Origin of the sequence: Candidatus Protochlamydia naegleriophila (genome assembly GCF_001499655.1) — a bacterium.
Taxonomy (GTDB): Bacteria; Chlamydiota; Chlamydiia; order Chlamydiales; family Parachlamydiaceae; genus Protochlamydia; species Protochlamydia naegleriophila.
The window spans coordinates 2,479,866-2,537,536 of the sequence record NZ_LN879502.1 but is presented as its reverse complement, the minus strand read 5'-3'; the positions used below and the strand labels follow the sequence as shown (position 1 = coordinate 2,537,536).

Genomic DNA, 57,671 nt, shown 5'->3' with positions numbered 1-57,671 from the left:
CCCTCTTTAACAAAGCGAGGAAGCGCCAAAGAAGCGAGATTGCAAACGGCTATTTCGTCGGCAGAGGTGTATTCGACGATTTCGGCGCATAGATTGCTCGATTGAATGGTTCCCAAGTTTTGTTGATTCGACTTCCGATTGCAGGCATCTTTGTAAACAAGGTATGGGTTGCCTGTTTCGATTTGAGATTCTAATGTCTTAAACCATAGCTCCTGAGCCTTGATTGTTTTACGTGCCCGTCCTTCCTTTTCGTAGCGGATGTAGAGCGACTCAAATTCTTTTCCCCAGCAAAGATTTAAGCCTGGGGCTTCATTCGGGCAAAACAAGGACCAATCGCCTCCTTCTTCGACGCGCTTCATGAAGAGGTCAGGGATCCAAAGGGCCGTAAAGAGGTCACGTGCACGCACTTCTTCTTTGCCATGGTTTTTACGTAGGTCTAGAAAATCTAAAATGTCGGCATGCCATGGCTCTAAATAAATGGCAAAGGATCCTTTGCGCTTTCCACCGCCTTGATCGACATAACGAGCCGTATCGTTAAAGACCCGCAGCATAGGAAGGATGCCATTTGAGGTTCCGCCTGTTCCCCTGATGTATGAGCCTGTTGCCCGTACATCGTGAATACTAAGTCCAATCCCGCCGGCCGATTGGGATATTTTAGCACACTGTTTCAGCGTGTCAAAAATGCCTTCTATGCTGTCTTCTTTGATCTGTAACAGGAAGCAAGAAGACATTTGAGGCTTGGGCGTTCCTGCATTAAAGAGCGTTGGAGTCGCATGAATGAACCATCTTTCGCTCATCAAGTGGTAGGTTTCGATGGCTGATTCAATATCCTCTCTGTGAATCCCAATAGCAACTCTCATGAGCATGTGTTGGGGACGCTCGGCCACCTTGCCATGCATTTTTAGCAGGTAGGATTTTTCCAGGGTCTTAAATCCAAAGTAATCAAAGCCGAAATCACGGTCATAAATTAAAGTAGAGTCGAGGCATGCTGCATGCTGTTGGATGATCGCATGCACCTCTTCTGCAATCAAAGGAGCTGGCTTTTGGGTTTTGGGATCGGTGTAGTGGTAAAGCTCGTCGATTGTGCGCGAAAAAGACTTATGCGTATTTTTTTGAAGATTAGAAATGGCAATGCGGGAGGCCAGCAAGGCGTAATCCGGATGCGTGGCAGTCATCGTAGCAGCAACCTCGGCCGCCAAGTTGTCTAGCGCACTTGTTGTTACTCCATCGTAGATACCTTCGATGACCTTCATGGCTAGAACGATCGGACTGACGTGAATGGGGTCGAGTCCATAGCAAAGCTTTTGAATGCGCGCTGTAATTTTATCGAATTTGATGGGTTCTTTTCTTCCATCTCGTTTCATGACAAACATAGTTTTTTTGATCCTTAATAAAGTTTAAAATTCTTCAGACAAGGTAAAGACATGGGCCTCTTTATGGGCCATGACGCCAGACTTTTGATATTCAGAGACTCTTCTTTCAAAAAAGTTGGTTTTACCTTGCAAAGAGATCAATTCCATGAAATCGAATGGATTGGTGGCGTGGTAGATCTTCGCGCAGCCGAGGGCGACTAAGAGCCTGTCGGCCACAAATTCTATGTATTGACACATCATTTCGGCATTCATGCCAATGAGTTTGACCGGCAGGGCATCGACGACAAATTCTTTTTCGATTGCCACAGCATTGGCGATGATGGCTTGCACGACTTCATCTGGAAGGGGATAGGAAAGCTGTGAGTAGAGTAGGCAGGCAAAATCGCAGTGCAGTCCTTCATCGCGGGAGATGAGTTCATTGGCAAAGCTTAGACCTGGCATCAATCCTCGTTTTTTAAGCCAGAAAATAGAGCAGAAGCTGCCTGAAAAGAAGATTCCTTCCACTGCTGCAAAGGCAACGAGCCTTTCAGCAAAGCTGCCTTGGCTAATCCAACGAAGAGCCCAATGCCCTTTTTTAGAGACGCAGGGAACATTCTCCAAAGCATGAAAAAGGTAATTTTTCTCTTTGAGATCTTTGATGTAGGTGTCGATCAAGAGGGAATAGGCTTCCGAATGAATATTCTCAATCATGATCTGAAAACCGTAAAAGCAGCGCGCTTCTGGATATTGCACTTCATTCATGAAATTGACGGCTAAATTTTCGTTGACAATCCCATCGCTTGCTGCAAAAAAGGCTAATACATGCTTGATAAAGTGTTTCTCATCGTCGTTGAGTTTTCTTTCCCAATCTTGAATATCAATCGATAAGTCGATCTCTTCGGCCGTCCAAAAGCTGGCTTCAGCCTGTTTGTACATATTCCAGATCGCATGATGTTTAATGGGGAATAAAACGAATCGATCTTTGTTTTCTTGTAAAAGGGGTTCTAAATGAGTCATGGAGCTCCTGGCACTTAAGCATTCATTTTGATTCACATGACGTTAAAGACAAAAAATCCCGGCTCATTTTAATACTTCAAATGAGGGAACTTTTATTCATAAGTTCAGACCCATTGACAAGAAAATTTTGCCTTTTTGCGCCAAGGCAAGATGTTTCCTTACAAAGGGACCGGCTTGTAATTTTTATAGAAAGGGAAAAAGACGTTTGCACTGACTGTGGCAAACGAGGAATCATGCTAGGATTACTCTTTTTTCTCCCCATCCTGTCTTTAACGAGACAGTTTCATCCAAACGTTGGATGTGATGAGCATGAAAAAGCAGGTCTTCTGGCTTCGAGATCATCCTACAAGCTCAACCTTCCCGCCTTTAGCGACCATTAGATGGTCTAAAGCAGTGGTGGAACATTTACCCTTTAGGTAAATGTGAGCGTTCGTCACTCGTTACAGCGGCGTCACCGTAGGGGATTTACACCCCTTTCCCTATTCTCCTCGAGCCGTGGCTAGAGGCACTTTTTCACGGGTTCTTCTAGAATCAGAAAAACCTCATAATTGGATCCATTTTTAATGAGAATGGCCAAAGTTGTCAAGTTCAAATCTTTTCTAGGGTGTTTCCCCTTCGAAGTTATACCCCTAAGTATGAACTTATGCCTAAGGTGCTAAGGGTGAAGAAAAGAGGCTAGCCTTTCAGATTCTAAAATATCTCTCTTATCGGTATAATGAACAGGTTGGATTTAACATTCAGTTTTATTTGACATTTGTATATTAAGTAGTTGTGGTAGGATAGGCCGCCAGTTCCTTTGCAGCGTGTAGCCGATGAAGACAAGAAAAATTATTCACATTGACATGGATGCTTTTTATGCATCGGTGGAGATGCGCGATGATCCATCGCTTGCTTTGCGGCCGATTGCTGTTGGAGGGAGCCCAGACGGACGGGGAGTCATTTCCACTGCCAATTATTTAGCGCGTAAATTTGGCGTCCGCTCTGCCATACCATCTTGGAAGGCTAAACAGCTTTGCCCCGACCTCATCATTCTTCCAACCAATTTTGATAAATACAAACGCGAAAGCCGGGCCATTCATGAAATTTTTCATGCTTTTACCGACATCATCGAGCCGCTCTCTTTAGATGAGGCTTTTTTGGATGTGACCGAAGTAGAGGCATTAGGAGGCAGTGCGACTTTAATAGCACAAGACATTCGCAGGCGCATTTGGGAAGAGCGGCATTTGACCGCATCCGCAGGGGTGGCTCCTAATAAATTTTTGGCTAAGGTGGCAAGCGATTGGAACAAACCTAATGGAATCTTCGTCATTACGCCAAAGGAGATTGAGGGATTTGTGAAAGATCTGCCTGTGGACCAAATTTTTGGCATCGGTCATGTGACAGCCAAAAAATTACACGCTCTTAATCTCTATACTTGTGAAGACTTGCAGCAATTAGAGTTGACGACCCTGCATGATTATTTTGGCAGCCGGGCATGGACTCTTTACGAGCTTTGTCGTGGGATCGATAATCGCTCCGTTATGACCGACCGCCTTCGTAAATCATTGAGTGTAGAATCAACATTCATGCAGGACTTACAAACCCCTCAAGACTGTTTAGAACAAGTACCCGATCTCTATCAAAGATTGATGGTCCGCTATGAAAAAATCTCTGGCAACTACCACAGCAAGAAGCCATTTGTCAAAATCAAATTTGCTGACTTTATGACGACGACAGTTGAAAGCTCGCTTTATAAAGCGTTCGACATAAGCACTTACGAGGCTTTAATCAGGACGGGATGGGAACGTAAAAAAACGGCTGTTCGCCTGCTTGGAATCGGCATGAGTTTGAGCTCTGGCGAAGAGATTCAACTGACCCTCTTTTGACACGGGAATCGAATCACATTTTCCAATTACAGCGCCTTTCATTTTCTCATATTTCTCATAGATAATCATTTTCTTGTTCATTCCGCTGCAATCCTCACATGAGTGTATTCAATCAATAATAGGTTTATATGGTTAACTTTATTGTAAACATCGATCGTAAAATTGAAATGTGCTCACAAGAAGAGGTTAGAGCGAATTTAATGCACATAGGCAATATTTTTCACGGCAGACCGGTCAAGCCCCTGATTAATTTGAAAAACAGCTCGATTTGCATTCACTACATATTTACTAAAATGAATGGGCATTCTAAGCAGTGTTTTGAAGCTATTTTAGCTGATTTGACAGTCATTAGACTGACAGTTGGGTCTAGCAAACAGGTTTACACGCTCAGTCAAACTGCTCATTTTTTAAATCAGATTGGACAGCAGATTTTAAAGGTTCCTCTGGAAAATGGAGGGTTTTTTTGCGTTTACCTGAATGCTTGCAGGCGTTTTAATGCTCACGCTAAAGCGGAAAAGGTCTTAATGACTCCTCATCCGCTGAGCCGGCTAATCGCAGTGTCGGATTTGTTTAAGCATGTGATCAGCTTTTTAACCATTCCTGAGACGTGCCAGTTGAGTCGTTGTACAAAGGAGGTGCAGCGATTGGTATTAGAGAGTATCCATGAGCAAAAAAAATGTGAACAAGTAAGTGAATTGAAGAAGATTTTTAATTTAGTCAGCTTAGCTTGCGAAGAAATAGTTGTTAACATGAATGGGGCTTTTCATTTGCCTGCTTATCCATCTCGGCATTTTAAGACCAGAAAAGTGGAGAATTGCCTCCGGGTTTTTAGGGAGAGAAAGCCAGTAAATACTTTCCATATAGTTTCACAGATCAATCTAGCCAATGGATTTAGGTTTAAAAGTACACTAGGTGATTTAAAGAGCACTATGATGGGGGTAGATTACAACAAGTTATTAGAACTGGATATGTGTGCTTTAAACAGGATTAGAGAGGCATTAAAGGCTTTGGAGGGTATCGTAAAAAACGAGGGTTTGTTTGAGGGAATCGATGGAATTTCGGTTGCTCTTATTCGCCGTTTCATTGATTTATTGGACACGATTATGATCATAGCAAGCATTGCCGAATACAAATCCAAGATTCTAAAGTACTACTCAGGCCTACATAGAGATGAAACAGGCATGTGGAGAAGGATGCCGAACCTTAATTTTTCAAAGATCCAACAGGTCGTGCAAATGCGGATGAGAGAGGGTAGGAAAAATTTAGGCATTAGCTACGACACGATTAAAGTCTTTTCCTGTTCAGCTACCCATCCAAAAAGTTTAGATAACCTCATCAGGCGTGTGCGAAAGTGGCAATTACCTTAAAAGAGCTTCGTGGATTTATAGTGCAAGGAATCTGGGAAAAAGATGCCTTTGTTAATCAAAGTCTGTATCAGATTCAAGTGTTTCAAGAGATGCCAAAGAGTCTTCAGATTCAAAAGAATAGCAAGAATCTGTGTCAGCCTGCTGTTGATCCAGATGCATGCAACCGCGCATCATCTCTTCCAATTCACTGTCGACATCAATCGATTCCGTCTCCGTATCAATGAGAGGGATATGATTTAGTCCAACTTGAGAGGGGGTTGAATGAGGAGGAGAGCCTTCGCTGTTATTAGAATGGTCATTGCAGTGGGTTGAAGCCAGCAGTGATGCTTGCCAATCGGGGAGGTATAAATATCGTGGCGAAACGGTGCCAATCTCAACATATTCGCCATCATTTCCCCCCAAATAGATAGTCTTGTCTAAAATACGCTCATTCTTATCTTCCCTGGCAACAATCTCTTGGTAAATGCTATCGACGTTAGAGGCCGGGGCAAAGGTTTCTACTACTCCTCCAATAAAGCGCATTTGAGATAGGTAATTGAGGCTGCGCGAGACAAGGCTGCGCTGGCATTCTTGGTAAAGATACAAGGCAATTGTTTTAATCGATTGATCGGTACGATTGATAATGTTGACTTGGCGTCCATTCAGCAGCTTCAAAGCTTCTAGGGGATTTTGAACCGCTATTGCGGTTTGTTCTATGATTGTCATCCCTAGCTGAGGGGAGGAGATCTGAAAGGAGGGTATCATTCTAACTCTCTAAAAAATATAGTTATTAATATAGAAAAAAATTTTATTTTCAATGAGAGATAGGCTCGCGCGCAATTGCAAACGCGAATCTGCAAAACTGAGTTCAAAGACAAAAAACCTCTCGTCAGAGCCGGAGCCGAAGACAGTACATATTGAAGAAATCACTCATGAGGGACTTCTTTAAATGAGCGATGCTCATTTAAAATTGATTAGGGAAGAGTTGATTGATTTAGAAAAGGTCATCAATCATCTGTTTTTTAGCAATCAGACTGACTTTATTTCGGTCAATGAGACCAGCCATTTCATCGATCTATTAGAGAGGATGGCAAAGAGCGTGGGAGATTTAAAGATTCTTTCTTTGGAATTTAACTCTTTTCTGGACAATACTTTTTGTTGAGAGATTATACGCAGGTGATCGAATGAAAACAGAGTGGCGTCTTAGGCCAAGTATAAAAACTTCAACGGAAGGGGATAATCTGCCTCCCTATGCGGGGTCACGTGATCTTCAAAACCCTCCCTGCATCCATCACACATCAAGGACCCTTCTACCTGCTTGATCAGGTTAAGAGGTGTTGCTACGACGTCCAGAGCCGCATTCGCAATCCATCCAAAAGGAACAACGGCTTCCAGTGCGCCACGCGCCACTTGTGCGATGCCTGTCATGAGGGCTTCACTATACCAGTGCCCAATAATAGCGCCTTCGGTCACATTGCGCTGACCCACAGTTAGCGTCGCGGCAATTATACCCAAGCCCGTGGCCATGCGGACGCAGCCGGATACAGTTGAAATTGCTGGCATGTACCCTAGTACGTTCAAAATTCCATTGTGAATGCGCAAAGCCGTGATGACGACGTTTCTCAAAGCACGTGGCATGTAAACATTGTCATGATGCCGCATATTAAATGTCTGGCGGTTGACTGAGCAAATACCATAGGCATTTAGCATGATAAATCCTTAATTTTTATAATGTTTAACATCAAATCGACCGAGAGATTCATAAACGCAAAGGAGAAGCGAGGTCGCTCACGAAATAATTAAAGTGAAAAATATTTTTTTATTTCGCTTAAAAATTTAAACGAAAATTGTTAAGGAAATATAAGGCTATTGTAAGGATTGTGGGTAGTCCTAAGCCAGCATGGCATTTAGGACTACCGGGATTAGCGGCGAACTCTAATAAATTCGATCTTCCTATCCTAACCTTCTATGCAATTATCGATGACGAAGATTTCTTTCGCTTTTCCGGTTTTCAGGCTGTAAACCGATCCAACAATAATGATTTGGCCGTTTTGTACTGCATTTGAAATAATAGCCGATTTTTCCATCAATTGCCTTGCTGCATAAGCAATATTGGCTCTTGTAGACTCTTCGAGTGCATTTGGACCGTAAATATCAATGCCTGCATCAACAATGGCTTTTTCGATAGGAATAAGGACAGCATTCAAGACGCCATTTTCCGGATCTATCACACCGCCGTTTAGTCTTAAGCGATCGAGTGCGCCGCTAACAGCGCCGCAATTCTCATGACCCATCACTACGACTGTCGTGACGTTCCAAGTGTCAACTGCGAAGGCAATACTATCGACTACCTGATCGCCAGCCGTATTCCCAGCTACACGGGGACAAAAAATGCTACCCAGCCCTTGATTGAAAATAAGCTCGGGAGGCGTTCTTGAATCGGCACAGGAGAGGACGACAAAAGCAGGATTTTGACCATTTGCAGTTTTCTTTCTTTGTTTGATGTATTTTGGATTCTTAATAAATTTCCGATTCAATTTTTGTAGATAGTGCCAATCGTGCTTAGAACCGCATTCACATTCCGATGTCGCTTGAATCGAGGCGCTCGAAAAGACGAGCAAGAATAGTAGTAAAAAAAAATTAGGTTTCATAAAAACCGTGTCCTTGTTGTTTTTCCCTTACGACACTATAAAATTTTTATTTTATGTTACAACATGAAAGTATTCGATCTTCACTAGGCAGACCCTTTGGATGGGAAGAATCAGATCCGATGGAACCGGTCAATAATGGTATCGTAGAGGTGATGGGAGTGGTTTGCTTAGTTTTTTGCGAATTTAGAAATGAAAGAGTGAAGGGGATTGTAACGCTGCACGCGCCGCTGGTCGACCTATCGCAGTGTGAGGTCAAAGGTCGGAGGAGGTGGGATTCGAACCCACGGTACGTGTTTAGCGTACACACGCTTTCCAAGCGTGCTCCTTAAGCCACTCGGACACTCCTCCAGAAGAAGGTAAAAGCTTAAAATAAACTGATTTATGTTGCAAGCATAAACCTTATGCAAGCAGGAGCAAAAAACGGTTATTGCGGCGAAAAATGACTGAAGGCCTGTTCGGCATCTGGATCCATATCCATGGCGTCATATTTGACAGGGGTATAGTTGACAAACTGGGCAAATTCTTTGCGGAAGGTCAGGTTGACACTGCCCACGCTTCCGTGACGGTTTTTGGCGACGATGAGTTCGGCCATGCCTGGTTTGTCTAATGGATCGTAATATTCTCTTCGCAAAAGGAACATGACGATATCGGAGTCTTGCTCGATACTTCCACTTTCGCGCAAGTCACTCATCATAGGTCTATGGCCGGGCCGCTCTTCTACTTTTCGCGATAGCTGAGAAAGGCAGATGATGGGGATATTGAGCTCGCGCGCTAGGTTTTTGAGCATGCGGGAAATTTCAGAAATTTCATTCTGGCGGCTTTCTGAATTGCGATTTGAACCCGAACCTGAAAGAAGTTGAAGGTAATCGATGATCAGGAGGCCTATGCCATAGCTTTCCTTCATGCGGCGGGCTCTTGCGCGAAGGTCGGTGATCTTTAATCCCGCTTGATCGTCGATGATCATGACATGTTTTTGCATTTCGTTGACGGCGCCGACGATGCGTTGATACTCCATGCCATTTAAAGCGCCTGTCTTGATCTTATCGGATTCCACTTCGGCTTGCGAGCACACAATGCGATGCACAAGCTGTTCGGCAGACATTTCGAGAGAGAATATTCCGACTGGGATTTTATTCTTGAAGCAGACATTTTCGGCAATGTTGATTGCAAAGGAGGTTTTTCCCATTGCAGGACGGGCAGCTAGAATCATTAGGTTCGAGTTATTCAATCCATTGACCATTTTGTCAAAATCGACGAAGTGAGAGGGGAGTCCGCTAATGCCTGAGTCTTCGGGCCCTTTTAATGCATACTTTTCTTGCTTTTCTTGAAGCTCTTTTAAATAAGGAACGCCCGATTCAGAACGCAAGCCAGAGAAAATGTCTTGAATAATGACACCAGCAGACGGACTGGAAGCCTGGCTGATTTTAAAGAGCAGCTGCTGCGCCTCATCAAGGGAAGCTTGAACATCTAACGGCTCTTCCAGGGCAGTTTTTTCTATCATCTGCGCGGCGTGTATCATCTTGCGCAAGACAGACTTGTTCTGCACCAATTCAACATACTCTTCAATGAAGGCTGATGTTCCTGCGTATTGAGCAAGCGTTGCAAGATAAGCTACGCCACCTACTGCGCTCAGCTTGTCTTGTCGCTTGAGTTCTTCGGCAACGAGATGGATATCGGCCGGCTTATCTTTCTTATAGGAAGTCTTAAGGATTTGAAAGATGATTTTATGTTCGGTAAAATAAAAGTCAGAATCATCCAAGCCATCGGCCGCAATATTGAGGCCATTGACGCTGGTCAGCATGCAGCCGAGCACCATCATTTCCGATTCTTTTGAGTGAGGAGCAACTTTGACTTTGACGTTTGATTCTACCATGGCCGAGCTCTATTTTTTATGATAGTAAAAATGGGGAGATTCATTTCTATGATCATTGTTCCTTGTGGCTAAAATGTCCAACAATCATAAACCATATGCTTGCAAAAGTCTATTCTAATATCCGAAGCACACGGGAGGGCTATCGATTCACACCGGGCAAAGTTTTACGGGATTTAAGGATCCTATATCGCATCGGATTGGAATAAAATAACACTTTCCTAATAAGCGTAAGATGCCTAAATTTCAAGCAGATAAAACCAACACCAGTTAATAAGACGATTGATGGAAAATAATCAGAGTTTAGAACTGTCAACTGTATTTGCCTCTAAAGAGGCAAGATCTCATCAGAAAGGATTAATGCATGGTTAAAGTGGTCATCATTGGAGGGGGATTCGGGGGACTTAATGCTGCCAAAGCTCTAAAGAGAAGCGATGTAGAACTTTTAGTGATCGACAGGACGAATCATCACGTCTTTCAACCTCTTCTTTATCAGGTGGCGACTGCTGCCTTGTCAGTCGAAAATATTGCCTCTCCGATCCGTGAAATTTTAAAAAATCAGTCCAATGCGACTGTCATCATGGCACAAATCGAAAAAATCGATCTTAAAAACAAGTCTATCGAGGCGGCCGATGGCCAGCGGTTTGATTACGACTACTTAATTGTAGCACCGGGAGCTAGACATGCCTATTTTGGCCACGATCTTTGGGAAGAGTATGCTCCTGGTTTAAAAACTGTGGCCGATGCCGTTCGCATCCGAGAGAAAATACTCTTGGCGTTCGAAAAGGCTGAGCGATGCGGCGATCCAGAAGAGGCAAAGAGTTATCTGCGTTTTGCCATCATTGGTGCAGGCCCGACGGGAGTGGAGATGGCGGGGTCGATTGCCGAATTTGCTCATCGGACCCTGTTCAAAAATTTTCGCCATATCAATCCCGGCGACTCTAAAATTTATTTGATCGAAGGAGGCGCCCAAGTTCTGCCAAGCTTTGCCCCTTCTTTGGCTCAAAAAGCGTACAGCGATTTACAGCAATTGGGAGTTGAGGTGATTTTAAATGCCTTTGTGACCGATGTGACGCCGCGGGGCGTTTACATGGGAGGAATGTTTCTTCCAGCTTCGACGGTTATTTGGGCAGCAGGGAATCAGGCTTCTCCTCTTTTGACAACCTTAGAGGTACCCTTAGATCGGCAAGGAAGAGTCTTAGTCAATCCCGATCTGACGATTCCCGGCTTTTCTAATGTATTCGTGATCGGTGATGCCGCCTGCTGTTTGAATGCGCAAGAAGAGCCCTTGCCTGGCATTGCTCCTGTCGCCATCCAACAGGGAAGATATGTGGCCAATCTGATTAAGAAAGGTATTCCGGAAGGGGAACGCAAACCATTCGCCTACTTTGATAAAGGGACCATTGCTACGATTGGCCGGGGCGAAGCTGTTGCAATGGTTGGCAAATGGATGTTCTCAGGCGTTTTGGCGTGGCTCGTGTGGTCGTTTGTCCACATTCTCTACCTTGTGAGCTTTAGACGCCGCCTATTGGTCATGATCCAGTGGATCTTCTTATATTTATCGGGAAGGAGACAAGGACGTGTTATGATACGCCCAGCTGATAAGGATTAGATATTTATTGCCCAGCAATCATCTGCCAGCAATCATCTGTTAGATAACAGCCAAAGAGTTAATAGCTTAACGGTAGCTTTTATGGGTAAAACCCAACTTGTTACCTAAGTTGGGTTTTAAGGCCTGCTCTAAGCAGGCCTTGTCATTAGTCATGTGTATGGTGTATGCCATAGCGTTGGCATAAGCTTTCCAGCCAAACCGAAGAGTCATAGGTTTGATAAGACTCTGTCAATTCCTCTCCCTTTTTGATGTCGCGCAGGGCCACCGAGCATTGGTCTCCCAGGCTTCCTGAAGCTTCTGGGCAGCCGCCACTATTGGGCTCATTGGAGTGATTGAAAAAGCGAGCATTGTCTAAGAGAATTAAAACACCATCCGCTGCAGCCACATAATAGCCATATGTCAAATAGTATTGGATGATCAACTGCTCTGTCTTGTGAAAGCTATTGACAAATGCATGAAATTGCTTTTGGGTAATAAGTTGGCAAGTATCGGGCGAATAACGCCATATGGCCTGGCCTTTTTTAATGTCCTCATCAGCAAAAATGCCCATTCCTGCAATCGTACTCGGTTTGACGACTGTTCTAACTAACAACATTTCCATTCCCTTGGTTTGGGTTACGCTAAATAAGGAAACTAGATCGGAACGGCCATCGATCGATCGCCTCGCTTTTTATCCACAACCCATTTCTGTTCAGCGCTTCCACTGTTTGTTTTAAGGAGAATTAAATTACCTAAGGACATTTAACTAATCAAATGATTAATGGGCATTTCGACTAGAAAAATGGGAATTCATTGGTCTCTTTTACCCTACCTTTTTCTAACCAATTCACTCCCAATAAGTTTAAGCCTTTTACTCCTCTTTTGTTTTTGCCCGTTTCCAACGTTGATGTATTGTTTTTTTTAGTAAGGAGTGTTAATTGCTTTTTAGTTTAATTTGTTTAAATTAGTTTGATTTGACACTGCTTTGATTTAAGATTTATAATAAAAAGTGTAGGTTGAGAAAAGAGTTGTCGAATGGATCGGCTTAAATTGGTATATTATTTGCAACTGTCATGGAGAGCGCATATGTTTAAGCGGTCGGTTTCTTAATAAATAAAAAATAGGGGGTATCTATGTACCGTACCTTAAAATCGAGTTTTGCAGCCCTTATGTTTCTGGCCCTTTTTGCTCTTCCTTTGAATTTTGCTTATGCTAAAGGTGGACATGGCGGAGGACATGGAGGACATGGAGGACATGGAGGACATGGAGGACATCACGGTGGGGGACATCATGGAGGGCATCACGGAGGTGGGCATCATGGGCATCATGGAGGACACGGTCATCATGGAGGACATCACCATGGACATCACCACGACTGGCATGGCAATTATGGATATTATGGAGGCGGATTGGGCTTAGGCTTAGGTTATTATGGTGCTTACGGCTATCCTTCTTATTATTCTTATCCTAGTACATCTTATTATTATAACACCACACCCTCTTCTTACTACTATACCTATCCTTACAATTACTACTACGATTCGGGCAGCGGCGTGTATTATCAATATCGCTAGCCAAGTTTTTCCGGCTTGCGCGGCCACTAGCCCGGGAGAAGCTCTTCCCGGGCTTTTTATTACTTCTTTCTTAAAAGTTGGCTATTTTCCAAGTAAGGCAGGAGGCCTATTCAAGGAAGAAAAAGCATGAGAATGTGAAACAATGCTTGCATAAAAACTATCGTGTTATTACGATAGTCGTTTTCATCACGAGATGAATAGTTTTGGAAAGATGGCTGAGTGGCCGAAAGCACGTCCCTGCTAAGGACGCATACCCCTAAAGGGTATCGAGGGTTCAAATCCCTCTCTTTCCGCATCAGGGCTTTGGGCTTATGTCCAAAGCCCTTTCCTTTTTTGCGAAGACTGGAATTTGAAGGCTCTTCATAGAGCGGAAGACGCCAACCCATCTCTTAAGCTGAGCTGAACAATCAGCCCGTGTTTCGAGCTTATTCAGCCATTAAGGCCTTTTACTCTCTTAGATAGCAACCAATTAGATAGCATCCTCATCAAAAAATAAACTCTTTTGGGCATCAATGATGCCTTAGGGAATCGGTTGGATGCGCAGATTTTTCCAGGAAGTTGGAAGGGGACAAACCGTTTCCGTGCTGGCCCGGCTAATCCGATTCTAGCCAAATGAAATGGATTGAGCAAAGGGGTGCAGCCCTTGAGATCTAGCCAGTTTGTTGGACTTCTTGCGTGGCTGTCCATTTGCGAGGGCGGAAGAAAGAGAGGCTCAAGACATATGCCATGCCTGCAATTAAGGCAATTGTTGCGCCTGTTGGCCAATCGAGGTGGTAGGCCACTGCATTGCCAGCGAGGCAGAATAATCCGCTCAATAAGATGGCGATGAGCATCATGCGAGACAAGCGTGAGGTCAATAAATTGGCAATAGCTGCTGGAATAGTCAGCATCGTCATGACTAGCACAATTCCAACGACTTGGATGAGCAAGACAATCGATACGGCGATGAGGATGAGCAGCAGCATGTATAAGGCATTGACAGGCAACCCCTGCAAACGAGCCTGCTCTTCATCGAAACAGATGGCTAAAAAGCGTTTATGCAGGCATACGACGAGCAAAATCGTGCAAATATCTAATCCCCAAAGAATGTAGAGGTCTGTTTTAGAGACCCATAAGATATTTCCGATTAAGAAGTTTGTCAGCTCAACATTGAATCCAGGTGTTTGTGAAATGAATAAAATGCCGACGGCCATTCCGATCGACCAAAGAGCCGCAATCACCGAATCTTCCCTTTGCCTATAATACAAGTGAATCCATCCCAGAATGAGAGCCGATAAAATAGCCGAGATGAGGGCTCCAAATAAAGGCGAGACCCAAGAAATCCCTTTTGCTCGTTCAAGCCAGATGCACAGTCCAATTCCACTGAGGACGGCATGGGAGATGCTGCCCGCAATAAAGACAATGCGTTTAACGACGACATAAGAGCCGATGATACCACTGACAATTGAGGCTGCAAAGCCAGCCAAAAGGGCGGCCAGAAGTAAAGAGTTAGTCGTGATGGCTTCAAAAAAAGTCGGCATAGTCACCTTATATAGGGGATGAAAAAGGGGTACGGATTTGTTTTGGCTGAATAAGAGGGGTATGGTAGAGGCCGACTACGAAGTGTTCGCACACTTCTTCCGGTTGCAGGGAAAAAACCTGCCCTTGTACGCAGAGGAGACGCTCAACATGGTCAATGGCTGCGCTCAAGTCATGCGTGACCATCATGATGGTCATGTGTCCTTTTAAATCTTTTAATAGGGCATAGATATCGGCTTCAGCACGGCTATCTACGCTGGCAGTCGGTTCATCGAGCAACAAGAGTTGTGGCTGGGACACCAAGGCTCTGGCAATCAGAACGCGCTGTGCTTGCCCACCAGATAGGGTTCCAAAGGGGCAGTCGCTAAAAGAGCGCAATCCGACTGTGTCGAGTGCTTCCATGGCGGCTTGGTGATCCTTGCTTTTAAAGACTCCATACCAGGGAAGATCCGATAAGAGGCCTGATAGGACGACCTCTAAGACTGAAATAGGAAATTCGCGATCCAGGCGTACAGATTGAGGCACATAAGCTAGGCGGCCATTAGTATTGGCATAGGACCCAGGAGCCTTGTCAAAAACCTTAATTCTGCCCTTTGTTGGTTTTAAAAATCCCATGATGAGCCTTAGCAGCGTCGTTTTTCCTCCCCCGTTGGGTCCGATGATTCCGATAAACTCACCCGGCTGAATCTTGAAAGAAATATCGGTAAGAATGGGGGTATTGTGATAAGAAAACGAAAGATGGTCTAATTCGATAATAGCGGTCATAAATAAAAATTACTCCCCAGCAAATGCATGGGCGATTTCTAGCATGCTTTTAAAATAGTATTTGGAGTAAGGATCGAGTGTGACAATCTTGGCACCAATATCATGGGCAACGAGTTGAGCAGCCTTATTGTTGTATTGAGGCTGAATAAAAATCATTTTAATTTTCAGATCACGCGATAATCTCAAGAGCTTAGTCATTTGTTGCGGAGTTGGATCTTTGCCTTCCACCTCGATTGAATATTGGTGTAGATTGTAATCGCGGCAGAAATAACCATAAGCTGGGTGGGAGACTAAAACGGAGCGATTTTGCAATGGAGCCAAGACAGTCTGAATGTCAGCGTCGAGTTGCTTGAGTTCAGTTATAAACTCGTTCAAATTGCGGTTGTAGAGCTCGCAGTATTGGGGGTAGGCCTGGCTTAAGGCTTCAGCAATTGTGCGCGCCTGTGTTTGCGCCAAGCGGGCACTTAGCCAAAAATGGAGGTCTTCAGACCCAGGACAGCAGCCTCTATGGCCATGGGGGTCGGTACGAATGAGGTCCAAACCTTGGCGTAAATCGACGACTTGCAAATTGGGATTGTGGCTCTTTAGTGCTTGAATGGCACGGTTTTCAAATTGTTCTCCTATGCGGAACCAGATATCGGCCTGGCTGGCTGTCAACATTTGCCTTGGGCTTGGTTCATAGGTGTGTGCGCTCGCTCCGGCTGGAACCATGAGTTGTACGTTAACGGTGTCGTCAGCAATCTTTTCTACAAAAAATTGATGGGGAGCTACGCTCACTAAAACTGTTGGAACAGCATAAACATTGTGAGCACCTATTAAAAGAGTAAAGTACATCAATGTCATGAAGATTGAACGCATAGAAATTCCTAATTTGAATAATCAAAAAGCGATTAAAAGGGATATTTAACCTGTTGACTAACCTGGCAAGTTGCGAAAAGAAAAACAAAAACGATGAGGTGAGGAATTGAGACGAAAATAGGTTAATTGGCAGTTTAAATTACTTCTTAATATGCCTTCAATAATGCTTTTTTGCAAGCAATTTGCTTGTGCAAAAACAGGCAAATTGCTTGGCTGAACTTATTGTTGTTTGGACTTTGAAGAGTCTGCAATTGCTTTAACGGTTAATTCGTGCATCTCCTTTTTAATTTGCATGAATTCAACAGGATTGCCTTTAATCAGAGTCTGAATGGCCGTTAGGGGATCGGATAATGAGGACTGCTTTGTTTTGAACAGGTTCGCAATTGCCGCAAGGGTTTGTGATGGCCATAAGGCTCTAATTTTTTGGGCATAGAGATCCTCGATCTTTTGATCGATAGGCTCGTTTTGCTTTTCCTGAGTGTAAATTTTTTGAGTGAGGTTGCGCAGTTCAAAGAGTTTTTCATCTTCCTTATCAATGATGGTTAAGGCTTCATCAGGATTTTGTAATGCCGACTCAATTAAAATGCGGTCTTGCTCTAAACAGCGGTTGGTTTGATTTTGTTCTTCAACTTGTCCTGTTAATTTGACTTTCTTATTGTCAATGCTAACTTCGAGAGGCTTTCCATTGGTTTCAGGGCCATATGAGGCTTCGAGTTCTTTAAGGCCTTTGATTGTATAGAAGAAAATGACTTTAATGGCATCCACCGCATGCTGATCTTGATTTTTAAAGGTCCATTTCAGGGCTTTAACAAGGTGTTTGCGAAGCAAACAAAGCTCCTCACGGCTATGGCCAGAAACTGTCCGCCCAATCCCTTGCCCAAAACCTGGGGGATCGAATGAAATGTCGCTATTATCGGAAATGCGCAGTTTAATCCACGTACCATTCTTGATGTAGTATTGTCGGTCTTTGGTGTGTTGTTGAGCCATTAAGTAGGGCAGCGCCAAGACAATAGCTCCATAAATGGGATCGTACTGGAGGCCTTCTTTGTACAAGAAGCGTTCGAACAGTTGGTCTGAGTTGTCTTGTTGGGAGGTGATAAATAAATTTGTAACGAATGTAGGGATAAGAGAAGAGAGTGCCCAGCTCATAGTTAGAATCCTCGCTTAAGAGTTAATTTGAGTAGAGGAATCGGCTTTGAGTTTATTTTTCAAAGCCTTAAGAGAGATTAAGATTCATTTTTCTTTTCAATGGAACCTTTTGAGCCATCGTTAACCGAAATTTTTCTCGTTTGCGACTGCTGTGTTTTCTTAAAGGTGATTGTTAAGATACCATCCTTATAATCGGCTTGTTCGGTATTTTCTTCAACTTGTGTGGGAAGATCGACCTGATAAAAATAGGAGCTCTTCGCACGACGATAGAACTTTTTATCTTTATCTTCTTCCTCTTCTTTTCTTTCTCCTTTAATCCAAACGGTATTTTGATGAAAAGAAATATCCAAGTCGTCAGTTTTTAATCCAGGAAGATGTGCTTCGACGTAGACGTTTTGATTGTCTTCGGAGACGCTTACGCCCGATTCTGCACCCCATCCCATCCACTGGCTCATTTTATCTTCCATTTCTTCCCATAAATTGGGGAACGAAGAGGGAAGACGAAAAAGAGAGCTTCGAACTAAAGGATTGCGATCCATAAAAACCTCCTAATAATCTTATCATTGTTTGAGTAAAGATTTAATTTATTGATGAAGCATTCAAAAATAATTTATTATTTGCGGCTGCCTTGTGCATCAACTCATCTCGATCTAATCGGACATGTCAATAGAGAGTTTTATAAGAATGTGGATAGCAAAAAGCTAATAGCGATGGAAAAACCAAGATCTATAGAGTTATCAGGCAATTCCTGCATAAAACCCGAGCGCCTTATCTGCTTGAAATTTAGGCTCCTTGCGGCTATTGGCAAAGAAGTTGCTTCTTGACATTAGTTAATTTGCATTATTGTCTACGAAGGCATTTTGCATCTAGCTTGCCATTTGCGCTTCATTCAAGTAGATAAACCCAAAGCCAGGTTATAAGGAATTAAAGTCAAAATAGTCAAAACAAAACGTATAAAGAGAGGACTTACTAGTCTTTTTATCATTGCTTAGAATGAATGCTATGTAGTCCAATGAGGCCAAAAACCAAAGTTTGAATTGCCTTGTATAAACGCATGCAACCGCTTTAAGAGAGAGTCATCGTATGGAAAACGTGGGAGATGAGGCGCCGAAATTTGATCCCGAGCACGCTACTCCGCGGGATCTTTTTTACGAACAGCTTGAGCAGAAAATTCAAGATTTAATCGTCTTTAGCGGGGCAAATCCTCAATCGCTTGAGTCAGATTTGATTAGTCAAATCATTGCAACGAGCATCAAGATGTCAAAGGAAGGATATGATTTAGGTCAGCTCAAGCTCATGACGCGTGCCTTCAAAGAAATGCGATATGCGTATCGCGTTTTCAATAAATATCCCGCGGCTAAGCGTATCAGCATCTTTGGTTCGGCTCGCACGCCAGAGAACCATCCCGACTACCAGGCTGCTAAAGCTTTCGGTGCTGGCATGGCTCATTTAGGATGGGTGTGCATTACTGGAGCAGCTGATGGAATCATGAAAGCAGGTTTAGAAGGCTCTGAAAAGGAGTCTCGTTTTGGTTTATCGATTAGACTTCCATTTGAAGCGCCGTCCAATTCTCTTTTAGCAGGCGATCCGAAACTGATCACATTCCGCTATTTCTTTACGCGCAAGCTCATGTTTTTAAGCCATTCCGATGCTATTGCTGCTTTTCCAGGAGGAGTTGGGACGCAGGATGAGCTTTTTGAGGTGTTGACCCTCATGCAGACGGGTAAGGCCAATATTATTCCTGTCGTTTTGCTGGAAGGAGAAAAAGGGTCGTATTGGAATGCATGGCAAGATTATATTCGGCAAAACTTGCTCTCCAATGGGTGGATCAGTTCGGAAGATTTGCACCTCTTTTATCAGGCTCCAAGCATTGAAGCAGCCGTTGCCCACATTCAGCAGTTTTATCATCGCTATCATTCAAGCCGTTATGTCAAAGATACGCTGGTCATCCGTTTGCTGACGGCGCTGACAGAGAGTCAGGTTGCAAGCCTTAACCAAGAATTTTCTCCCCTATTAAAAGAAGGAGCGATGTATCAGACGGCGGCCTTGCAAGAAGAGACTGATCACCTGGAATTGCCTCGTTTGGCTTTTGAGCACAACCACAGGCATTTTGGCCTTTTGCGTTTATTGATCGACCGCATCAATAGTTTTTAGGGAACATAGTAGCGCTTGTTCTTATCGCCAATGGTAATGTGAAATTCGTGATTGAATAGCTTCGGAGGGAGCCCGTACTTTTCTCTTAGCTTTTCGAGTTCAGGCGAATCCACTTCGATAATGGCATAGTCTTTTTGCTTGGTGCTTACATGGGTGAAGTTTTTGACGCGGAAAGAGTAGGATTGGCCAACTTCAGTGATGGGCTTTCTCGATGCCGCCTCATCTTTATAGAAAACACTGATATGAGCGCCAATGCGGCTTGGACGATGCAGTGAGCTTGGCTTGTGAAAGCCATTTTCGTGAATCAATGGAAAAAGTTGATGAATGTAATCGTCATCGACCTTGAGATAAATGTAGCCGTCCCAATTTTTTTTCAAAACACCGCTTTGAGGCAGTTTTTGGGCCGCCTCAAGAATCGCTTCTTTATGCTCAGTCGCAGAAGTGGGGATTTGATAGAAGTAGGCGGCTGTTGCAAGAGCTAAACAAACGAGGCTCAAGAGCCATTTGATTTGCCATCGCTTTGTCCTGCCCATTTTCCCTCCAATTTGATATTGCTGCTGCTAGCTAAAGCATCCACCCTACCCCATTGTTCTCTTTTGCAAAAGAAAAACTCTTTAACTCCGCAATCAAGGTGCAGCAACGGGCTTAAAAACAATGCCTGGACATCCAGGCATTGCGCGCTCGCCCCTGGACTATTTCCTTATGCAGCGACTCGTGGAAGCGGAAATTTAACCGCCGCTTCATCTGGAGATAAACGGTGTAGAATGAAAAGGCTTTGAATGATGATGGCTACCGATCTTGCCTGAGATAAAACCAATTCTGTCGCTTTTGCAACCAGATTCAATTCAGTCACCACAAAAACCGATTGAACTAGCATTCCAGTACCCTGGATGATGAAATCAGACTTGAAGTTGTGCTCGTGATGGTGATCGGAATGAAAGCGGCGCCAAACCATGGAAATGATGTGAATCGTATGGCCAACAAGCGTTAAAGAAGCACCGAGGATGATCAGTCTCTCGTCTAATTTGCCAATGGAAATCATTTTCATTTTTCCCAAGAAGGCGACGGTGGTGAGCCCATGTGCCATAAAATGTAAAATGCGAATAGCTGTGCGAGTATAGTCAATCGGTTTTGCTCCAGGTCCATGCGTATGCTTGCGTTCGATAAATGTGCCAGCTCCCATGCTCAAAACACCGCTAAAAACTGTCACGGCATGCAGGCCTTCATCAAAGGCATGGGCGCCGTCATGCAGGTTTTTGCACAAATTATAGATCTCGGCACTTGCTCGAGCTTTAATTATGCGATGAAAGAGGTGAAAGCATTCATTAGCAATTTGAGTAATTTTTTCGGCTTGAATGACGCCTTGAAATGCATACAGACCTCTTTCAAAAAAACCTTGAGGCTTCAAGTAGACATAAGCACGCCCTTCTAATTCCCCGTTCTCTTTTGGGACTACTCGCAGAACCTCGACTTTAGGTTTGAAAGCATCGAGTCCAACACACGCACCACCACCACACATGGCATGCTCCTTTTGTAAAATTCTTCCAAGAAAATAAATAAAGAGGTAAGGTTATTGCAAATGCATTATTAATTGCAATAAGCATTTGCTGCATAATTTTGAGAAATAGAGACGCAAACGGGGAGTTTCTTTGAATCTAAAGTTTTGGGTTTATCTATCCGGATTTAGCCGTCTTGCTGTCATTTGCAAAGAAAGTGTTTCTTGACAATCGCTCATTTGGTTATTGTCTACGGAACCATTTTTTGGCATCTGGCTCGCAAGGTTCTAAATGTGGAAAAGCTTTAGTTTTTTAGAACAGTGCGCATTAAAATCGGTTTATTTGACAAGGGTACATACGAATGAAAAGAATGACACGGCAAAGAAGCACTATTTTAGAGTGTTTTAAAGACGCCAATCGTCCTCTAAGTGCGCAAGAGTTGTTGGAAGCCGCTTCTAAGAGCATTCCAAACATCAACTTAGCAACAATCTATCGCAACTTAAAGACGTTGATAGAGGAAGAAATTCTTGTCATTGTACAATTGCCAGGACAACCCCCTCGCTACGAGTATAACGGTTTAGAAGATCATCACCATTTTCTTTGCCATACTTGCAATCGAGTCTTTGATGTGCAAGAAAGCATTCCAGTTGCCTCCTCTAGTATTCCTGAAGGCTTTCAAGTGTTAAAATGCGATATTACGCTGCATGGAGTGTGTTTAGATTGCACACCTTCCGATGCTGACATTCTTTAGGCCATGCAGAAAAAAGTTAACTTTTAATTAGGAGAAGGAAATGGTTAAGTTTTCAAGAGGATTATTTATTGCTTTGGCTTTGCAAGGGCTATTTTGGATGCCTATGATGGAAAATGGGATGGGTTTTTTTAAGAATCCATTGAAATTTACAGCTTGCAAAAACTGCGGCTAATTCAATAGGGGCGAACGATCGTTCGCCCTCGCCTAATTGCCTTAATCGGTTAAGCAGGCAATGCCTTTTTCTGTTGGAAATAGGAAGGGCCCGGCTGCTGAATGACGCCTCCTCCCAGGCAAGTGGATCCATCGTAGAAGACGATGGATTGACCGGGAGTGACGGCCCTTTGCGCCGAAGCAAATGTGACGATGGCTTGCCCGTTTTCAATGCTTTGAATCGTACAAACCTGGTCATTTTGCCGGTAGCGCACTTTTGATTGACAGGTAAAAGGAAGGGGTGGTTGCTCTCCTACCCAGCTTAGGTCGGTTGCGACCAATTCGTTGCAATATAAAGCCGGATGGTCGGCTCCTTGTTCGACGTAAACCACGCTGCGTTCAAGATCTTTGCCAACAACAAACCATGCCTCGCCCGCACCGCCGATGCCTAAGCCTTTGCGCTGTCCGAGGGTGTAATAGGCGGTTCCCATATGCTTGCCTACAAATTTGCCTTGCAACGTTTCGAAGTTGCCAGGCTGAATCGCTACATATTGACTCAAAAATGAGCGGAAATCTCTTTTTCCAATAAAGCAAATACCTGTGCTGTCTTTTTTTTCGGATGTTGCCAATTGATGTTGGCGGGCCAGGCGGCGCACTTCGCTTTTTTCGAGGCTTCCAATGGGAAAGAGAACACGAGACAAGATGCTGCGATTAAGCGTATAGAGGAAATAGGTCTGGTCTTTGTTGGGGTCATTCCCCTTGACTAGGCTTGGATGGCCGTCGTGGCCGATTAAATTTTGACAGTAATGACCCGTCGCTAAAAAGTCGGCGCCGAGTTCCATCGCCTTGTCTAAAAATACTTTAAATTTGATTTCTCGATTGCATAAAATATCGGGATTGGGAGTCCAGCCTTTTTGAAAATCGGCAATGAATTGCGTAAAGACCTGCTTCCAATACTCTTCGACAAAGTTAACGGCATAGTAAGGAATGTCAATCTGCTCACACACGCGGCGCACATCTTCATAGTCATAAGCCGAGCGGCAGACTCCATTGTCATCCTTTTCTTCCCAGTTTTTCATGAAAAGACCTATGACGCGATACCCTTGTTCTTTAAGGAGAAGAGCTGAAACGGAAGAGTCGACTCCTCCAGACATTCCTATGACGACAGTTTGTTGATTCATAACCTGTTAATTTTTAATTTTTTATATTAAATATTTACTGATTTTTTGTTAAAAATCAAGGGCTAAGCGTAAATAAACTAAAAAATGGGCTTTTCTTTGGAGAAAAGCCCATTGTTGATGTCTAAGTCGCTATTTTAGCTAATTGAGTAATAGATTCTTTTGCTCCGTTTTGGGGAGATTAACAAACTGGGTTTGATTGATGATCAACAGGATCTGGGTCAGATGGTTTTTAAAAATAGGACAGTGCGAAGCCCTTTCGTAAAGTCGAACTGTGTAAATTCGCAGGTCTTGCCACGTGGCAAGAGGCTGAAAGGGTTCGCGCAAGACTGTAATCCACTCGACCAAAAGATCGCCCGGTTGGGCAATTAAAAGGTTTTTAGGCGGTAAGGCATTGGGACGTGGCATTATGCTAAGGAGTTTAAAGAAGCGGTCAGAGATGGCGGACGTTTGTTCTAGAATGATCCGTTCTTTTAAAGGCTTCATGAGCGTTCTTAACTCTTGATAGTAATTGGCATAATCGTTTGAGCAGCGCGATTTTTGATAAAACTCTAGTCTGATAAGCATTAAATCGGGATCGAATGAATGCTCTAGGTTGGGGTTGATCCACTCGCAGCATACCTCAAAAACGTTGACTGCTTCAGGATTGTGTTCTGTGAGCATTTGTTGATCGATCGCAAGCTCCAGAAGCGAGACTATTTGATTGCTTGCCTCCGAAAATGAATCGATCTTGAATTCTTTTAGGGCGGAGATAAGCAGGTCCAAGAAAGAGATAAGAGCGGAATTCCTCATTTCGAGGACTTCTTGAACGGGGGTATTTGGCAGGCGCGCGATTAGATAGGTAATAAAGCCGATGGATCCTGGAGCTTTGGTTAACACTTCCTGGGAAAGCACCTTTGTAGAGAGCTTTGCGACAGCTTGTAAATAAGAGGGGTAGTCGTTGAGCAATTCATGGCTAAAGAATCGCAGTCGCAAGTATTCAACGTTTGGATTTTCATAATATGTCAAGTACTTAGGCATCCAGTCGAGAACCTTGTTCAAGCATTCAACGGTTTTAGGCTGAGTGTAGTGGAAAATAGGAGTATCTAGGCATTCGGTAAAGGCTGAGCACATGAGGCGGCATGCACGTCTCCCTTCTTTTTTAGACTCGATCTCCATTAAAGCGTTTAGCCATTTGATGAAGAGCGAGGAAATGAGTTTTTTATCTTTTAATTTTAAGGTTGAATCCGATGCGTGGACAGCAATTTTGAGGAAGTCTAAGAAAGAATCAGTGAGTTCGCCGATCTGAGGGGCCTCCAGTTTTTCATTTTCTCTATCCACCTCTATGGCATCCAGACGGATAATAGCCGGTAGCATGAGGGTTAAAGGTTCGATGTAGTCTTCCCAGCGCCTATTGTCCCCGTGACAAAGACAAGCACTATGAAGAGTCTCTAAGGAGAGTTTCAAGTAATAGGCTTGATAGTCTACAGAAGCTGTTTTTTCCATCTTTTGATAAACACTCCATATTTTCTGGAACTGCATCAGATAGATGCGAGAAAAATAGGTTTTTCCTTCCGATGAAAGAGTGTCTGGAGGGCAGGAGAGGGGAATGGCTTTGTAGAGATGGTATAATAAAGTATGTTTGTTGATGAGGGTTAACGGATGTTTGCAGCTTGCTTTTCCAATCTGATCGATGTAGCCGGATAATCTTTTACTGTCTGAAACATGCGAAAGACCCTGTAATTCGCAAAATGCTTGCGTGCTGAGAAAAATGCTATAGCCGGTACCATAGGCGAGGAGTTTTTCAACGGCCTTAGAAGTCATTTGCAAGGCAACTTTACCAGTCGTTTCATAAGATGAATTGAGATTTAAATAGATGCTGTATTCGACGAACTTTTCGGATCGCTTATCAAGGACTTTTATCCCGTTTGCGAAATTTACCAGTTTTTTGCTTCTTACTTGTAATGGTTGTTCGTAAATGACTTCTTGTACATTGTTTTGATCGGCAGGACTGATGATATGGGGAGGCTCGGGAGGGCCAAAGTAGATAAACTCATCGAGTTCTTCTAACAAGGCCTCAAGAGAAACTTCTTTTTTGGATGTACGGATGATTTCCTGATAGATAAATTCATCGAATGCTGCAACCAGGAAATCTTTACGCACTCCCAGTTTTTTCCATGCTTGAATGCACCATGTTACATAGTGTTTTAAGCTCTCTTGATAAATCGCTTCTTGGCGTTTGATGTGTGGATGATACTTAACGTTTAAAATACGTTTTACAAATAGAGAAAATTGCGCTTCGTCTTGGAAATCAGCGACTTCGACAGCTCCAAAGGGAAGGGCTATCAAGGCTGCTTTTAAGACTGTCTCTTTTAAGGCTTTGGGGTCGGCAAATATGTGAGGAGCCCAGTCACAATAAAACTTAAGAACGTCTTCGAGTTCTTGCAAAGGGATGGTTTTACCTAATTGAAGGTCCAGATATTGGTTGAGGCAGTGTCCGCTGAGAACAGTTTTTTCTGTAGATGAGAATTTAATAATTTTAAAGGCCGATTCTAAGAGCTGGGAAATGTCTATGAGTTCGATTCTTGAGGCAGTGGAGGCGGCCGCTGGCAGGAGTGTCAGCAAAGGTTGTTTCAGCTGCAGCTTCTGATCAATGCTTCCATGGGTTAAAATTTTACGCATGAGCCTGATGCTATTGCAAAGGCAATTTGCGTGCTGTTTTTTTATGGCAATCAGAATTCGCGAGCAAGCTGCAGCTGGGAAGGTATTTTGATGCTCGGCTTGTATCAGAAGGGAATGGATTTGTTCATGTAACGAATGGTTAGTAGGAAGATCTAAAGTAAGGTAGGACTTAATGACCTTTTCCGCACTCCCAATGACTCGACTGTAGACCTCAGGCTTATCATCGAGTTGGGAGAGATAAGGCTGAATGAGTTCGCAGAGTGCTTCCAAACATTGAGAATCTTTTAAAGTTTGGAGTTGTTGAATCAGGAGGCAATCGAGATCGAATTTCCATAGATGGAGGTTTGTCTCAATCTCTGATGTAGAGCTTTTTTCTGTTTTGAATGCAGCAACGAACTCTTTTTTAACAGCACAGATTTTTGCAAAGAGATCTTGATTAAACGCCTTGGTAGAAAGTGAAGTTATTGCACTGAGAAAAACAAAGCGATAGGCTTCCCATGATTCGTTGGCAGGCAAATGTGAAAAAAGCGGCATTAAATCTGGAAGGGCATCTAAATAGGTTAAAAGTCGTGTAGGAGAGATTGGATAGAGGCTTTTAAAGAAATTGGCCCAGCAGCTTGCTCTTAAAAGAGGGTCGTGGAGCATACAGCTTTCCTCTGATTTAAAGGCTTCAAAACTGTCTTCGATGAGTTTTTTATCTTGGGATAAGAGCAGCTGAGTAGAAAACTCGAACCATAGCTTAGCATCTTTAAATTGATAGAGTGATAAAAATTGCAAAATGATTTGTAGATTTTGAGCCATCGAAGGGCTGCTTAGCCGTTTTCCGACTTCTTTTTTGGCCAACTCTTTTAAAGGAGATAATGAGTCTTTAAATAAGTTTTGTGCTTCCTGGCTCAAAAAGAGTTCATTTAACATGTTCAAAGAGGATTGGCATTGGAGCTTCTCTATTAATTTAACCCAAAGATTTTGAAAGTCTTGCGAAGAAGTTATCCAGGGAAGAGAAGTCTGCAGGGATGAGAGTGCTTCTCGATACAGTTGGCCTTCTACAAGACGGTTCAGGCAGAGGAGAAGATTGTATTCATTTTTTTTGAGATCTACTTCTTGGCTAATCAGGGGCCAGCAGGCCTCAATCCAGCGGCCGGCTTCCATTGTGGAGGGTAACTCTTCCTCTATTAGTAAGCGATCGATGAGAATTTGAAGGGGTGCGAGATCGTTGGCTATCAGTTGCTGCCTAAAGTTTTCAAAGGAGGCGAGTTGAAGCAGGCTCAAAATGTCTGGTAAGGCCACATTTGTGGCAAAGAGATAGCTTTGGCAAGTCTTCCAAATGTGCCCGTAAAAAATGGACTGTTCTTCGACTAGCCTTAGGCGATGAACGGCCTTTAAAAAAATGGAGGCCTTAGAGGAATCATTTTGTTCATTCAAGTAGTTTGCAACCGCAGCATACCGTTTCTTTAGCCAGCTTTGCATGGCTTCAGAAGGGGATGTGTTGAAAGCTTCGGCTTGCGCCAACAAAATGGCGATGGTCTGAATCAGCAGCTGGTTGTCGGAAGCCTTGCCAGGCAGATTTACAGCCTGTTCACAAATCATCCATGCGGCTGGAAGGCGGGTGGAAGAGGAAGGGATGGCGCTTTGTTTCAAATAAGTTAATAACGTTTTGCGCCAGCCGCTCGCCTCTTTAAATAAGTCTGATGCGATTAAAAGTGCATCCAAGGCTTCTAGTTGGGGACCAATTTCTGAAGGGGACACTGCACTGGCCTTTAGACAAACCATCTGGAGCAGCTTTGATGTTTGTTGGCGTTTGTCTGCTGGAGTAATCTGGATGAGATGCTTCAATAGCGCAATATTTTCTGTCGCCAAGCTATCTGTAAATGCATTTGTCAGAAATGTTGTTAAAAATCCATGCAAAGAGGGAAGAGTGCTTGCCTCTAGATCGCTTTTAATCAAATCTTCCAGCATTTTTTTGCTTAGCTCGGAGTTTTCCTCCAGTAAGAGCATTCCGAGTTTAATTTTAAATTCCTGAAGACGGGGGGATTTTGCGTCCATTCCTTTCAAGAATTCTTTTCTTTCAAGCTCATAAAAACGCACGGAGATGGCAAGGGTAGGAGGTACTGGGGCGTTGCATTGCTGCTCGAGCCTTGTGAGCCAAGTTTCTGCTAAAGGAGCGGCATGGCAAAGACTTTGCTCACTGAGATTTAGCAGCAACTCATCGGTTGCTGCTTGTTGGTTTGGAACGAGATAGAGCAGTGAGATGAGCCTAAGCGCAAATTTGGTGAATTCTGTTTTACGTTCTAACTCGTCAATGGTGAGTGGATTGGCGAGTATATACTTCAATAGTGTTTGAAAATCGATAAGCTCTGCGTGGCTGAGCTTAATTTTGCAGTCTTGAAAGCGCTTGCATAAGCCGAGAAATTCTTTTAAGGCTTCCTCTTCATTGAGCAGGTTTAGATCGATAAGGCCGCTTAAATGCATCAATCCTTTTGAGGGTAGGGAAAGGCTTAAGGCTTGCAATAGGGCCAATCCCATTTCTTTTTTGAGAGAGGTATCTTCGAATGCGGGATGGCTTTTCCATAAAAAACCAGCCATCTCTATCATCTCCGAATCTTTAGTCGCCATTAGAGCTCCCATCCAGTTAAACAGCGAGAGATTCCTCAGATCCAATTCGTTTAAGGCTTGCTGATAGGCAGGCATCTTGCAGGCCGAAGCTAATTGGTGCAGTTGGCTTAGGAAGTGATTCTGGGTGCATGGCAATTGCGTTTCTAAGAGGGAGGGAAGGGCGTAGAATAGGCGATATACTTGGCCTTGATTGAGTTGATAGGGGGCGGCCATTAAGTAGAGCTGTGCGCCAACAAATTGAAGGAAAGGTTCAGAGTGGTTTAAGCACACATCGCCCCATTTAGCGAGCTCCTTGGGATCTCCCTTTAAATGAAGGAGGCAATCTTTGATGGGGGAAGGGTAGGGCTGTGCCTCAAAAAAAGGTTCCAGGCTTCGATACAATTGCACTAAGCCGTCACTCCCGTTCTTGTTTAAATACAGCATGAGGGCATCATAGGCTTGCACTGTAGCGGGTAATCGCATGGAAAAGGGGTATTTGAGGCAGAAGACGGGATTGCGTTCTTTGTCTTTGCGGCCGTGATGGGTAAGAGACGTTGGAGCGAACGTGTGAGCCAGGAATCCGATCCAAGTCGAGACGATGCTAAAAGGAATTTTTTTATCCAAGATGGCTTGCTTGAGGGCTAGATGAAATGATTGACTGGAATTGGATTGAAGCTCTAGGAGCTCTTTATCTTCCAGCAATTGCCATAAGAGGGCGATCTCTTCGTCTTTAAGGGGATGCGTACTTTGAATTGAAAGACAAGCACGTAGGAGGATTTTGATGGCTTTAGCTGGATCGATCGCCTCGTCTGTAAGGTGGTTTTTTTTTATTTCATCTTCGAGCAAGCAAGCCAGGTAGTGGCTATCGGAGAACTCTGTGATATTTTGAATACTTTGGCTAGAGGTTGTGTCCGTTTCAATTTTGTTTGAGTGTTCGAATTTCGACTGGAAGTAGGAGATTTTATTTTTAAAGAGTTGATAGACCATCTTCTGTTCAATTTCTTCTGACTGAAGAGAGCGGGAATAGTCTCTTAGGTAGCGGAGCCATGTATCGACAGACGGATCTAGAATAAAGGAGCTGTTAGTGAGTAGGCCGATCAAGGCTTGGACGGTTCTAAATGGACCTGTACGTATAGAAAGCTGGACCTCATCAGCTTCGATATCCAAGAAGGGAATGAGCGATGCTGTCCAGCAATTGGAGCTGGATAAACAGGTGTTTTTTAAGCCCGTTTGATTGTTGCTGCTTTCTGCTCTCCCGACAGAGATGAGCTCGAAAGGGCGCTCGTCGGTTTTTAGGCCAAAAATGGTGTATTGATTATCTTCATTCTTGACAATCTTTCTCTTGGTCACTCCTCCAAATTCTAATAGGCTATGCGTCCGCACTAGGTAGGAAGAGGGGTGCAAAGAGCCATATTTTCCTTTGTTGAAAGTCTTTAAAAACTGGCAATAAGTCTCCGCCTGAAAATTTTGCATGCGATCGGTAAAAAAATTCTGGGCATTCTGGCTCAAATTCACCTGATGATCGATCGTCCCCTGGTTGATTTCTCTTAGATCAATGTCACTTGTCTGCTGGGTAAAAAAATCTTGGATGAATGAGGAAGAAAACCACTGGTGAATGCGTTGGTGAGGGATGGTAGGAAAAAGAGCTTTGCAGCTCTTAATAAAGGGATAGTCGCCTAACATTTCGATGAGATAGCGTCCAATTAACTCAAAGTCGTCAATGGCAAATGAGGTGTACGTTTTTTGATGCATAGAGGGATGTTGACTGACATGGCTAAGATGGGTCAATAACTCAAAAAATGAAAAAGGGATTTGAAAGAGATCGTGTTCATCTCCTATTTGACTTTGGACTACCCGCTGTTTATGCAAGAAATGATAGACCGCCTCCAGGGTTGGCAAATCCTCTTCATTTTTAGAAGATAATGGGGTAAATAACAGCCTCTCATAGGAGAGAGTCGGATTGCCTCCTTCATCGCAGATGCCTGCTTCTTCAAGTTCTAATAAGATGTTATCCTCATCCGAAAAAGCAGGTAATTGAAAAGGGGCTTTACCAGACGAGGGAGGGGCTTTTGAATCGTGGCTTGCGGTTTGAATGGAAATGGCAGCGAGCTGTTCAAGATAAGAAAGAAGTGATGAGTTGGCTGGAAAAAGAAGAAAAGAAGAGGGAGTCATAGGGATTCCTATCTTTATTATTAAGATGCAAATGATTGCACACTCTTTAATTTAATCAATCATTACTAACTATTAAAGGAAAAGAAAGCTGTGCTCTTAGACGATTTTACTTTTAAAGAAAAATGTATGGTATTAAATAGGTTGAAAATTTGAATTTAATTGATTAAATAAAATAACTTGATTGAAATCAATCTAATTATTTTATTTTAAAGTTAATTAAAAATTTGCTTTGCGGTGTAGGGAATTTTAGTTGCGCGGGTCGTTGTTTGGGATGAGAATGAGAGTGATCCGCTCTTTTTGAGGTTGTTTTTGGCGAGCGTCTAAATTTTGCTAGACTGTAAAGTGTGGCTTAGATATTTTCAGCACTCGATCCTACTCTGGGGGTAAAGGAAGGGGCTTAAAGGTTTCTTTTTCAGAGATGGGAAGATAATCTCTAAAATGAGAGAAAAATAATTAGTTTTTAGATATAATAAATTAAAGAATTTGTTAAATTTATTTGATTAAAATGATTTTTCGATTTATTTGAGTGTACTTAATTTAAGTAGGCTAGATAGACGATTCTTTGGATGGTGGAGGATAGGTCGATGAAGTGTCCCTTTTGTCACTTTGAGGGACTGAAAGTGACGGACTCTCGCGATGCAGCTGAAATGAATGCGATTCGGAGAAGGCGTGAATGTTTGAATTGTTTTAAGCGTTTTACGACGTTTGAAACCATTGAATTGACCGTGCAAGTTAAGAAGCGGGATGGAACGTACGAAGATTTTCAGCAGCAGAAGTTACTCAATGGATTAGCAGCGGCTTGTCGGCATACGAAGATCAGTCATGATCAGGTGATTGTTTTAGCGGCGCATATTACTAATGAGTTAATGCAAGCGCAGGTTCAAGAGATCAGCACGACACGCTTAGGAGAGATGGTCATGAAACACCTGCAAGCCCTAGATCCGATTGCGTATATCCGTTTTGCATGTGTGTATAAGAGATTCAAAGATTTAGGGGAATTAGAAGAGGCCATCAAAACAATTCAGTGGAAAGATGAAGACAAATCCTTGCTCGATTTAAAGGGTTTGTTATAGGCTTCGTTGTTTTAGAGCCTGTCGTCACATTTTGACAGGCCCCAAATATTAGCTAATTGATAAGCCGCAACTGAAGAGGAGGCGCAACATGGCACTAAAAAAGGCGGAAATTGCAAAGTTTAAAAAGCGATTAGAGGAAATGCGCTTGCAGTTGACTCATTCGTTAAAGGGATCGACAGCAGAAGTCAAGACTCCTGACGAGGCGACTGGTTATTCTCAGCATCAGGCAGATCAGGGAACGGACGATTTCGATCGCACGATTAGTTTAGAGGTGACGAGCAAGGAATATGGCATTTTAAGACAGATTGACCGTGCTTTAGAGAAAATGGAAGAGAACACTTACGGCATCTGCGATATTACCGGAGAAGACATTCCAATTGCACGCTTAGAAGCCGTTCCCTATGCGACGATGACGGTTAAAGCGCAAGACAAATTTGAAAAAGGCCTGCTCTAGTAATGTGTGAGCATTCTCCTGTCATCATGGCATCTAACCGCAGGAAGCTTGTTTACCAAGCCATTTTGATCGGTATGGCTATTTTGCTAGCCGACCAATTATCAAAATTTTTGGTTTATCGGTTTATTCCATTAATGGATTCTGTTGCGTATTGGTATCCGTACGGTGGTATTGGCATCTTTAAAAATGTGGGAGGGATTGAATTTTCAATCAATCACATGACCAATAAAGGGGCAGCATGGGGAATGTTTGGCAATTATCAGCTCCCCCTTGTGATTTTGCGGATGGGATTAATTGCTGGGCTGTGCGTGTATCTTTTTTGTTTTAACCGCGATTCTAGCTGGCAAATCCCCTTGATTTTGATCATCGCTGGGGCTGTCGGCAATGTTGCTGATTTTTTCTTGTATGGCCATGTCGTTGACATGCTTCATTTTGTTTTTTGGGGATATGATTTCCCTATTTTTAATGTGGCAGACAGTGCAATTTCAATAGGAATTGGACTTTTGTTTGTCATTTCCTGGTTTAAAGATTAAAGTCTCCTTATGTCTGTTCATCCTCCTCTCTCAGTCCGTTTTAAAGCAGCCCCTCCACTTCAAGCCTCTAAGTGGCTGAAGTGCCCGGTTTTACTCGATATTGATGAGATGGAGGATTTATTTCGGGCATTGGGAGATTTTTGGATTTTCTCTGTCAGCGGCGTTTTACCTTCCGCAGAAGGGGAAATGACGCAGGCAGCCTTTCTGACTGAGTATGGACGTTATATCGAGGCTCTGAAACGCGGCGAGTTTCCAGACGAACAGCGGGCGAGACCCTACTTTTCAACAGTGTTCACAACAAGTACCGATGCATTGTACGAAGTCGTTTTACCGAATCAGCAGAAACTAATCCGAGTAGAGCGTCCAGTGATTCAATTGCAGTCTCACCGTTTCGATTATTCTCCAGTGGATGGGAAATTTCGCTCCATGGTTCTTGGACAAAATAGTATTCAATGGGGAATTCAATTTTCTTATCCTCAGCTTTTTCAAGATGCTGCTTGCCAAGTTAAGCAGGTGCGTGAAAGCGAAGAATTCCCCAATACGGTCCTATTCAAGCGCATGCAAAAATGGGTGCGCGATCATACGACGGCCACTCCATTCTTAGTCGAAAACAACCGCGTCAACGTCCCTATTCGGCTCGGGAAGACTTGCTTTGGTTGGATAAACCAACATCCTCAACTGCAAGCCAAAGGGCTTGTTGTTCTCCATCACAAATAAGGCGATTAAGCTTTCCCTAAATGTATTAGTTGCTTATCCAAAAACCGTGCTAGCAAGGCGGCTAAATGGTAATTAACCACCCTACTAAACGAACTCTCCTTTCCCTCTATGGATTGCTGCATAATTGACTAGCTGTCATTGCAAGTAATGTCATAAAATTAAACAACAGTGGAGTCGAGAATCGGTACTTTTTTTAATAGTTCTGAGGTTGGAATTTCAATGTGCCAGCCGTGAAAGGGATCGCGAATTGAGGCTAAATCATCATTGATTCTATCGATGACGATTTCGTGCTCACCAAGCTCTTCTGATATTGAACAGGCCACCGAGCCATGTTTTTCAATCAACTGTCTCAATTGAAAGACGCCAGAGGGAAATGGAATAGCTTGGCTCTAAAGCGTTGGCTGCTTGGGATTGCCGTACCCCAATTTTCAAATGGTATTCAGTTGGGTTTGTCCTTCTGTCGATTTTAAAAAATTATTAATTGCTCTCATGTTCGAAGGAGCGACTTCCCTTAATTGCAGTGTTTTATATAAAGTTGTTATTTGCTTGAATTGTAATTATAATTTATATTTTCTTAATAATGTTTGTTTATATTTTTGTTTTTATTTAAACAACATAGGTGTTAAGTTGAGCTTTTCTATTCAAAATATAACATCAAGCCCGAGCTTCCAGACAGTATCTCAGTCTAGCCCGGCCGGCACTTTTGCAAATGGCAAGTCTGTTTGCGTTCTACCGACTAATCGTGCGGCAAGTGGAATGCCTGCGAGCGCAATCGGAACACTTGCAAAAGGCATAATGGCCTTGGCTGTGTTGGCTATTGCGGCGACGGTTGCCATAGTTGGGGCGGGTGTATTTGCGGCATTTGGATTGGCAGCGGCTTTTAATGTATCGCCCGTTGTGACAGGATTGAGTTTGGCTACAGGCGCACTTCCAGTCGTGGGCCTATGTTATTATTTAATCAAAAACAAGTTGTGAGTTGAATCATGATGCAGGTTATTCTTTCACCTTTTATTCACAGCTATCATGTTTTTTCCGCTGCTTGCAACTCGCTTCGAGAACGAATAAACCTGCTTTTTCAAAGGCAGGATTTTGTTCTATTGAATGGCTTTGAGCTATTGCCTGTTGATCGATTTCAGCCTCCAGGAAGCATCCCCAATGGGGGTAATACGTGCTATATGGCATTAGTCCTGCAAGATTTAGCCGCCTCTGATGCTTATAATGAAATGTTTAATCGACCACTGAATAGACAGGCAGGCGAGTCTCTCAGCCACTTTCAACAAAGAAAGCTGCTGCAAAACGCTTTCTGCCAATCGCTTCAGAAGCTGCGTCAAGGAGTGAATTTAAGCCTTGGGGAAGTTCGGGAGTTGAAGGATAGGTTAGGAGCTTTGGGATGGAACCAGACATCCCGTTTTGCAAAAATTTTAGAGCGTGTTTTTCCTTTGCTTTTTTCTGCTCCTCCTTGCGACTCGCTTGAATTTTACCATTTTTTGCGGCTCTTGCTGGAAGAAGAGGACTTTACGATCGGTTCAGAGACTTGTGGCGGCTTTTATCAAATGTGGCCTGATCCCGAGACGGCGCCCCCGATTGGTCATCTGCGTCTAACGTTGGATAATTTGCCTCTAAGAGAGGTGCAAGACATCACCCTGCTCGTAGCGCGCGATGAGGCCTTGCGAGAATCACTGGAGCAAAATAAAGCGCTTCCAACCCTTTGGAAAGTTGACATCTTACGCACGACTGTTGGAAACAATGGAGGCGTCAACTATGAGCAACATCCTGTCGATTTGAAAGAAAGTCTTGAATTGGGCGAGGATAGGGCTCCGTTACGCTTAATGCAGATTCAATGCAATCGAGAATCATTTGCAGGAATGCGTCATAGCTATCTTTATCGCCGCATCGAAACTACTCTTGGTACAGATAAATGGCTAAAATGTGACGACGATTGCATCACAGAGGTGCCGTTTGATGAGATCAAAAGGCGGGAAGCCTCCTATTGTTGGGGACTGGTCTTTGAAGCCTGATGAGCCTGTTTAAATCTTGAGATTAGTTCACGCTTGCGTAAATGTCAGAAGCTCGCCCCGGTTGCGGGCGAGCCCGGAAAGAAGAATGGAAGTGGCTCAACTATTCCCAGTAAGGGGGATAGGTGAGCGCTCCATCGGCGTTGTTTACTTGGAGCACTTCAACATGTGGAATCTGAAGGGCTTTCATATAGCCGAGAACCAATAAGGGATTAGAGACAGCGACTTCTGCTAAAGCCCCGCCAGGCAATTGTTCATCGGTTTTACCTGCCATGGCCCGCACAGCCTTTTCAAGCTCACCTTCCTGTACATCTTTTTTGTTCTCTACTACAGGTCTGATTCCGTAGTTAAATAAGCTTCCAACAGCCAATACTTTAGTTGTAGGAGCTAGGATTTTCTCTTTGATATAAGGATCCGTTTGCAAGGCGAGCGATCCCGCATATTGCAAGGCCTGATCCATATCGGCTAAGCTCATGGGATTAGGTGTTTGGACAACATTTAAATCCTTTTGTTGGATTTGCTGAATGATCGCATTTTTAAAGGGAATAGAAGCTGTTTTGCCTTTTTCCACTAAATATGTACCCGCTTCTGTCAGGGTAGTCAGCTGCATACTGCCTCCACCAATGTCCCAAACGACTGTTTCTTCAGGTTGTGCTGAAGACAAGGCTAGGGCACCCCTAAAGGCTAAGACACCCTCATCATCTTGATTAATAATGCGAACCTGTACGCCTGTTTGCTTTTCGATTTCATTGGCAAATTCCTGAGCATTGGTCGCTTGCCTAAAAGCGGCTGTTGCGACGGCAATCACTTTTTTGGATTGATAGCTGTCAGCTACTTCTTTAAGAGCGCGAATGGCTCGAATGCCTTGATCCATCACCTCTTTATCGAACGTGTTATTCCCGGATTGCTCAAGATGCTTTTGATAGGGAACGGGAATCGATTGTTCAAAGATTTGAGAGATGATCTTGTTTGTTTGTGGATCGACTCTTGCAACCTTTAAGTTGGTCGCACCCGATCCAATATCTAGCGCGGCACGCACCTCACCCCTCGATTCCACTGCATGCTTAGGTATCCAGAACCACGCTAACAAGGCGACTAATAAAACAACGATTAACCACCATAATAAACGGCTCATGACCTCTCCTTTCCATCTATGGATTGTCGCATCCATCGACTAGCTGAAGATATCATTGCAAGTTTAGTGCCAGGTTTTAGGCCCGCTCATTTGTTTCACTGTGAGAGAAATCGCCATTTACGTATCTTCTCTAAAAGTTTGCAAAGCGAACATTTTTTTGGTGTGTGAAAACAGGCTTAACTGGTTGTGTATCATCTGTTCAATCGTAAAAAATTTCTCGAGAATTTTTTCTTGTGTTTTTGCGAGAAGCCGATTTAAATTTTTGAAGATTCTCGTTTTGATTTTCTCATCTAAACGAGAGTTAATGATTGTACTCAAATATGTTTGCCTGTCGAATGTAAAACTTGATTTAAGGTTCTTAAACTCGAAGAGCCGATGCCGAATTGTGCAAGGATTTGCATGAAAAGGGATAGGTATTTAATCGCCAACGACCGATCACCGTTTGCATCGGTCGCAACTGATAAGCAGGCTTTTTTATCAATTTACGCTAATTGTATCTTAATCTATTTAATTATTAAAAAATTTTGAAGGTTGTATGTCTGATACATTGGTAAAAAATATTCAAAGCGCATTCATTGAAAAGGGATGGACCTTAAGTTTAGCCGAATCTTGTACGGGCGGTGCTTTGGCGGCTCGCCTGACGTCCATGCCAGGATGTTCGAATTATTTTTTGGGGTCGATCGTCGCCTATTCGAATGAGGTGAAAGTGAAGCTTCTTGGCATCGATGAGTCGATCTTGAATGAATATGGCGCCATTAGCGAACCTATTGCCAGTCAAATGGCGCAAGAGGTATTGCGGCTGACTGGTAGTGATTATAGCTTAGCCGTTTCCGGAATCGCTGGGCCGGGAGGTGGAACTGCAAGCAAGCCTATTGGAACAATCTGTGCTGCCTTAGCTAGACGGCAAGAGCTTCCTTTGGTGTGGACTTTTCAATTAGAGGGCTCAAGGGAGGCGATCATTGCTCAAGCGGCAGAGGCTCTTTTAAATCGTCTATGGCTTTCGATTAGAAACTACAAATAGCAAAGGAAAGTCGTAAAGAGAGGCGGAATATCTGCCGCAGAATGAAGATTTTTAATTGTTTAGCATCGATCCGAGCTCCTCGCACTTCGGCATGGTTTTATTGATTAAAAACTTTAAAAAATATATGTAAGGTGATGGGCCGTAGGGACGATCATTCGGTTTGTCAAAATAATTAAGTTTTTTTGATTGGTATCTAAAAATTTAAGAATCATTGCCTTGCTACTTAATAAATTATGATTAGGGATAAGCCATGATGCCTTTGTATAAAGGCCATTTTGCAGGCTATTAATCTATACAACTCCGGTTGTCAACCACTGAGGAGATATGAAGACGCAATTTGTCACAAGTCTGGTTATGGTAGAAGATGGCTTTGAGGCTGGCAAAGAAGTAGCTCAATTAGCTGTCGATAAAATTCAACTGCCCCGATCTCCTCAGTTAGTCATCTTATTTTGTTCGGACAAATATGAATATGCAGCCGTTTTGAGAGGGGTCAAGCAAGTTGTAGGGGAGAGCGTTCCAATCATTGGCTGTTCATCTGCCGGTCAATTTTCGGATGAAGGGGTCTATAAGAGGGGGCTTTCGTGTGCGATGATAGCTTCTGATGACTATCGATTTTTTACGGGTGTTGGAGTAAACATCAAGAGCGATCCTTTAAAAACCGTTGAACACGCGGTTAAAGCCTTTCCTAAAGAAGTTGAAGGCTACCCTTATCAGGCTGCAATCTTATTTATCGACGGACTGGCTGGAAAGGGGGAGGAGACCGTGTTGGCGGCATCGAGCGTGCTCGGCCCTGACGTGAAATTTGCAGGAGCGGCAGCAGCGGACAATCTGAATTTTCGCGAGACAGTCGTCTTTGGCAATGGCCATGTGCTGACGAATGCGATGAGCGCCTGTCTGCTTGCTTCTCGTTTACCCGTAATTATTTCTTGCAAACACGGGCATAAGCCCATTTCTCAGCCCTTGACAGTGACTAAGTCAAAAGATAATGTGATTTATGAATTCGATCATCAACCAGCTCTGGAGGTTTGGAAGAATCATGTCCGTAAACACTTAAGTGGAAGAGGAGTCAATGTTGATAAGCTTAATTCTAAAGAGCTTTCCAACTATTTGCTCGAATACGAAGTGGGGTTGATGACAGGGCCGGATTCTGATTACAAGATTCGCTTCCCGGCCTCGTGCAATCCAGATGGCTCACTCAATTTTACTTGTTCCATGATGGAAGGATCTGTCGTCAAAATCATGGATAGCAGTCAGCAAGACCAGATTGATTCGGCAAGACAAGCAGCTGAAATGGCTTTACATGCTTCTAAGGGTGTTAAATTGGCTGGAGCGGTTATTTTTGATTGCGCTTGCCGAGCGATGATTTTACAAGAACAATTTTCTCAAGCAGTCAAGGCTAAACAGAAAGTGCTGGGGAATTTGCCTTTTATTGGCGGGGAAACCTACGGCGAAATTGCCATGGATGCGGGGCAGTATAGCGGCTTCCATAATACAACTACTGTAATTATGCTTTTTCCGGAATGAACGATCAATAAGAAGGCAGCTTCATGAAAGAAGAAGTAAAAATTCCATTAAAAGAATTCATTGATTGCTTTAAAGAGAGCATGGGGGTAGAAGGTGCCCAGCAGCTCCTTAAGCAAACTCTTCAAAAAGCCAATATTGCGCCTAAAAGTGAATTTACCAAAGAAGAGGCCCTAAAAATTTGCCGTGAATTAAAGCAATATTCGGGCTTTGTTGGTATCATTGGAGGGATTCTCAATTCGAGAATTTTGATTCGCTAAATACGCCGTTTGGCATTCATTCTAAAAAAATCAGTGAATCGCCTCGGTTAAAGGGTTTAATCTCAAGAACCAAAGCTTTGAGTTTGTAGCTTTTCTCGGCTCTATGCTATGATTTTTGTCATTTGAAATAAGAGCTTTTATGACTAATTCCAAATCTTATGCATTAATCGATAGTGGCGATGGGCGCAAACTCGAGCGTTTCGGCCCATACGTTCTATCTCGTCCCTGTTCCCAAGCTGTTTGGAGGCCTCAGTTGCCGGCTGCGAAGTGGAATCAAGCAGATGCAAGTTTTTCAAGGGAGCAGGAAAATAATTGGGCCAATCTTCAGTCCCTTCCCGAAATATGGCAGATCGAAGTCGCCAACCTCATTTTTAAAATCTCGCCAACCGATTTCGGGCATTTGGGGATTTTTCCCGAGCAAAAAACGTTTTGGGAATGGATTCAAGCCATTATAAAGCCGCACGCTAAATCAAAGCCGCGCGTCTTAAATTTATTTGCGTATTCTGGCGGATCGACTCTGGCTGCCGCTAAAGCCGGCGCTGCCGTTTGCCATTTGGATGCTTCTAAGGGGATGGTTGCGTGGGCGCGGGAAAATGCTGCTTTGAATGGTTTAGAAGAAGCTCCTGTGCGTTGGATTGTCGAAGATGTGAAAAAGTTTTTGGCCCGCGAACGCAAGCGTGGATCGCGCTATGAAGGGATTATTTTAGATCCCCCAAGCTTTGGACGGGGATCAAAAGGTGAATTGTTTAAAATTGAAGACGAGATTGTCAATCTCTTACAAGATTGCCGCGATTTACTAAGCGATAATCCTCTCTTTGTTCTCTTTTCTTGCCACACACCGGGTTTCTCGCCTTTAGTGATGCAACACCTTTTGAGTCAGGCTATGCAAGGAATTGAGGGCACAATTGATGTAGGTGAAATGGTTTTAGCGGGCCAGGGTGCGTTAGAGGTGCCGAGCGGAACGTATGCGAGATGGACAGGTAAGAGGTAGAAGATGTTGGAACTAACGAGTGTACAGAATCCTAAAATCAAACAAGTTTTGCATCTGCGCGACCGCCATGAAAGAGATCAAACAGGCCATTTTTTGATCGAAGGCTACCGCGAACTGCTGCGCGCCGCCGATGGGGGCTGGAAAGTTGAGATGCTATTCGTTTGCCCAGAACTTTTTCTTGGAACCAATGAACCTGCCCTTATTCAGCGTTTGGTGTCACGTGGAACACAGCTTTTACACTGCACTGAAAAGGTTTTTAAAAAAATTTCCTACCGGGACCGTCCGGATGGCTTGTTAGCAGTGGCTCCTCAGCGGAGATTGAGCTTAGGTGACCTGTCTAAAGCAGTTAAAAATCCTGCAGCTCCTCTCTATGTCGTGGCAGAGGCTATTGAGAAACCAGGTAATTTAGGAACGATCTTGCGCTCATCCGATGCTGTTGGTGTGGATGGATTGATTGTCTGCGATCGCTGCACAGATATTTACAATCCTAACGTCGTTCGTGCAAGTGTTGGTACCCTGTTTACGGTCCCAACTGTTGAATCAAAAGGGGAAGAAACATTGGAGTGGCTACGCGAGCAGGGAATCGATATCTTGGCCGCTACCCCGCATGCTGAAAAAGAATTTACGCAGGTGGATTTGACTCGTCCTGTCGCGATTGCGGTGGGCACAGAGCAGCTCGGACTGTCTGAGCGTTGGATGAAGCAAGCCACCATGCAAGTGCGCATTCCCATGATGGGTGTCGCCGATTCTTTAAACGTAGCCATGGCAACGACGTTGCTTCTTTATGAAGTACTGCGCCAAAGGCAGCAAGGTTAGCCAGGTTGGCGGTTATGACTTCACCTTTTTCTATCGTTTTTGAAGACAATCATCTGTTTGTACTCAACAAGCCAGCCGGGTTGCTGACGCAGCCAAGCGGCACAGAGCAGGATAGCCTCGAACAGCAGGCTAAGGCGTGGCTGAAAGAAGCCTATCAAAAACCTGGCAATGTGTTTTTGGAAGCCGTTCATCGTTTAGACAAGCCAGTAAGTGGTTTGGTCGTTTTTGGGAAAACGAGCAAGGCTTTGTCCCGTCTAAATACTGCCATACGAGCCAAACAGACCAAGAAGTTTTATTATGCATGGGTGGATCGTCCACCCCCATCTCTTGCGGGAATGCTTGAAAATTTCCTCATTCATGACGATTTTCATGCGCAAGTTGTCTCCTCTTCTCATCCCAAAGGCAAGCTAGCCCGCTTGAGCTACCGCCTTGTTGAATCGAGGGGTGCAGGAGCGTTGCTCGAAATCGATTTGGAAACGGGGCGGTATCATCAAATTCGGGTCCAGCTGGCTACTATCGGCTGCCCCATTCGAGGCGATCATCGTTATGGCAGCCAACAGGCCTTTGAGCCCCATGCCATTGCCCTGCACCACGGATGTCTGCAAATTCCTCATCCGATCACGCAAGAGCTTTGCACATTTGAAGCTCTTTTACCCTCTTCTTTTGTCTTTCCTTAGCACAAGCTAGGGATAAAACGTGTAGAGTTTAAAGCTGCAAGGAGCTTATCATTCCCTCTGCATTTCTCAGCTTCCGTCTCTGTGTTAACTCTTTGCTTTTAAACATTTAATTGTTATTTGCTTAGGAAAGTCCGCTTTTTACCTAGCACTCCTGGCATTTTTCCAAGACATCGCGGGTGAAGTTTTGTTCAGCCCGCAGATCGTTATCAGCCTTAGCTTGCAGGAGTGATCGTATCGGGAGAGGAGGACTGTGAAGAGAATCCCGTTTCGCCTAATTCAGGGATAGGGGGAATCGAGCGCATCACCTGCTCTAAAACGGTAAATTCTTCAATGACCCTTTCGATTTCACTTAAGATGACAGGCGTATCGGGATGCTTAGACATTTTTTCTGTCTGAAAAAGCGCTTTGAGATCGACGAAAGGCTGTACGAGAACTTTAATGCTTGTGCTTTTGTCTTTTTTAAATGTTGCCTTGGCGATCGCATCTAGGCCATTGATGATCGCTTGAAAAGGTTCCTGCAATTCTGAATAAGTGATATCGATCTCTGTCAAAATGGTGCGGGCAATTTCTTGCAGAGTGCTGGTTGTTAAGACGGTAACTTCACTAAAGTGGTGCTGCAAAGCTTTCAGTCCGAATTTTGTCAGGAAATGGGTAGGGAAAGGCACCATGGAGAGATCGTATTTCGCGCTAGCGATGATGATTTTTCCAAGGACCATGATCATTTGGCGGCAAACCGTTTCTAGGCGCGATTGGAGGGCTCGGTCGTTAATGAGCTCAAGCCTTTGCAGTAAATAAAAGATGGTATAGCTTGCTTCGTCGCGACCTGTTGCCTTTTCTGTTTCTTTGTCGATATTGATGCGGCTGATGCTCTTGGATGAGGCGAAAAAGGTACGGATGATGGGAGGGAAGGCTTGCAAAGTTTGGGTGCTGAGAGCGATTTTACTTTTATCGATGGCTCTTAAACTCATCTCAGATAGATTATCGATAGAGCCCCACAAGGCTTCATCCTTTTCATTTTGCACGGCTTTTTTGGCAGCGTGCGAGAATAAATTAACCAAGTAAAGCGGATTTAAAAAGCGGAGCATACTTTTCCACACTTCTTTTAAGGCATCCAAGCTGATACCGAAGGCGAAAATCCAGGCAGGTACAAGCCAATGCTTGAAGGCAAACTGGTCGGCATACAGCAATGCGGCTGCGACGTAGGAAAGAAGAGGAAACAGAAATAGCCATGAACGGCCTAGTTGCAGCCAACGGTCTTTGCGAAAAAGCTCCATGAGATTGGGGACTAGATTTTGTTCTAATCTTTCCAATGGAAGGAGAGTGAGGGTGCTAGTGAGGGCGGCCGCCAATAAAACAACGGTTCCTCCCGTGATCATGGCAATGGCGGATTCGGTGACGGGTAGAGAGATAAAATAAAATTTTGTCAAAAAGGCTAAGAGAAATGCGAGAAGCGAAATCAACATGGCTTGTCCTTTCATTTAAAGCTATCAGGATTTGACTGAACATTAGAGGAGAGCGATTTTATTCGCAAAGGCAAACGACTATTCTATTCGTGAATGAAAGAGAACGTTTTTTTAACGAGTACTGACTTTTTTGTGAAAATTTTTTAGAAATAATTGAATTTAACTTTCGAAATCTTTCAGTTTGGGGTCTTCTGCTATAAGCTTATAAACAGGCTAAGCTTGCATTACAGCCTGGTAAAAGAAAATTCTATGTTCTTGTCTCGAATATATCCACATAACGATCTCTTCGAAGAACCCATTTTAACAGTATTTCATATAGCCTTAGATTTATCATCATTTTAAATTCTTTTAAGTCTTGAGAATCTTGTTGTGGAGCCACAGTTGGACTAGAAAAAAGTTTATTCCAGCCATAAGATAAATAAGAGATTAAACCCATGCTATTTCACTTAAAAAACAATTTAAAATTTAATTTTTATTGCATATTTTGGACTATTTTTCATATAAGTTAAGAAAAAAATAATGGCTTTTGATTAAAAATTTGAATAGGTTTGAGTAGAACTATGACATTGTAGTGCCGAATAAATAAGCGAAATTTGGTGATCAATGTATCAATCATGGCAATGTTTACAATTAGGCATAGGACAAGGCGCACTTTCCTTGCATAGCTGCACTTTCCTTGCATAGCTACTGACAATGGTCTATAAACTGCCATGGAGAGAAGTCAAAGATCAAAGAATTGAGGAACGTTTGTACACAACATTTATCTCTTTACACTAAGAAGAAAGTTGTTTTTCTTTTAATTTTTAATTTTTGACTTTCATTTTATAAATATTGGAAATTTTGAAAATTTAACAAAAAATAATTTAACAGAGTACTTAATGATTATTCATCCTCGCCCCATTCAGCCCCCTCCGTACAATGAAATGTATGCGAAAAGCGCAAAAGCTTTGAAAAATACTCCATTATGCCCATTTTTGCAGGGAATGGATAATCAAGAAGAGCAACTTCAACAAACGGTTAACCGATCTTTTTTAGAGAAGGTTACATGGCATCCAAACTTTCTTGTTGCACTACAAGGGGCAGTGATAGGAACCCTTGGAGGGGGTATTCTAGTAGGAGCAGTATGTGCAACCTACGCTTTTATTGAAAGGAGTAGAGTAACAGTCGAAATAGGCCATTATGGAGAAAGTCTAAGCTCTAGAAAGAATAGAATAATTAAGAAAATTCAACTCATTTATGCTTATAGAGTAGATTTACAAAATCAAATAGAGTTGAGTTTAAATGATCGGCTGCAGATTATTCGACATCCGGTTGGGCTTATTCAATGCCGCGCAGAGGCTATTCAATACCAGAATAGGATGATTCAACGCCAGGCGGAGATTAGTCAACTAACCCAGGCAGAAACTCATTTTTTGGGAGTTCTTGCTCAATATGAGAGGAATAATTTTTTTGACAACCGACCCCCACAAGAACCAAAGCCGAATGAAATTTTCTGTAACCATTATGTATCCAACGGCATCACTCGGACTCCTAATGGTTTAATAACCGAAGGGGCTCGAATTCATAATAGCTATCATATATGCCTCGACAATAACACAGAGGGTAATGAGCACGGAAATCAAATAAACTAATATAATGAAAAATTCAGTAATGGTTTTAAAGTTAAGGTCAAAGATTCTATTTAATGATCCCTACCAGCTATTTTAGATTTGCAACCGTTGCAAATTTAAAAAGTGTTACGCACGAATAATGCTTGAACGTGTCGATTGAAAGGCTAACACCTCGGCCAAGTCGTGACTTGGCCTGGCGTCTATTCTTTCACTTGCCAAGTTCCGCACTATTCATGCGTAAGGGGACGTAAGTTGTATTTAACGTCTCCAATAGCTACGTTCTACGTAGACTCTTTGTGGGCCAGGATAGTAGACTGGCTGCGGTGCAACATAGTAGGGATAGGGCTGCATGACTGGAACAGGTCCCACGGGTGCAGCATAAACTGGCACGGCCACAGGCGCTGGGACTGGGACGGGAGCCGGTTGATAGACGCGAGGTCTATTATCAAAATTGAAGCTGAAGCCTACCGATGTACGGCATTTCGCGCTCAATTCAGGGCTAAATGCTCCTATGAGCAGCAGTGATAGAGCTATCACAGAATACTTGAATACTTTCATCTTTCACCTCACTTAATTCAAATTAAGCAACTTCATTTTATGCTATCCGCCTAATAATCCTCAATTAGAAAAGATTGATTTTTAGTGGGTTAAATAAGATCGCAGGCGTCGTCAGGCATCCAATGCTTATCCTTGCCCTCCCACTTAACATTGCATCCGATTGGATTGGTCAGAGGTTTTCGAAGGGGTTTATGATGAAAATAATCATCTAAGGCATTGTCTAAATCGTTTACGGTCATTTTTGAGGCATCCTTTGGAGAGTCAATCCCTCTTCCCGTATAAATGAGTCGATGATTACTGTCGAAAACGAAAAAATGGGGTGTGCGCAAGGCGCCATAGTCTTTGGCTGTTTCTTGAGTATCATCCCATAGGTAGATCCAAGGGAAGTGATGCTTTTCCATTCTTTCAATCATTTTAGGAAAAGAATCTTCGGGATAGGTGATTGCGCTATTGGAATTGATACCCACAAAAACAGCGCCATGATCACGGTATTTTTCTGCGGTTTGACGCGTAATCTCATCCGATCCGATCACATAAGGACAGTGATTACACGTAAAAAAAATGACGAGTGCCTTGGCATGGGCAAAATGACTTAATGAATAATACTTTCCATCCGTCCCTTTTAAGCGAAAGTTAGGAGGGGTAGAACCTAAAGGCAGTGTATAGGTTTTTTTATCTGTCATGGGACTCCTTATTATGGCAAGCATAAATCAACTTATAGAATTTTGTTAACATTTCATTGTGCCTTTTTTGACACTTGAATCTATAGATCCGTATGCTATGGCCTCAAAATTTAATAATCAATCGTCTAAAAATTTTCCATTTTCGATTAAATGCCGAAGCAGTTTATGCAGCAAGGGGAGGGGTAGATGAATACTCATATTGGAAAATAAAAATTTAAATGATTTAAAAACAGTTTTTTCGATCATTTGTGGAGAGGTAAAAAAAAATAGGATTAAATGGAAATAGACTTCTTGCTTAATTAACGACATGTGGATAACAATAGATTTCATTATTTAGGATTAATTTCATCTAAGTTCAAGTTTGTTTATGAAAAAAAAAATATTACAAGCCATTGATGATTGTATTCAGGCTGTTGAACAACTCAAGCAACCCCGTTGCATAGCATTCATGGAAGAGACTGCTGCTGCTTTAGCCGCTTGTTTTCAAAAGGGTTGCAAAATTATTATAGCTGGAAATGGGGGAAGTTTATGCGATGCTTCTCATTTTGCCGAAGAGCTGACGGGCTATTTTCGAGGGGCTCGGCGAGCGCTTCCGGCCATTGCTCTTTCAGAGCCTGGACACATTACTTGTACAGCTAATGACAAGGGATTTGAATGGGTTTTCGCAAGAGGTATCGAGGCCTATGGAAAACCGGGTGATATCTTTATTGGATTGACCACTAGCGGGAATTCGCCCAATATGATCATGGCTTTTGAGCAAGCTAAACAGCAAGGCTTGCAGACTGTGGCTTTCTTAGGCAAGAGTGGGGGAAAATTGAAAGGAGTTGCCGATCTCGAACTCATCATTGAAGGGTTTAAAACTTCTGACCGCATCCAAGAAGCGCATATGGCAGCCATTCACTTGATTATTGAATTAGTGGAAGCGCATTTGTTTTTAACAGATGCTCAACCAGAAGCCTCTTGTCCGCAAATGGTTGCATTAGATTAGAGTTCATTAAGGGGCTAAAACTTGATTTTTGCCTCTTTGATCTTTCGATGTAAACGGCCATTATCTAAAATCTATTGTGGCGATTATTTTCCGAAACGTTCATGACGGTTGAATTGGCAGCTGAATAGCCCAATGCCAACAGAGTGTTTTTTTATTGCACAAATCTTCTGAAAAACGTGTAGATTGGATTTGTGGCTCTAAGTATTGAACAGATATGATGCGATAGTCAATATGTGCTGCATGCGAGCGCGGTTCAAACAACCGCTGCATCTTCCCATCTATTTTTCAAGCAGCTAAAGAAGGCTTTTCTTTATGTTAGTTAAAAAATTTGAAGTGTATGTGAAAGAAGTCATCAAAGGACAGAAGCGGGGAGGTGTGCCTACCTTGATTAAGTGGATGCTTTTGCCATTAAGCTGGGCTTACCGTTTAATCGTGGTCGTTCGCAATTGGCTATACGATCAAGGATGGATGAGGCGGTACGTGCCGCCCGTTTCTCTGGTCATGAGCGTTGGCAATATTGTAGCGGGAGGAACCGGCAAAACACCAGTTACATTATTGATTGCCAATGCGTTTTACGAGCGCTTTGACTTAGCTATTTTGTCTAGAGGGTATCGCTCTAAAGCCGAAAAGTTAGACAATCCCATCGTCCTTTGCGAAGGGCAGGGCCCCATTTTTCCAGCTTCTTATTGCGGTGATGAACCCTACATCTATGCACAACGCTTTCCTAAAGCCATCGTCGTCGTGGGTGGAAATCGCAAGAAGGCCTCTTTTTTGGCTGCAAAAGCCGGTGCTCAAATCATTCTTTTAGATGATGCGATGCAGCATCGCCGTTTGGCACGAGATTTTGATATTGTTGTCATTGATGGAGGGGATCCATTTGGACAGGGATATTTTCTTCCAAGGGGCTTTCTGCGGGAAGATATTCGTTCACTAAATCGGGCCAATTTACTCATTTTAAATCATATCACTGATTCGGAACAGTTTAAGAATGTAAAAAATCAATTAAAGCACTATACTACTGCACCGATGATTGGAGTGAAAGGCGTTGTCTGCCATAGGCGCGACTTGAAGGGACGCGAAATTGAAAACTTGCAAGGTCAGCGAGTTGGAATGTTTTGTGCCATTGCCCATCCTGAGTACTTTAAGAGGACATTAGAGTCTGAAGGCGTGATCGTTGTTGCAGAGTCCTGCCTGCCTGATCATGATGAGATTAAGGAAAAAGATTTAGAGAACTTTGCCCAGCAGTGTAAACAGTTGGGGGCTCAATGGCTCATTTGTACAGAAAAAGATCGAGTCAAACTGCCTGATCAGTTGGTATTGAGTTTGCCTATTGCCTGGATTCAAATCGAGCTGGCTGTTATTGAGGGAGAGGAAGAGTGGAAAGCCTTTCTAGCGAAGGCCGAAGCCAAAATTTCTTAAAAATCTCGGGAAATTCTCTGATCATCGAATGTAAACATCAAGTTTGATGGGTAATCGGATTTAAAAGGAGCTGACCAGCTGAGTCAACCGCGCGGAGCGACAAGTATGAAACTATGGGTTAAGATTTTTATTGGATTGCTTCTTGGAGCCTTAACGGGCCTCTTGATTGGAGAAAAAGCAGTTTATTTGAAACCTTTAGGGACCATTTTTTTAAATTTAATCAACATGATCATTCCTCTGTTGATTCTCTCTTCTATGACAGTTGGGATCACAAGCATTCACGATCCTCAAAAGCTTGGTCGAGTAGGTGGCAAAACAATTGGTATCTATTTGATCACAACCATTGCCTCTATTTTGACAGGAATTGCATTGGCAAATCTTTTTCAAGTAGGCAGTGGTTTGTATTTACAAGCGAGTGAAACGGCTGTGGCTAAAGCTCCAACTTTTGGCGAAATCATCGTTTCCATTATTCCAAGCAATCCGATCGCTGCGCTTGTGAATGGTAATATTTTGCAAATCATTGTATTTTCTGTCTTTCTAGGCATAGCCATTAACTTTTCGGGTGAAAGAGGCAGGCCTCTACATAACGTTTTGGAGTCCTTATCCGATGTAATGTATCGCCTAACTTCGCTCATCATGGAATTCTCTCCAGTGGGTGTTTTCGGGATCATGGCTTGGGTTACAGGGACTTTTGGTCTGACTCTCTTAATTCCTTTATTTAAATTTTTAGGCGTCTACTATGCAGCATGTCTGCTTCAATTAGTGGTCGTATATGCTTTTATCCTTTTAAAAGGTTTTGGAAGATTGCACCCTTGGCCATTCTTTAAAGGAATGGGCGATGCCATTATGATGGCATTTTCTACGGGCAGCAGTGCAGCCACGCTTCCTGTCGCCATGCATTGTGTACAGGAAAACTTGGGCGTATCTAAAAATATTTCCGGCTTCGTTCTCCCCTTGGGCATTACCATGAATATGAATGGAACGGCCATTTTTCAGGCCATGAGTGCCGTATTTGTGGCTAAGGCATATGGGATCCCTTTAGATCTATCCTCTTATTTCACGCTTTTGATGACGGCAACGATGTCTGCTATCGGCACGGCAGGGGTTCCAGGCGGAGGATTTATCATGCTCTCGGCTGTTTTAACATCCCTTGGACTACCTTTGGAGGGATTGGCTATTTTGGCCGGTATCGATCGCCTGCGAGAAATGGTCACAACAGTCTTAAATATCTTAGGCGATGCTGCTGTCACTGTCTTAATAGCGAAGCAGGAGGGGGAACTAGACGAGCGCAAATACTATCATACTGAATTGGTAGAGTTTGAAGGAGGAGCTTCTTAAAGCCTTAAGCTTAGATTGTTTTACCGGAAAGCGGCTGAACCTTGTGCGCCGGTATTATTTATGTTAATGAGCCGTGAATAAAGTCGAGCGATGTGTATTCACGGCTGAAGATTCGATTACTTGGGTGTGCTTATTCCAAGGGCCGAAAGGGCAATTGCGGTCAATACAAAGGCGAGGATCGGCGTCAGAGCATTTCCAATGTAGACAAAAAGAGGGACGCCCGTGATAGCTCCCACGAGTGGAATGGCGCAACATGAAAAGAGGAGCTGAGCTGCAGTTTCTGGTATAGGGACAAAACTACTGATCGCCAAGAGGGCAACTGTACTAATTAAACCCACATTCAGACACTCTCTTCTCATCTCGCGAATGTTGTCATTATAAACAAGCAATTGCTTAGTAAAAGTTATTCCATCGCGCACGCATTCCATTACAATTCCAGGCCAGGATTGTCTACTTGTTATCTATTTTTTTTACCAATTTAGTCGAAATTAATATTAAGTGGTTTATTATAAAACTTTTTTAGTATTAATCCAATATAAACTTTGTAGTAGAGATGGGCCATTAATGACCCATCTTTTTTATCTATAAATTACATTTCGATCGAAAGGCGAATGGCTTCTGCAAAGATGGGTGCAGAGCTTACGATTTCGAGGTTGGAAGGGACTTGCTCTCTTAGTGGAATCGAATCGGAAACGAGCATTCCGGCAAGTTCTTTGGTATCGGCAATCTTTTTTAAAGCGTCCCCACTGAACACGCCATGGGTGATAACTGCATAGGCTTTTTTGGCTTCATAGCGACCGACGATATTGTCGGAGATGGCACGCAGGATAGTACCGCAGGTATCGGCTATATCATCGACCACAATGGCTGTTTTGCCTTTGAATGCTTCTTTAGCTTTTTCCTCTATGAGCACTTCCCCAGTAGAAAGCTCTACTTCTCTTAAATCCATTGATTGCACATGACCTTTTATCGCATAATCGCGGCTCTTATCAAAATAGGCAAAGGCTGTATTGGCAAATCCAGCTATCTTCATGGCTTCTAAGAAGAGCTTGCTGCGATCAATGGCTCCTTTATCTGGTGCCACAACAATTAATTCGCCTAGCTCAATCCCGTTTTCTTTTTTTTGCTTGAATCGTTTGGCAAATTCTTCCATCGCGAATTTATTAATTCCAATTGTTGTTCCTAAACTGCCAAAAACGGCATCGTTGTGGATGTCCAGTACGGTGATCTTGTTTGCACCAGCACAGGCAAACATCCTTAAAATCGCACTTGCCGCTATGGGTTCCCCTGCTTGAGACACCTTGTCTTGGCGAGCATAGCCTAAGTAGGGAAGATAAAGGTTAATCTCTTTTGCTCCAGCCTGCTTGGCCGCATCGATCGCAAGGAATATCTCCATGGATGTGTCGTTGACAGATTTGGATTCTTTTCGGCAATTTCCTGCAATCAGATAAACTCTTTTATTCTCAAGCCCATGCTTATCTTTCATCTCAATTTGAACATTGGAAGAGGTGTCATTAAATTGGCTATTTTTGATTGGAACCAATTCTTTACCGAGGATATGCGCAGTTTCATGAGCGAGCGTGTCGTTTTCAAATCCCATAATGACATAAGGGTCTAACCTGCTTGCAGATACATTCATTATTTTTCCTTGTTTATAAAATTAACTAATAGTTCTAAGTTTGTTATTATTTAATAATTTAAATTCATTTTTAATTAAAAATTTTAATTGTTTGTTGTCAATCTGTCAATGAAATTATCTGCACTTACTTAGTAAGTTTCTCGGGATTAGCGCTTTTTTTATAAATAAAAGTTGACTATCATGAATAATTTTTGAGTTTGAGATTAGGCCGGAGTAAGGGATGAGCGATTTTAATGCATCTGACATTCAATGGCGCCGTGAGGATTCCATTCAGGTGAGCAATGGCGTTTTGGTGGCGAGTGATCAAAAGTTGGAATGGTTATTGCCGTGGTGGTGGGCTCATTATCGGGCGCACAATGATCTACCGGTAGCTTTTGTGGATTTTGGGATGTCTCCAGCGGCAGTAGAATGGTGCAAGGAAAGAGGGGAGTACACCTCTTTTACTCAGCCATTGGATTTCCTTGTTCTTCCTGAAAACATTCCAAGCGATTTAAAAGATAAGTGGGAGGTGCTTTTTCACAATAAGGAGTTTTGGAGAGTGCGTTCATTGTGTTTGAAAAAGCCTTTGGCCATGCTGCAAAGTCCATTTGTGCGGACGTTGTGGACAGATTTAGATTGTGAAATTAAAGGGTCGATTCAACCTTTATTTGAAACTTGCAATAACAAGATTGGATTTGCCATTGCACCGCAGCCGGAGTTTGCGCTGCAGAACTACATCAAGAAAGGGCTGCTTGAGCCTGGCCAAAAAACTTATAATGCAGGCGTTGTTGTTTATCGTTATCAGTCACCCCTTGTTTTGAAATGGGCCCAAGGTGTTGCAGAGCGCAACCAGTTGTTCCCTGGCGATTCGGATTTATTGGCTGATATTATCCGCTCGGAAAAGATCGTGATTCACGAGCTTTCTCAGCTTTATAACTGGCGTATGGCGCAAGGAGCAAATCCACAGGCAGTCATCGTACATTGGGTTGCCGATTGGGGCAAGCGGCACATCCGTGAGAGTCTTCAAGATCTTCAACTAGAGACTTTTTGAGAGAAGCATAACCAGCTAAGGGCTTTCATGTTCTTAGGGTGAATTTGTTTTATCGTAGGCCCCATTGCCCAAAACCTTGTGCATATCATTAAAGGACTCGGATAGGTTTGGGGCAAGGGGCCAAGAGTGGATGAGGCTTCAGGCTCTATTGTTCGTCCTGAGCCAAGGTATAGCCAGGCTGCCCGTCGAAAGCAAAAAGATAGGCCGTTTGAGTGACGACCAATTCTTTTTGTACGAGCGAGCTTAGTAAATCAACGATCTCTTGAGGAGAGGCTATGCCATCCTTGGTTGGGACGAAGCGGCAGCGCCAGTTATCGACGCAGGCTGTTTCTGGCATCTTATTGGGCCAAACTTTGACTCCGCGGTTACTAACCATTTTTAATTTCAAAGCAGGTGTCGAAGCTTCTTGCAGCTGTTTAGCTAATAGTTCGACATCGCGATCCCAACGAATAAAAATGTCGATGCCTTTCAATTCTTGTTGTGGCTTAGCAGTCGATGAATGGGGAGCGTGATGAATGTGCCTGGCTGTTGTATAGTGGGCAGCAGGCAGAGTGTCTGGTTTCTGTCCTAAGCGTTCAATGACAGCATCCGCGAATTCTTTCGTTCCGACTTTTTGCTTGCTTGTTTTTTCTTTGAAGATGTCGTAAGTATGGATTCCCTCTTCCAGGGTTTTAAGCCAGGCATTGTGAATGAGAGTTGCATGCTCTGACAAGCCCACATGGACGAGCATTTGGACTGCGGCTAAGAGGAGGCCTGAAGGATTGGCTAAATTCTGTCCGGCGCGGCGAGGAGCCGAACCATGAATGGCTTCGAACATGGCACCCGATGTTCCAATGTTAGCAGAACCGGCTAGTCCGACCGATCCTGCAATTTGAGCCGCAACATCTGATAAGATATCTCCATAGAGGTTGGGCATCACGACCACGTCGAAGGCGGCTGGGGTATCAGCCAGTTTGGCTGCTCCGATGTCGACTATCCAGTGTTCTTTTTCGATATTCGGGTACTCGGCTCCAATCTCTTCAAACACCTTGTGGAATAGTCCATCAGTGAGTTTTAAAATATTGTCTTTGGTAAAGCAGGTAACTTTTTTACGCTGGTAGGTTTGAGCGTATTCGAAGGCATAGCGGATAATTTTTTCGCATCCAGGGCGCGTAATGAGCTTAAGAGCCTCGTACACGTCAGGTGTCTGCTGGTATTCAATACCGGTATACAAATCTTCTTCGTTTTCCCTTACGATGACAACATTCATACCTGGATGCTTGGTTTCTACAAAAGGAGAATAGGCGACGCAGGGTCTAACGTTGGCATATAAGCCAAGCGTTGTACGTACCGTGACGTTTAAACTCTTAAATCCGCCTCCTTGCGGGGTCGTAATAGGCGCTTTTAGAAAGGCTTTGGATTGTCGAATGAGATCCCATGTCGCAGGATCTATTCCTGTAGGCTGGCCGCGCAAATAGACCTTTTCTCCAATTTCGACTTTCTGAATTTCAAGAGGAGCTCCTGAGGCTTTTAAAATGCGGAGTGTGGCTTCCATAATTTCTGGTCCAATTCCATCCCCTTCTGCTACAGTAATCGGTATTGTTTGAGTGGCCATAAGAGCTCCTTATAAAATTTTTTTTAGACAATCTACCTTGAGACTAATCTCTTTGTGGTTTAAAATCTAGGGCGTGTCTTCAAATTTATAATACTGAGATTCAAATTGCAGATGTTAAAAGAAATACTAGATAAGCAGCGTGCCTATACCGATCACTACTTTGAATCGCTGGATTTGAAACCGGTTGAACAACTAATCGATCTTCTTTTGAAGGTACCGGGAGCTATTTTTTTTACGGGTGTTGGCAAAAGCGGTTTAGTGGCTAAAAAAATTGCGCTGACAATGGTTTCAACAGGAACGCGCGCCTTATACTTATCTCCTACAGATGCCGTACATGGCGATATAGGAATGGTGACCGCAGATGATATTTTTGTTATGTTAAGCAAAAGCGGTGAAAGTGACGAACTCTTGAATTTGATTCCAGCTATTCGCAATAAAGGGGCGACGCTGATCGGGGTTGTTTGCAATGCTCGCTCACGTTTGGCTGCTGCATGCCATTACAAGATCACTCTTCCTTTTGAGTCCGAACTATGCCCTTTTGATATGGCCCCGACCATGTCTACGACATTTCAGACTCTTTTTGGAGATCTTTTGACGGTAGCGTTAATGCGTCATAAAAATTTCAGCTTGGATCAGTATGCGCTGAATCATCCATCCGGCCGCATCGGCAAACGCATCACTCTAAAAGTCAAAGACATCATGCTGACAGATGAGCGCATCCCCCTGTGTTTTCCGGATGATCGGTTGGCAACAGCATTGGTAGAGCTTTCTAATAAGCGTTGCGGCTGCATTTTGGTTGCCGACCGCAATCAAAAGTTAATGGGTATTTTTACTGACGGTGATTTGCGCCGCACGCTGCAGAAATATGGCGGCAAAATTCTTGATTCCTCCATGGAAGAGATTATGACTCGGCATCCGCGTGCGATCGATCCTGATATGTTAGCTTGGGACGCAATGAAATTGATGGAAGCTGATTATCAAAAAAGAATTACTGTCCTTCCAGTTATTGATGCCGTAGGCCAGGTGATTGGCCTTCTTCACTTGCATGATGTCATTCAAAGTGGCCTTTAGACGCATTGAATGACAGAATCAAGAGCGGGTGTGTTTTGAAAATATTTTCCTAGAATTGGCTAGCAAAAACATTTCTACTTTTTGAAAAACAACGCTAACGCAGTCTTAGCGATGGCTTCATGCATTTCTTGAATGTGCAAAGGTTTTGCTTTTAGGTCGCTGTTTGTCTTGCACATACCAGATATTAAAGTTTCTAATGCTCTTTTTGATGGCAGGCTTTAGCTCTAAAATTGCGATAACAAAAGATTAAGGCGTACGGAGATGCAAAGCAAGGCTATGCAATTAAAGCAACTTGACTAATCATTTTGTGTTTTGAAGAGAGTAATCCAATGACCTCTTTGAAATGAAAAGACCGCCCTATGGAATTGCATGGATTTTAAATGCTCTTCTCCTTGTCGTTTTCCAAAAAAATATTTAAAACAAATAAAAGTGTATCTGCTTCTAGTGCAGAAGGCAGTTTCGTGAATCTTATTGTGTATGCCATTGCTTAAAGAAGAGACTTTTTGCCCATTCAACGCATAACATGTAGAAGACGATCACACCAAGAATAAAGACATAGAATTTGCCCGACAGAGTAGTAAAGCCTAGGAGTGGTGCGATAGGGGTAAAGGGAAGCAATAGAGTCAATACAATGATGAGAGAGACGCTACCAAGTAAATACCAACTCGGACGGCTCTTATAGAAAGGCCTAAACGTTCGCACAATCAAAACGATGAAAGCAGCCGATACAACTGATTCAACAAACCACCCTGTTCTAAATTCTTCCACAGACGCTTTCAATAGTAGGAGCATTCCAAACGTTGCAAAATCAAAAATTGAGCTGATGCACCCGAAAACGACCATGAATTTGCGGATGAAGCCAATATCCCATCGCAGCGGTTTCTGCACCCTTTCAGCATCAACATAATCAGTTGCAATGGTCATTTCGGGGAAATCCTCCATGACATTAGTTAATAGAACCTGTTTGGGCAGCAAAGGAAGAAAGGGGAGAAAGAGTGAAGCTCCGGCCATGCTGAACATATTTCCAAAATTGGCGCTTGTTGCCATGAAGACGTATTTAAGCGTATTGACAAATGTCATTCTTCCAATTAATACTCCATCTTGAAGGACAGACAAATCATTTTCTAGCAGAACGACATCAGCCACTTCTTTTGCAGCATCGGCGGCCGTGTCTACAGAAATGCTCACATCGGCCGAGTGCAAGGCCGTTACATCATTTATACCATCCCCTAAATATCCTACGACATTCCGAGACTTTCTCAAAGCGAGGATGAGGCGCTCTTTTTGATTGGGTTCTATTTCGGCAAAGATGACTTTGCGATTGACTTGATTAATAAGTGCTTGGTCGCTCATTTGTTGCATGGCCTGCCCAGTTAAGACTTTGTCTTTGGGGATGTTGAGAAGCTGGGCTAAATGCATGGCCATCATCTGATTGTCGCCAGTGATAATCTTCAACTGGATGCCGAGTTCTGCTAGTCGGACCACGACTTGATCGATCCCTTTTTTTGGCGAATCCAAAAACAATAAAAAACCCAAAAAAATCATCTGAGTCTCATCATCCGGCCCGAGCTTAGAAATGTGGTCCTCTTTGCGATAAGCCAGGCCTAAAACGCGAAATCCTTGATTGCTGAATGCAATGAAATGTTCTTTGAGAGCACTGGAAACTGTATTGATATCGACAATATTCCCAAGCGCATCTTCAACATGGGTGCATATGTCAATCACTTGCTGATAGGCGCCTTTGGTGATGACAAAAGAATCATCCTCTTTTTTAGCTAGGATGGAGATGCGTTTCCGATTGAAGTCATATGGCGTTTCATCAAGTTTGGTCCATCCGGAAGCATCGACCGCTACTCCTTGCGAAATAGCCTGATCTATGGGATTCGTATAGCCAGTTTGAAATGAGGCGTTTAGGTATGCATATAGCAAAACTTTCTCACTTTTGCGTCCATCCAATCCACACCCATTTTCTAATTGGATGATGCCGCTTGTCAACGTTCCTGTTTTATCGCAGCAAAGGACGTTCATGCTGCCCAAGTTTTCAATCGAAGTGAGCTTTTTGACAATAACATGCTTATTAGCCATTTTTTTTGCTCCATGCGCCAAATTGATACTGACAATCGCAGGCAGCAATTGAGGAGTTAGTCCGACCGCCAGTGCTAGTGAAAAAAGGAGCGATTCGATGAGTGGGCGGCCAAAGTAGAGATTGAAGCCTAAAATAATCAGGAGGAGAAGGAAGGTGACTTGCATTAAGAAGTAGCCGAAATGGCGAATGCCGTTTTCAAATTCGGTTTGTGGCGGCTTGGTCGTCAGGTGTCCCGAAATTTTCCCGAATTCGGTATCCTTGCCGATTAA

General features: G+C 43.3%; 51 protein-coding genes, 2 tRNA genes and 1 riboswitch (2 of these 54 cut by a window edge). Of the genes, 27 read left to right on the top strand and 26 right to left on the bottom strand.

Annotated elements, in window-relative coordinates:
* A protein-coding gene (locus PNK_RS10795) for a ribonucleoside-diphosphate reductase subunit alpha (RefSeq protein WP_059061986.1) crosses the window boundary here: on the bottom strand, positions 1-1,373 show its 5' portion. Its footprint begins 961 nt before the window's first position; only the first 1,373 of its 2,334 coding nucleotides appear in the window; the start codon lies at positions 1,371-1,373; its stop codon lies beyond the left edge, outside the window.
* A gap of 24 nt (positions 1,374-1,397) precedes the next feature.
* Complete coding sequence (locus PNK_RS10790) at positions 1,398-2,369, bottom strand: ribonucleoside-diphosphate reductase small subunit (protein ID WP_032124483.1); 972 nt, start codon at positions 2,367-2,369, stop codon at positions 1,398-1,400.
* Between the two features lie 299 nt (positions 2,370-2,668).
* A riboswitch (cobalamin riboswitch) is annotated at positions 2,669-2,897 on the bottom strand.
* A 284-nt stretch (positions 2,898-3,181) separates the two neighbouring features.
* Here PNK_RS10790 and dinB point away from each other — a divergent pair.
* Both dinB and PNK_RS10780 read left to right on the top strand, forming a co-directional pair.
* Positions 3,182-4,234: a DNA polymerase IV gene (gene dinB / locus PNK_RS10785; RefSeq protein WP_059061984.1), complete on the top strand. Its 1,053-nt coding sequence runs from the start codon at positions 3,182-3,184 to the stop codon at positions 4,232-4,234.
* Between the two features lie 128 nt (positions 4,235-4,362).
* On the top strand, positions 4,363-5,601 hold the full coding sequence (locus PNK_RS10780; RefSeq protein ID WP_059061983.1) for a hypothetical protein: 1,239 nt from the start codon (positions 4,363-4,365) through the stop codon (positions 5,599-5,601).
* Between the two features lie 51 nt (positions 5,602-5,652).
* Here the strand turns inward: PNK_RS10780 and PNK_RS10775 are convergent, their stop codons facing one another.
* Complete coding sequence (locus tag PNK_RS10775; protein WP_059061981.1) at positions 5,653-6,345, bottom strand: hypothetical protein; 693 nt, start codon at positions 6,343-6,345, stop codon at positions 5,653-5,655.
* A 184-nt stretch (positions 6,346-6,529) separates the two neighbouring features.
* Here PNK_RS10775 and PNK_RS10770 point away from each other — a divergent pair, with 184 nt between their 5' ends.
* Positions 6,530-6,742 (top strand): hypothetical protein, encoded by a 213-nt coding sequence (locus PNK_RS10770; RefSeq protein ID WP_032124479.1) that lies wholly within the window; start codon positions 6,530-6,532, stop codon positions 6,740-6,742.
* 41 nt (positions 6,743-6,783) lie between these two features.
* Here the strand turns inward: PNK_RS10770 and PNK_RS10765 are convergent, their stop codons facing one another.
* The 4 genes from PNK_RS10765 to dnaB form a co-directional block, all read right to left on the bottom strand.
* Positions 6,784-7,290, bottom strand: a complete 507-nt coding sequence (locus PNK_RS10765; RefSeq protein WP_059061979.1) for a hypothetical protein — start codon at positions 7,288-7,290, stop codon at positions 6,784-6,786.
* A 248-nt stretch (positions 7,291-7,538) separates the two neighbouring features.
* Positions 7,539-8,231, bottom strand: coding sequence for a carbonic anhydrase (locus tag PNK_RS10760; protein WP_059061977.1), 693 nt, complete (start codon positions 8,229-8,231; stop codon positions 7,539-7,541).
* A 260-nt stretch (positions 8,232-8,491) separates the two neighbouring features.
* Positions 8,492-8,579, bottom strand: a tRNA-Ser gene (locus tag PNK_RS10755).
* A 76-nt stretch (positions 8,580-8,655) separates the two neighbouring features.
* Positions 8,656-10,104: a replicative DNA helicase gene (gene dnaB, locus PNK_RS10750; protein WP_032124477.1), complete on the bottom strand. Its 1,449-nt coding sequence runs from the start codon at positions 10,102-10,104 to the stop codon at positions 8,656-8,658.
* Positions 10,105-10,465: 361 nt separating this feature from the next.
* Between dnaB and PNK_RS10745 the strand changes: the two genes are divergently transcribed.
* Positions 10,466-11,713 (top strand): NAD(P)/FAD-dependent oxidoreductase, encoded by a 1,248-nt coding sequence (locus tag PNK_RS10745; RefSeq protein WP_032124476.1) that lies wholly within the window; start codon positions 10,466-10,468, stop codon positions 11,711-11,713.
* A 145-nt stretch (positions 11,714-11,858) separates the two neighbouring features.
* Here the strand turns inward: PNK_RS10745 and PNK_RS10740 are convergent, their stop codons facing one another.
* A complete protein-coding gene (locus tag PNK_RS10740) occupies positions 11,859-12,308 on the bottom strand; it encodes an SET domain-containing protein (protein WP_051981753.1) in 450 nt (149 codons plus the stop codon).
* Positions 12,309-12,825: 517 nt separating this feature from the next.
* Here PNK_RS10740 and PNK_RS13705 point away from each other — a divergent pair.
* Positions 12,826-13,266: a hypothetical protein gene (locus tag PNK_RS13705; RefSeq protein ID WP_197560211.1), complete on the top strand. Its 441-nt coding sequence runs from the start codon at positions 12,826-12,828 to the stop codon at positions 13,264-13,266.
* A 205-nt stretch (positions 13,267-13,471) separates the two neighbouring features.
* Positions 13,472-13,559: transfer RNA gene (locus tag PNK_RS10725), tRNA-Ser, on the top strand.
* Between the two features lie 357 nt (positions 13,560-13,916).
* On the opposite strand, the gene PNK_RS10720 is transcribed toward PNK_RS10725, so the two are convergent.
* The 5 genes from PNK_RS10720 to PNK_RS10700 form a co-directional block, all read right to left on the bottom strand.
* Positions 13,917-14,786 (bottom strand): metal ABC transporter permease, encoded by an 870-nt coding sequence (locus tag PNK_RS10720; RefSeq protein ID WP_032124474.1) that lies wholly within the window; start codon positions 14,784-14,786, stop codon positions 13,917-13,919.
* Between the two features lie 7 nt (positions 14,787-14,793).
* Entirely contained in the window at positions 14,794-15,549 is a 756-nt protein-coding gene (locus PNK_RS10715) for a metal ABC transporter ATP-binding protein (RefSeq protein ID WP_032124473.1), read from the bottom strand.
* Between the two features lie 9 nt (positions 15,550-15,558).
* The gene (locus PNK_RS10710) at positions 15,559-16,407 is read right to left on the bottom strand and encodes a metal ABC transporter solute-binding protein, Zn/Mn family (RefSeq protein ID WP_032124472.1); all 849 of its coding nucleotides are present in this window, start codon (positions 16,405-16,407) and stop codon (positions 15,559-15,561) included.
* 219 nt (positions 16,408-16,626) lie between these two features.
* Positions 16,627-17,556, bottom strand: a complete 930-nt coding sequence (locus PNK_RS10705; protein ID WP_032124471.1) for a hypothetical protein — start codon at positions 17,554-17,556, stop codon at positions 16,627-16,629.
* Between the two features lie 77 nt (positions 17,557-17,633).
* Entirely contained in the window at positions 17,634-18,095 is a 462-nt protein-coding gene (locus PNK_RS10700; RefSeq protein WP_051981752.1) for an Hsp20/alpha crystallin family protein, read from the bottom strand.
* A 544-nt stretch (positions 18,096-18,639) separates the two neighbouring features.
* On the opposite strand from PNK_RS10700, the gene PNK_RS10690 reads away from it, so the two are divergent.
* A complete protein-coding gene (locus PNK_RS10690; RefSeq protein ID WP_032124469.1) occupies positions 18,640-19,710 on the top strand; it encodes an LOG family protein in 1,071 nt (356 codons plus the stop codon).
* Here the strand turns inward: PNK_RS10690 and PNK_RS10685 are convergent.
* Positions 19,707-20,243, bottom strand: a complete 537-nt coding sequence (locus tag PNK_RS10685) for a hypothetical protein (protein ID WP_051981751.1) — start codon at positions 20,241-20,243, stop codon at positions 19,707-19,709. The two genes, PNK_RS10690 and PNK_RS10685, sit on opposite strands and share 4 nt — an antisense overlap.
* 167 nt (positions 20,244-20,410) lie before the next feature.
* Positions 20,411-21,229: a hypothetical protein gene (locus tag PNK_RS10680; protein WP_032124468.1), complete on the bottom strand. Its 819-nt coding sequence runs from the start codon at positions 21,227-21,229 to the stop codon at positions 20,411-20,413.
* Between the two features lie 338 nt (positions 21,230-21,567).
* On the opposite strand from PNK_RS10680, the gene PNK_RS10675 reads away from it, so the two are divergent.
* Positions 21,568-21,957: a Fur family transcriptional regulator gene (locus tag PNK_RS10675; protein ID WP_032124467.1), complete on the top strand. Its 390-nt coding sequence runs from the start codon at positions 21,568-21,570 to the stop codon at positions 21,955-21,957.
* Between the two features lie 40 nt (positions 21,958-21,997).
* Positions 21,998-22,129 carry a hypothetical protein gene (locus PNK_RS13915; protein ID WP_269446516.1) on the top strand — a complete coding sequence of 44 codons (132 nt, stop codon included), beginning with the start codon at positions 21,998-22,000 and terminating at the stop codon, positions 22,127-22,129.
* Positions 22,130-22,178: 49 nt separating this feature from the next.
* Here the strand turns inward: PNK_RS13915 and mnmA are convergent, their stop codons facing one another.
* Both mnmA and PNK_RS10665 read right to left on the bottom strand, forming a co-directional pair.
* A complete protein-coding gene (gene mnmA / locus PNK_RS10670; protein ID WP_032124466.1) occupies positions 22,179-23,288 on the bottom strand; it encodes a tRNA 2-thiouridine(34) synthase MnmA in 1,110 nt (369 codons plus the stop codon).
* Between the two features lie 138 nt (positions 23,289-23,426).
* Positions 23,427-30,710: a hypothetical protein gene (locus PNK_RS10665; protein ID WP_059061972.1), complete on the bottom strand. Its 7,284-nt coding sequence runs from the start codon at positions 30,708-30,710 to the stop codon at positions 23,427-23,429.
* A gap of 584 nt (positions 30,711-31,294) precedes the next feature.
* On the opposite strand from PNK_RS10665, the gene nrdR reads away from it, so the two are divergent.
* The 4 genes from nrdR (at position 31,295) to PNK_RS10645 (ending at position 33,487) form a co-directional block, all read left to right on the top strand.
* Positions 31,295-31,783 (top strand): transcriptional regulator NrdR, encoded by a 489-nt coding sequence (gene nrdR / locus PNK_RS10660; protein ID WP_032124464.1) that lies wholly within the window; start codon positions 31,295-31,297, stop codon positions 31,781-31,783.
* Positions 31,784-31,871: 88 nt separating this feature from the next.
* A complete protein-coding gene (locus PNK_RS10655) occupies positions 31,872-32,237 on the top strand; it encodes a TraR/DksA family transcriptional regulator (protein WP_032124463.1) in 366 nt (121 codons plus the stop codon).
* 2 nt (positions 32,238-32,239) lie between these two features.
* Positions 32,240-32,770 (top strand): signal peptidase II, encoded by a 531-nt coding sequence (gene lspA, locus PNK_RS10650; RefSeq protein ID WP_051981750.1) that lies wholly within the window; start codon positions 32,240-32,242, stop codon positions 32,768-32,770.
* Positions 32,771-32,779: 9 nt separating this feature from the next.
* On the top strand, positions 32,780-33,487 hold the full coding sequence (locus tag PNK_RS10645) for a hypothetical protein (protein ID WP_032124462.1): 708 nt from the start codon (positions 32,780-32,782) through the stop codon (positions 33,485-33,487).
* A gap of 158 nt (positions 33,488-33,645) precedes the next feature.
* Here the strand turns inward: PNK_RS10645 and PNK_RS10640 are convergent, their stop codons facing one another.
* Positions 33,646-33,831 (bottom strand): hypothetical protein, encoded by a 186-nt coding sequence (locus PNK_RS10640; protein ID WP_158021793.1) that lies wholly within the window; start codon positions 33,829-33,831, stop codon positions 33,646-33,648.
* 283 nt (positions 33,832-34,114) lie between these two features.
* Here PNK_RS10640 and PNK_RS13520 point away from each other — a divergent pair, with 283 nt between their 5' ends.
* Positions 34,115-34,462 (top strand): hypothetical protein, encoded by a 348-nt coding sequence (locus PNK_RS13520; protein ID WP_158021792.1) that lies wholly within the window; start codon positions 34,115-34,117, stop codon positions 34,460-34,462.
* A gap of 8 nt (positions 34,463-34,470) precedes the next feature.
* Positions 34,471-35,505 carry a hypothetical protein gene (locus PNK_RS10630; protein ID WP_059061967.1) on the top strand — a complete coding sequence of 345 codons (1,035 nt, stop codon included), beginning with the start codon at positions 34,471-34,473 and terminating at the stop codon, positions 35,503-35,505.
* 100 nt (positions 35,506-35,605) lie between these two features.
* Here PNK_RS10630 and PNK_RS10625 read toward each other — a convergent pair whose 3' ends face one another.
* Positions 35,606-36,637, bottom strand: coding sequence for a Ppx/GppA phosphatase family protein (locus PNK_RS10625; RefSeq protein WP_032124458.1), 1,032 nt, complete (start codon positions 36,635-36,637; stop codon positions 35,606-35,608).
* A gap of 535 nt (positions 36,638-37,172) precedes the next feature.
* Between PNK_RS10625 and PNK_RS10615 the strand changes: the two genes are divergently transcribed.
* The 6 genes from PNK_RS10615 (at position 37,173) to PNK_RS10590 (ending at position 41,923) form a co-directional block, all read left to right on the top strand.
* Positions 37,173-37,658 carry a CinA family protein gene (locus tag PNK_RS10615; protein ID WP_051981749.1) on the top strand — a complete coding sequence of 162 codons (486 nt, stop codon included), beginning with the start codon at positions 37,173-37,175 and terminating at the stop codon, positions 37,656-37,658.
* A gap of 324 nt (positions 37,659-37,982) precedes the next feature.
* Positions 37,983-39,182, top strand: a complete 1,200-nt coding sequence (locus PNK_RS10610; RefSeq protein WP_051981748.1) for an FIST signal transduction protein — start codon at positions 37,983-37,985, stop codon at positions 39,180-39,182.
* A 23-nt stretch (positions 39,183-39,205) separates the two neighbouring features.
* Positions 39,206-39,439 (top strand): hypothetical protein, encoded by a 234-nt coding sequence (locus PNK_RS10605; protein WP_032124456.1) that lies wholly within the window; start codon positions 39,206-39,208, stop codon positions 39,437-39,439.
* Between the two features lie 139 nt (positions 39,440-39,578).
* Positions 39,579-40,430 (top strand): class I SAM-dependent methyltransferase, encoded by an 852-nt coding sequence (locus PNK_RS10600; protein ID WP_032124455.1) that lies wholly within the window; start codon positions 39,579-39,581, stop codon positions 40,428-40,430.
* A gap of 3 nt (positions 40,431-40,433) precedes the next feature.
* Positions 40,434-41,246, top strand: coding sequence for a TrmH family RNA methyltransferase (locus PNK_RS10595; RefSeq protein WP_032124454.1), 813 nt, complete (start codon positions 40,434-40,436; stop codon positions 41,244-41,246).
* Positions 41,247-41,260: 14 nt separating this feature from the next.
* Positions 41,261-41,923 carry an RluA family pseudouridine synthase gene (locus PNK_RS10590; RefSeq protein ID WP_059061965.1) on the top strand — a complete coding sequence of 221 codons (663 nt, stop codon included), beginning with the start codon at positions 41,261-41,263 and terminating at the stop codon, positions 41,921-41,923.
* 212 nt (positions 41,924-42,135) lie between these two features.
* On the opposite strand, the gene PNK_RS10585 is transcribed toward PNK_RS10590, so the two are convergent.
* On the bottom strand, positions 42,136-43,386 hold the full coding sequence (locus PNK_RS10585; RefSeq protein ID WP_059061962.1) for a hypothetical protein: 1,251 nt from the start codon (positions 43,384-43,386) through the stop codon (positions 42,136-42,138).
* Between the two features lie 878 nt (positions 43,387-44,264).
* Between PNK_RS10585 and PNK_RS10575 the strand changes: the two genes are divergently transcribed.
* Positions 44,265-45,017, top strand: a complete 753-nt coding sequence (locus tag PNK_RS10575) for a hypothetical protein (protein WP_032124450.1) — start codon at positions 44,265-44,267, stop codon at positions 45,015-45,017.
* A gap of 237 nt (positions 45,018-45,254) precedes the next feature.
* Here the strand turns inward: PNK_RS10575 and PNK_RS10570 are convergent, their stop codons facing one another.
* Positions 45,255-45,554: a hypothetical protein gene (locus PNK_RS10570; RefSeq protein WP_032124449.1), complete on the bottom strand. Its 300-nt coding sequence runs from the start codon at positions 45,552-45,554 to the stop codon at positions 45,255-45,257.
* A gap of 89 nt (positions 45,555-45,643) precedes the next feature.
* Positions 45,644-46,237, bottom strand: coding sequence for a thioredoxin family protein (locus PNK_RS10565; protein ID WP_059061960.1), 594 nt, complete (start codon positions 46,235-46,237; stop codon positions 45,644-45,646).
* A gap of 367 nt (positions 46,238-46,604) precedes the next feature.
* Between PNK_RS10565 and PNK_RS10555 the strand changes: the two genes are divergently transcribed.
* The 3 genes from PNK_RS10555 (at position 46,605) to PNK_RS10545 (ending at position 49,982) form a co-directional block, all read left to right on the top strand.
* A complete protein-coding gene (locus PNK_RS10555; protein WP_059061955.1) occupies positions 46,605-47,225 on the top strand; it encodes a D-sedoheptulose-7-phosphate isomerase in 621 nt (206 codons plus the stop codon).
* Positions 47,226-47,537: 312 nt separating this feature from the next.
* On the top strand, positions 47,538-48,644 hold the full coding sequence (gene lpxK, locus PNK_RS10550) for a tetraacyldisaccharide 4'-kinase (protein ID WP_032124446.1): 1,107 nt from the start codon (positions 47,538-47,540) through the stop codon (positions 48,642-48,644).
* Between the two features lie 105 nt (positions 48,645-48,749).
* A complete protein-coding gene (locus PNK_RS10545; RefSeq protein ID WP_059061954.1) occupies positions 48,750-49,982 on the top strand; it encodes a dicarboxylate/amino acid:cation symporter in 1,233 nt (410 codons plus the stop codon).
* Positions 49,983-50,098: 116 nt separating this feature from the next.
* Here the strand turns inward: PNK_RS10545 and PNK_RS10540 are convergent, their stop codons facing one another.
* Entirely contained in the window at positions 50,099-50,410 is a 312-nt protein-coding gene (locus PNK_RS10540) for a hypothetical protein (RefSeq protein ID WP_059061953.1), read from the bottom strand.
* Between the two features lie 161 nt (positions 50,411-50,571).
* Positions 50,572-51,621, bottom strand: coding sequence for a ribose-phosphate diphosphokinase (locus PNK_RS10535; RefSeq protein ID WP_059061952.1), 1,050 nt, complete (start codon positions 51,619-51,621; stop codon positions 50,572-50,574).
* A 220-nt stretch (positions 51,622-51,841) separates the two neighbouring features.
* Between PNK_RS10535 and PNK_RS10530 the strand changes: the two genes are divergently transcribed.
* Positions 51,842-52,651, top strand: coding sequence for a hypothetical protein (locus PNK_RS10530; protein WP_059061951.1), 810 nt, complete (start codon positions 51,842-51,844; stop codon positions 52,649-52,651).
* A gap of 145 nt (positions 52,652-52,796) precedes the next feature.
* On the opposite strand, the gene PNK_RS10525 is transcribed toward PNK_RS10530, so the two are convergent.
* Positions 52,797-54,245, bottom strand: coding sequence for an NADP-dependent isocitrate dehydrogenase (locus tag PNK_RS10525; protein WP_059061950.1), 1,449 nt, complete (start codon positions 54,243-54,245; stop codon positions 52,797-52,799).
* A 111-nt stretch (positions 54,246-54,356) separates the two neighbouring features.
* Between PNK_RS10525 and PNK_RS10520 the strand changes: the two genes are divergently transcribed.
* Positions 54,357-55,316, top strand: a complete 960-nt coding sequence (locus tag PNK_RS10520) for a KpsF/GutQ family sugar-phosphate isomerase (protein WP_032124440.1) — start codon at positions 54,357-54,359, stop codon at positions 55,314-55,316.
* 468 nt (positions 55,317-55,784) lie between these two features.
* Here PNK_RS10520 and mgtA read toward each other — a convergent pair whose 3' ends face one another.
* Positions 55,785-57,671, bottom strand: the 3' portion of a protein-coding gene (mgtA, locus tag PNK_RS10515) for a magnesium-translocating P-type ATPase (protein ID WP_059061949.1). The gene runs 657 nt beyond the window's last position; the window shows 1,887 of its 2,544 coding nt (coding positions 658-2,544); its start codon lies beyond the right edge, outside the window; it ends in the stop codon at positions 55,785-55,787.

Coding starts and splice junctions, on each gene's coding strand:
- PNK_RS10790 (WP_032124483.1), bottom strand. CDS start 2,369: ATGACTCATTTAGAACCCCTTTTACAAGAAAACAAAGATCGATTCGTT.
- dinB (WP_059061984.1), top strand. CDS start 3,182: ATGAAGACAAGAAAAATTATTCACATTGACATGGATGCTTTTTATGCA.
- PNK_RS10780 (WP_059061983.1), top strand. CDS start 4,363: ATGGTTAACTTTATTGTAAACATCGATCGTAAAATTGAAATGTGCTCA.
- PNK_RS10775 (WP_059061981.1), bottom strand. CDS start 6,345: ATGATACCCTCCTTTCAGATCTCCTCCCCTCAGCTAGGGATGACAATC.
- PNK_RS10770 (WP_032124479.1), top strand. CDS start 6,530: ATGAGCGATGCTCATTTAAAATTGATTAGGGAAGAGTTGATTGATTTA.
- PNK_RS10765 (WP_059061979.1), bottom strand. CDS start 7,290: ATGCTAAATGCCTATGGTATTTGCTCAGTCAACCGCCAGACATTTAAT.
- PNK_RS10760 (WP_059061977.1), bottom strand. CDS start 8,231: ATGAAACCTAATTTTTTTTTACTACTATTCTTGCTCGTCTTTTCGAGC.
- dnaB (WP_032124477.1), bottom strand. CDS start 10,104: ATGGTAGAATCAAACGTCAAAGTCAAAGTTGCTCCTCACTCAAAAGAA.
- PNK_RS10745 (WP_032124476.1), top strand. CDS start 10,466: ATGGTTAAAGTGGTCATCATTGGAGGGGGATTCGGGGGACTTAATGCT.
- PNK_RS10740 (WP_051981753.1), bottom strand. CDS start 12,308: ATGTTGTTAGTTAGAACAGTCGTCAAACCGAGTACGATTGCAGGAATG.
- PNK_RS13705 (WP_197560211.1), top strand. CDS start 12,826: ATGTACCGTACCTTAAAATCGAGTTTTGCAGCCCTTATGTTTCTGGCC.
- PNK_RS10720 (WP_032124474.1), bottom strand. CDS start 14,786: ATGCCGACTTTTTTTGAAGCCATCACGACTAACTCTTTACTTCTGGCC.
- PNK_RS10715 (WP_032124473.1), bottom strand. CDS start 15,549: ATGACCGCTATTATCGAATTAGACCATCTTTCGTTTTCTTATCACAAT.
- PNK_RS10710 (WP_032124472.1), bottom strand. CDS start 16,407: ATGCGTTCAATCTTCATGACATTGATGTACTTTACTCTTTTAATAGGT.
- PNK_RS10705 (WP_032124471.1), bottom strand. CDS start 17,556: ATGAGCTGGGCACTCTCTTCTCTTATCCCTACATTCGTTACAAATTTA.
- PNK_RS10700 (WP_051981752.1), bottom strand. CDS start 18,095: ATGGATCGCAATCCTTTAGTTCGAAGCTCTCTTTTTCGTCTTCCCTCT.
- PNK_RS10690 (WP_032124469.1), top strand. CDS start 18,640: ATGGAAAACGTGGGAGATGAGGCGCCGAAATTTGATCCCGAGCACGCT.
- PNK_RS10685 (WP_051981751.1), bottom strand. CDS start 20,243: ATGGGCAGGACAAAGCGATGGCAAATCAAATGGCTCTTGAGCCTCGTT.
- PNK_RS10680 (WP_032124468.1), bottom strand. CDS start 21,229: ATGTGTGGTGGTGGTGCGTGTGTTGGACTCGATGCTTTCAAACCTAAA.
- PNK_RS10675 (WP_032124467.1), top strand. CDS start 21,568: ATGAAAAGAATGACACGGCAAAGAAGCACTATTTTAGAGTGTTTTAAA.
- PNK_RS13915 (WP_269446516.1), top strand. CDS start 21,998: ATGGTTAAGTTTTCAAGAGGATTATTTATTGCTTTGGCTTTGCAAGGG.
- mnmA (WP_032124466.1), bottom strand. CDS start 23,288: ATGAATCAACAAACTGTCGTCATAGGAATGTCTGGAGGAGTCGACTCT.
- PNK_RS10665 (WP_059061972.1), bottom strand. CDS start 30,710: ATGACTCCCTCTTCTTTTCTTCTTTTTCCAGCCAACTCATCACTTCTT.
- nrdR (WP_032124464.1), top strand. CDS start 31,295: ATGAAGTGTCCCTTTTGTCACTTTGAGGGACTGAAAGTGACGGACTCT.
- PNK_RS10655 (WP_032124463.1), top strand. CDS start 31,872: ATGGCACTAAAAAAGGCGGAAATTGCAAAGTTTAAAAAGCGATTAGAG.
- lspA (WP_051981750.1), top strand. CDS start 32,240: ATGTGTGAGCATTCTCCTGTCATCATGGCATCTAACCGCAGGAAGCTT.
- PNK_RS10645 (WP_032124462.1), top strand. CDS start 32,780: ATGTCTGTTCATCCTCCTCTCTCAGTCCGTTTTAAAGCAGCCCCTCCA.
- PNK_RS10630 (WP_059061967.1), top strand. CDS start 34,471: ATGATGCAGGTTATTCTTTCACCTTTTATTCACAGCTATCATGTTTTT.
- PNK_RS10625 (WP_032124458.1), bottom strand. CDS start 36,637: ATGAGCCGTTTATTATGGTGGTTAATCGTTGTTTTATTAGTCGCCTTG.
- PNK_RS10615 (WP_051981749.1), top strand. CDS start 37,173: ATGTCTGATACATTGGTAAAAAATATTCAAAGCGCATTCATTGAAAAG.
- PNK_RS10610 (WP_051981748.1), top strand. CDS start 37,983: ATGAAGACGCAATTTGTCACAAGTCTGGTTATGGTAGAAGATGGCTTT.
- PNK_RS10605 (WP_032124456.1), top strand. CDS start 39,206: ATGAAAGAAGAAGTAAAAATTCCATTAAAAGAATTCATTGATTGCTTT.
- PNK_RS10600 (WP_032124455.1), top strand. CDS start 39,579: ATGACTAATTCCAAATCTTATGCATTAATCGATAGTGGCGATGGGCGC.
- PNK_RS10595 (WP_032124454.1), top strand. CDS start 40,434: ATGTTGGAACTAACGAGTGTACAGAATCCTAAAATCAAACAAGTTTTG.
- PNK_RS10590 (WP_059061965.1), top strand. CDS start 41,261: ATGACTTCACCTTTTTCTATCGTTTTTGAAGACAATCATCTGTTTGTA.
- PNK_RS10585 (WP_059061962.1), bottom strand. CDS start 43,386: ATGTTGATTTCGCTTCTCGCATTTCTCTTAGCCTTTTTGACAAAATTT.
- PNK_RS10575 (WP_032124450.1), top strand. CDS start 44,265: ATGATTATTCATCCTCGCCCCATTCAGCCCCCTCCGTACAATGAAATG.
- PNK_RS10570 (WP_032124449.1), bottom strand. CDS start 45,554: ATGAAAGTATTCAAGTATTCTGTGATAGCTCTATCACTGCTGCTCATA.
- PNK_RS10565 (WP_059061960.1), bottom strand. CDS start 46,237: ATGACAGATAAAAAAACCTATACACTGCCTTTAGGTTCTACCCCTCCT.
- PNK_RS10555 (WP_059061955.1), top strand. CDS start 46,605: ATGAAAAAAAAAATATTACAAGCCATTGATGATTGTATTCAGGCTGTT.
- lpxK (WP_032124446.1), top strand. CDS start 47,538: ATGTTAGTTAAAAAATTTGAAGTGTATGTGAAAGAAGTCATCAAAGGA.
- PNK_RS10545 (WP_059061954.1), top strand. CDS start 48,750: ATGAAACTATGGGTTAAGATTTTTATTGGATTGCTTCTTGGAGCCTTA.
- PNK_RS10540 (WP_059061953.1), bottom strand. CDS start 50,410: ATGGAATGCGTGCGCGATGGAATAACTTTTACTAAGCAATTGCTTGTT.
- PNK_RS10535 (WP_059061952.1), bottom strand. CDS start 51,621: ATGAATGTATCTGCAAGCAGGTTAGACCCTTATGTCATTATGGGATTT.
- PNK_RS10530 (WP_059061951.1), top strand. CDS start 51,842: ATGAGCGATTTTAATGCATCTGACATTCAATGGCGCCGTGAGGATTCC.
- PNK_RS10525 (WP_059061950.1), bottom strand. CDS start 54,245: ATGGCCACTCAAACAATACCGATTACTGTAGCAGAAGGGGATGGAATT.
- PNK_RS10520 (WP_032124440.1), top strand. CDS start 54,357: ATGTTAAAAGAAATACTAGATAAGCAGCGTGCCTATACCGATCACTAC.